Raw genomic sequence first — 52239 nt, forward strand, 5'->3', positions numbered from 1 at the left:
TCATGGCTAAGGCAAAGTTTGAACGTAACAAACCCCACGTTAACATTGGCACGATTGGCCACGTTGACCACGGCAAGACGACGCTGACGGCGGCGATCACGAAGTACTTCGGTGACTTCCAGGCCTATGACCAGATCGACGGCGCGCCCGAAGAGAAGGCCCGCGGCATCACGATCTCGACGGCGCACGTGGAATACGAGACAGAGTCGCGCCACTACGCGCACGTCGACTGCCCCGGCCACGCCGACTATGTGAAGAACATGATCACGGGTGCGGCGCAGATGGACGGCGCGATCCTGGTTGTGAACGCAGCCGACGGCCCGATGCCACAAACGCGCGAGCACATTCTGCTCGGCCGTCAGGTGGGCATTCCGTACATGGTTGTCTACATGAACAAGGTTGATCAGGTCGACGACGCCGAACTGCTCGAACTGGTCGAGATGGAGATCCGCGAACTGCTGTCGTCCTACGAGTATCCCGGCGACGACATCCCCGTGATCCCCGGTTCCGCGCTTGCAGCCATGGAAGGCCGCGACGAGGAAATCGGCGAGCAGTCGATCCGCAAGCTGATGGAAGCTGTCGACACGTACATCCCGACACCTGCGCGTGCGGTTGACCTGCCGTTCCTGATGCCGATCGAGGACGTGTTCTCGATCTCGGGTCGTGGTACGGTTGTGACCGGCCGTGTGGAGCGTGGCGTGATCAACGTCGGCGACGAGATCGAGATCGTGGGCATCCGCGACACCACCAAGACGACCTGCACAGGCGTCGAGATGTTCCGCAAGCTGCTGGATTCCGGCGAAGCTGGCGACAACATCGGTGCGCTGCTGCGCGGTGTTGACCGTGAAGGCGTCGAGCGTGGCCAGATTCTGTGCAAGCCGGGTTCGGTGAAGCCGCACACGAAGTTCGAGGCAGAAGCCTATATCCTGACCAAGGACGAAGGCGGCCGTCACACGCCATTCTTCGCGAACTACCGTCCGCAGTTCTACTTCCGCACGACCGACGTGACGGGCACAGTGAACCTGCCGGAAGGCACCGAGATGGTGATGCCGGGCGACAACCTGAAGTTCAACGTCGAACTGATCGCACCGATCGCGATGGAAGACGGCCTGCGGTTCGCAATCCGCGAAGGTGGGCGGACAGTCGGCGCTGGCGTTGTGTCAAAGATTATCGAGTAACTTCGCCCAGGCGAAGTTACCGGTGGGTGGCAGGGCCCTTTTCCCCCGATCAGGAAAAGGTCCCAAGAACCCACACCAACGTGATCTGGGTGCTACAACACCCACAAAACCAAACAAGGCCGTCGCAGACATGCGGCGGCCTTCTTCATTCGCCCATCGGCAGAAATCCCCGCTTTTGCAACACTAGCTGTTGCTAATTTCTGCAATACACGTCACTGCACAGGTGCGACGTTAACGCTATCTACGATATTGCTCCGAATTTTTTGGTTCAGTCTTGTGATCTTGCACTGACCGAGCTGACCTTCCGTACATGTGTGCGGATCAAATATATTTGGAGAAATCAAATGGCTAACGGCACCGTAAAATGGTTCAATGGAACAAAAGGCTTCGGCTTTATCGCACCTGATGGGGGCGGCAAGGACGTCTTCGTTCACATTTCCGCAGTCGAGCAAGCAGGCCTCACAGGTCTGGCCGATGATCAGAAAGTGACTTTCGACATCGAAGCCGGCCGCGACAACCGCGAGTCCGCAACGAACATTAAACTGGCATAACGTAACTTTCGGCCCAGCCGAAAGTTAACGGTGGGATACGGCAGGGGCTTTTTGTATCTACAAAAAGCGCCCGAGAGTGTCCCACACCCATGACATACAGAAGGCCGCCCTACACGGGGCGGCCTTTTCCAATGTTTGCACCGCCATGAACCAAGTGCATCGCAGGCCAATCAGCGCCACCCCACGTGGAAACAAGGCCCAGCATCCGGACCGCGCTGCGAAATGCGCAGTAACCTGCAAAAAAGCGTTGCATATACTCCCGACTCCCCCTAAACGCCCCCTATCCAACAGGGTGCACCCCGCGTGCGCCCTTTTCCGTTGGTATATAAAGACGCGATGAGGGGTGCCGATGAGCGGTACTCGTCCAATCCGATCTAGACCCTATGATAAAGGGTGATGACATGGCCGCACAAAGCCAAAACATCCGTATCCGCCTGAAGGCGTTTGATTACCGGGTGCTTGATGCAAGCACGCAGGAAATCGTTTCCACAGCAAAACGTACTGGGGCCTCCGTTCGCGGACCGATCCCGCTGCCCAACAAGATCGAAAAGTTCACCGTTCTGCGTGGACCACACATCGACAAGAAATCCCGCGACCAGTTCGAGATCCGCACGCACAAGCGTCTGCTCGACATCGTCGACCCGACACCACAGACCGTGGACGCGCTGATGAAGCTCGACCTGGCTGCTGGCGTTGACGTCCAGATCAGCGTGTAAGGAGGGTCACTGATGCTCCGTACAGGACTTATCGCGAAGAAAGTGGGCATGACCCGCATCTTCCAGGAAGACGGACGGCAGATCCCTGTCACTGTTCTTTCCCTCGAAAACCTGCAGGTCGTCGCACAGCGTACCGCTGACAAGGACGGTTATACCGCCGTTCAGCTGGGTGCCGGTGCCGCCAAGGCCAAGCGTACATCCAAAGCGATGCGCGGCCACTTTGCAGCTGCAAAGGTGGAACCAAAGCGCAAGGTCGCCGAATTCCGCGTTGCAGAAGAAAACATGATCAATGTCGGCGAGACGATCACGGCCAACCACTACTTCGAAGGCCAGTTCGTTGATGTGTCCGGCACATCCATCGGTAAAGGTTTTGCCGGTGCGATGAAGCGTCACAACTTTGGTGGTCTGCGTGCCACGCACGGTGTGTCCGTATCGCACCGTTCGCACGGCTCTACAGGCCAGTGTCAGGATCCGGGCAAAGTCTTCAAAGGCAAGAAAATGGCCGGTCACATGGGGTCAGCCCGTGTCACGACGCAGAACCTGCAGGTCGTCAAGACAGATGCAGACCGCGGCGTCATCATGGTCAAAGGTGCTGTTCCCGGCTCCAAGGGCGGTTGGGTCACAATCAAGGATGCGGTCAAAAAGCCGACACCCGAGAACGTGATTTATCCGGCCGGTCTGAAATCCATGGCCGAAGAAGCCGAGCGTCTGGCCGCTGAAGCCGCCGCACAGGCTGCTGCTGAAGAGGAAGCTGCCGCAAAGGCCGCAGCCGAGGCAGAACAGGCCGCCATGGAAGCTGCTGAAGCGGAAGCCGAAGCAACCGATGCCCCAGAAGAAGGAGGCGAAAACAATGAAGGCTGATGCAATCAAACTTGACGGTGGCAAGGCCGGGTCCGTGGACCTTGACGACGCCATCTTCGGTCTGGAACCACGTGTGGACATCCTGCACCGTGTTGTCCGCTGGCAGCGTAACAATGCGCAGCAAGGCACACACAAGGTCAAGACCCGTCGTGAAGTGTCCTATTCCACCAAGAAGATCTATCGCCAGAAAGGCACCGGCGGCGCTCGCCACGGCGCACGTTCTGCACCGATCTTCCGGTCCGGTGGTGTCTACAAGGGCCCGACCCCACGCAGCCACGGCCACGAGCTGACCAAGAAGTTCCGCAAACTGGGCCTGCGCCACGCGCTGTCCGCCAAAGTTGCGGCTGGTGAGCTGGTGATCATCGACAATGTCGACATCAAGGACGCAAAGACATCCGCATTGGCCAAACAGGTCAATGATCGCGGCTGGAAGCGTGCCCTGATCATCGACGGTGCCGAAGTCAACGCAGACTTCAAGCGTGCCGCGGCCAATATCTCAACTTTGGACGTGCTCCCTTCCGTGGGCGCAAACGTCTATGACATCCTGAAGTCAGACACGCTCGTGCTGACCAAAGCCGGTGTCGAAGCACTGGAGGCTCGCCTGAAATGAGCACGAAAGCCGAACTCTACGACGTGATCCGCAAGCCGATCATCACCGAAAAAGCGACAATGGCATCTGACGCCAATGCAGTCGTTTTCGAAGTGGCGATCGACGCCAACAAGCCGACCATCAAGAACGCAGTTGAAGAACTGTTTGGTGTAAAGGTCAAAGCGGTCAACACGACAATCACCAAAGGCAAGGTCAAGCGTTTCCGCGGCCAGCTTGGCACGCGCAAAAACGTCAAGAAAGCCTATGTGACGCTTATGGAAGGCAACACGATTGACGTGAGCACGGGTCTCTGATCCATCCGACATGAATTGGAAAAGGCCCTCGCATATGCGGGGGCCTTTTTCGTTTGGGGACGAACGTCTTGTGATTTCCGGCGCGGCGGTTCGCCTGGTCTATCAAACGAAATAGCGCGGCATTGGATGCAGTTCGGCGGGATAGTCTCTCCAACATATTCGGATTTCTCAAAACTGCATTATCGGGAATCGAACGGACAATGTGAGCGCTTGCAGGAATGAAATCCAAGCGCTTACGCTGGTCATCGATCCAGCATTCGGGACCTTTCCAACGCGTCCTGCAGCTGTCGCCTCTGGCGTTGCGATCCTGCCAGATATCTACCGTTAGGATTTCCGAAAATGACACGTGATTACCTTAAGAAAGCGACGCTGACCGCAAAGTCGGACGCCACGCAAGTCCACGACACCGTCAAGACCATTCTGGCCGATATCGAAGCGGGCGGCGATGCCAAGGCGATGGAATACGCAGCAAAGTTCGACCGTTACGAGGGCAATGTCCTGCTCACGGCCAAGGAAATTGAAGCCGCCATCGCGCAGGTGCCCGAAAAGCTGAAAGCGGATATCCGTTTCGCCCACGACAACGTGCGCCGTTTTGCCGAGTTGCAAAAGGGCACGACGACGGACGTCGAAATGGAAATCGCCCCGGGGTTTATCGCCGGTCAGAAAGTCATCCCCATCGACGCCGCCGGATGCTACGTGCCCGGCGGGCGCTATAGTCACATTGCCAGCGCGATCATGACGGTGACAACCGCCAAGGTCGCCGGCTGCAAGCATATCACCGCCTGTTCACCGCCGCGCCCCGATGTCGGTGTCGCCCCCGCCATTGTCTACGCGGCGCATATCTGCGGTGCGGACAAGATCCTTGCCATGGGCGGGGTGCAGGGCGTTGCGGCCATGACGTTCGGGCTTTTCGGGTTGCCCAAGGCCAATATCCTTGTCGGCCCCGGCAACCAGTTCGTGGCCGAGGCCAAGCGCATTCTGTTTGGCCGTGTCGGGATTGACATGATCGCCGGACCGACGGACAGCCTGATCCTCGCCGACAAGGACGCTGACCCGCACATCGTCGCGACCGATCTCGTGTCGCAGGCCGAACACGGGTACAACTCGCCGGTCTGGCTGGTGACGGATGATCGCACCTTGGCCGAAAAGGTCATGACGCTGGTGCCCAAACTGATCGACGATTTGCCCGAGCTGAACCGCGAAAATGCCTATGCCGCGTGGCGCGACTATGCCGAAGTCATCGTTTGCAAAGACCGAGAGGATATGGCGGCCTGTTCGGATGAATACGCGCCCGAACACCTGACGGTGCAGGCGGCGGACCTCGATTGGTGGCTCAATCGGCTGACCTGCTACGGCTCACTGTTTCTTGGTGAAGAAACAACCGTGTCCTATGGTGATAAGGCAACTGGCACGAACCATGTGCTCCCGACGTCGGGCGCGGCCAGCTATACCGGTGGTCTCAGCGTGCATAAATACATGAAAATCGTGACATGGCAGCGCGCAACCCGCGACGCCTCCAAAGCGGTGGCCGAAGCCACGGCGCGCATTTCCCGCCTCGAAGGCATGGAAGGTCACGCCCGCGCGGCTGACGTGCGTCTGGCCAAATACTTTCCCGGAGAAAACTTCGATCTGACCGCCGATGGATGACCCGGACCGTTTCATTGAACTATTGTGCCATGACGCAACCGACCTTTTAAGTTATCGGGTCCTGACGAATTTCAAGGGGTTTATCGCAGAATGAAAGCCTTGGTCTATGATGGTGTGGAACAACTGGGGTTTCGGGATGTCCCCGATCCGGTGCCTGCCGACGGCGAACACCTTGTCAAAATTCAAGCCGTGGGGATCTGCGGGTCGGACATGCATGCCTATCTGGGACATGACGCGCGCAGGCCAGCCCCGCTGATCCTCGGGCACGAGGCGGCAGGCACAATTGTAGGCGGCCCAAAGGATGGCACCCGTGTGACCGTTAATCCGCTTGTCGCATGTCAGACCTGCCCGGCATGCAAGGCGGGGCGTGAAAACCTCTGCCCCAATCGCCAGATCATCTCGATGCCGCCGCGCGAAGGTGCATTTGCCCAGTATATCAGTATGCCCTTGTCGAACCTGGTCACGGTTCCGGACGATGTGCCGCTGGCCAAAGCGGCACTGGCCGAACCCTTGGCCGTCAGCTGGCACGCCGCAAGACTTGTGTTGGAGGCGCTGCATCCCAGCATGGACAAAACCGCGCTTGTGATCGGCGGCGGAGCCATCGGTCTTGCAGCCGCACTCGCCTTGCAGGCGATGGGGGTGACGGATGTCACGATTGCGGAACCCAATGATGCCCGCCGGGCGTTTCTGATCAATACCTGCGGGCAAAGCACCGTTGCGCAGGCGCACGGGCAATGGGCCTTTGTCATTGATGCTGTCGGATATGCGGCAACCCGCGCTGCGGCCTCTGCTGCGGCGCAACCCGGTGGTGTCATTGCCCACATTGGATTGGGGCAGGATACCGGCGGGCTGGATGTGCGGCGGATGACGCTGCATGAAATCACGTTTATTGGTACATATACCTACACCGCGCAGGAATTTCGCGACACAGCACAGGCGATCTTTGACGGGCGGCTCGGGCCGCTGGACTGGACGGAAATCCGCGCGCTTGGCGACGGCCATGCGGCCTTTGAGGACCTGCATGCAGGCACCGTCGCGTCGCCGAAAATCATTCTGGATCCCTGGGCCTGACGCGCCCGCATCACACAGGAGAGAGCACATGTACAAGAATATCCTCGTCCCTATGGCCCTCGACCACGACATATCGCCCCGCACGCTCGAGATCGCGCATGCGCTTAGCGAAGACGGGGCAAAGATTACCGCGCTTCATGTCTATGAAGCACCGCAGGGCGTTGCTGCGGCCTACCTCGATGCGGACACGGTCAAGAACGCCTATGAACGGGCCAAAGCCAAGCTGCATGAAAAGACAGCAGGGATCGCTGGTTTGGATGCACAGATCGTTCAGGGACACACCTATCGCACGATCATCGACTATGCCGGAGACAAGAAGATCGACTGCATCGTGATCGGGTCGCACAAACCGGGGCTGAGTGACTATCTGCTGGGATCGACGGCCGCGCGGGTTGTGCGCCATGCGCCTTGCGCGGTTCATGTGCACCGCAGCTCCTAATCCAGAATGACGCGCATTCCCGCGCACTGATCGAAAGGCAAACCCGCTATGAACATCGACAAGAAGATCACGGACGATCTTGTCGCGAACGACATCTCCTTTGTGACCACCGTGCCCTGCAAACAGCTGGCCGGTGTGATCGAGGAAGTGGACGCGCGCGAAGAGATTTTCCACATCCCGTCCAACAAGGAAGACGAAGGGATGGGCCTTTGTGCGGGGGCGTGGATGGGGGGCAAACGGCCCGCGATCATTATGCAGAACACGGCAATCGGTGTAACGATCAACACGCTGGCGACGCTGATCCAGTATTACCGGATGCCCCTGCCGATGCTGATTTCCTATCGCGGCGAACTGCGTGAACCGGTGGCCTGTCAGGTTGAAATGGCGGTGCACACCAAGGGGCTTCTCGCGCAGATGAACATCCCGACCTATCACTTCCACCACCAAAAGGACGTGAAAGAATTCGACATGATCCTGAAATACACCTTCATGTGCAACAAGCCGGTCGCGATCCTGACCGATGCCAACTTCTGGGGAGGCTACGGCGACCAATGATCCGTTCTGAAATCCTGAAAGAAATCGCCCCGATCCTGCGTGACCACCTGGTTGTCTGCAACATCGGTATCCCCTCACAAGAACTGCACGCGATCGACGACCAGCCGACCAATTTCTACATGCTGGGCACGATGGGGCTGTCCTCGTCCATCGGGCTGGGCCTTGCGCTGGCGCAACCCAAAACCGTCATTTCGATTGATGGCGATGGGTCGGTTCTGACGAACCTCTGCACGCTGCCGACCATCGCAAACAACGTGGCCGACAACTACATCCTGATGATCATCGACAACGGGTCATACGGGTCCACCGGCGACCAGCCGACCTATACGGGCAAGAAAACCTCGCTTGCCGGGATGGCGCGTGCGGCGGGTTGCGACAACGTGGTCGAAGTGCAGGACGTCGATACCGGCAAGGCGTTGCAAGCGGCCATCGACAGCAAGAAGATGACGGTGATGGTTGTGAAATGCGACAGCGGCAACGCCAAGATGCCCGTCATCACGATGGACCCTGTCGTGATCAAGGACCGCTTCATGAAGGCGGTGCAAGCCTGACATTCCGCCGCGCATCTGTCATTGGATGCGCGGCGACACCCATCTTACACCTGATCGCGCGTGCGCCCGATCCACAGCAGGATCAGCGCGATGGCTGACGGCACGGCCTGCACAAACAGGATGCGCCCGGATACGGTCGCCGCACCAAAGACACCAGCCGCAAAGACGAACAGCAGAAAAATGGTCGCGACGTTCAACTGCCACTTGCGATCGCCGATCAGCAAGGCCCAGATCAGCCCTGCGGCCAGAAACGCATTATAAAGCCCCTGGTTCGCCGCCATCGCGACCGTGGGGGTGAACAGATCGGCTGGCAGAACGGGAAACACCTCTGGCCCGCGCGTTTCCCAGGCGAAGATTTCGAAATAGGCGATATAGACATGGATCGCGGCGATTAGCGCGACAAGGACAAGGCCGACGAAACGCATGGAAACCTCCGTGTTTGGGAAAGGCTAGGGGGTTTCGGGCAAGCTGGCAAATCAGGGTGGTCCGGTGCCAGCGAAACTTGACAAAGGTCAATCCTGCGTGCGCCGATATGCTATGGTCCGCATGATCGAAAAGGGAGTTGCCACATGCTGAAAGTCACCAAAACCGGGGCCAACCGTCTGAACATCACGCTTGAAGGGACATTGGATTCCGACAAGATGCGCACGGGGCTGGACCACATGGCAGAGCTGTCACAGGACATCAACGCCGGGCGGATGCTCTACCGGATCAAGAATTTCCACATGCCCACGCTCGGGGCGATCGGGGTTGAATTCAGCTATTTGCCCAAACTTTTCAGCCTGATAGGACGCTTCGACAAATGCGCGGTCTGCTCTGACATCAGCTGGATCCGCACCGCCGCCGAAGTCGAAGGGGCACTGATCCCCGGACTGGAGATCAAGGCATTCGGACTGAAGGAAACAGACGCGGCTGAGGCGTGGCTGGACGCTTAGGGGCAGCTTACGCTGATGGAAGGGAACGCCATCGATGTGAACCGCAAACCAACCACCAATAAAGCAGTGGAAGAGCTGTTTGGTGTGAAGGTCAAAGCGGTCAACACGACAATCACCAAAGGTAAAGTGAAGCGTTTCCGCGGTTCCCTTGGCAGCCGTAAGGACGTCAAGAAAGCCTATGTGACGCTTGAAGAAGGCAACACAATTGACGTGAGCACTGGGCTTTAAGCTGAGTGTAGCGAATTGAAAAAGGCCCTCGCTGAAAAGCGGGGGCCTTTTTCGTGCTTATGCGCTGTTTTCTAGTTCGGACAAGAATAGGCGTCGCCCTGTGCAATCGATCCATCAAGCGATGAGGTCGTATTGCTGAGTACGAAAGCATTGCCTCCTCGATTGGCCGTTTCATTGCGGAGCTTGTTAAGAGCGCTGTTTGCGTCGTCAGCTACTGTTAAGCCAAGTAGTTCAGTGCCGGAAACTGGCCCCAAGAATTGGCATTGTTCTGTCATCTGTGGTGTTACTTGCCTTACTAGCTGAGCTTCTGGCGAGATTTCGGCGCTACAGGCGGCGATTGCAATAAGTCCGGTAAATAGTATTAGTTTGCGCATCTAGTGGTCCTTCTTTTCTAGTGATATCGGAGCACAACTAATGGTGGATCACAATCTTAAATTGTATCGCCCAAGATGGGCGCGCGCCAGCCAGTCGAGGCGGACCATCGCGCGCCCGGCCCCTTCAGCCTTATTCCGTGCGGGACGGCGCAAGCAGTTAGAAGTACAGAGCTCAGGAGGTCGCAGAATTTATAATAGGAGACCCTCTTGGCAACAGGGAGCACTACTGTACTTTGGTTCATTCAATCACGCGGAAAGGAATTCTTGATGATTGATTCAATTCCAGAATGGCTGACATATCCAGCCCTTACCACGACATTTATTATGCTTATTGGTTATCTCCTTAGGGGGCCTTTGACGTCGTACTTCGCAAAATCAGTCGAACATAAATTCAATGCTCGGCTCGAAGAAACAAAGGCATCCATCCGTAAGAACGAAAGGGAGCTAGAGACTATAAACAACTTTCTTGCTGCTCGGCATAGCGACAGGCTTACTGCAATTGATGCAAAACGGTTGGAGGCGGCAGAGGAGCTACTAATAGCAACTAGAAATTTGGCCAATTTTACAATGTTCTTAGAGTTAATGAAAATACTCAAGATTGAAGAGATTTCTAAAGGAAAGGTAGATCCGGAACTACAAGAGTTCTTTGAAATGCTAATGAAAACACTGAATTTCGATGAAAACATCGCGAAATTGGGCAAGCAAGACCTAACCAAATCGCGGCTATATTTGTCAGATGCTGCACTCAATAACTATGATTGTTACAGTGGAATTGTTATTCATGCCACGATGTTTGCAAAGTCGATGAGCTTAGGCTTAAGCCCCTCGAAACTGTTGAATACTGACGCAATGAGCAAGAAGATCATTGAACTAGCACCAGTCACAAAAAGTGGCTTTGAAAAGTTTGGTGAGGGGTACGCGTTCTACTGGGCTCAATATTTCTATGACCAAGTTTTTAAGACGCTGAGGGCTGACGTGTCCGGTGAAACTGATCAAGCGAGGGATGAAGCAACTGCTGTTCAGATAACAGCTTCTTCCATAAAGGCACAGAGTGAAGCACGTCAGCTTGTAGCGGCATCAGGATTGCCAAGTGACTTTATTAGGGATGACGTAGATAAACCTGTCTAGTAGGTTAGTCGTCTACAATTTCTTTGGGGTAAAACCTCGACCAACGACATCTTGCTAATGCTCGGCCAACACCCCTTGCCACACCCCTCCAACCCTTCTATACCCCGCCCATTCCTGCAGCCTCGGATTCGTCCGGGGCTGTGTGTTTTATCGAACCGGGCACCTACGGGGGCCTCTCACATCAGGGTTCGCAAGAGCCCGCCAAGCAAACGGAAGAAGCTAACATGGCACTCAAGTCGTATAAACCGACGACGCCGGGCCAGCGTGGGCTGGTGCTGATCGACCGTTCGGAGCTTTGGAAAGGACGTCCAGTCAAGGCCCTCACAGAGGGTTTGACGAAATCGGGCGGCCGGAACAACACCGGACGGATCACCTCGCGTCGTATGGGTGGGGGCGCAAAGCGTCTTTACCGCATCGTTGATTTCAAGCGTAACAAGCTGGACATGTCCGCTGTTGTCGCACGGATCGAATATGACCCGAACCGCACTGCGTTCATCGCGTTGATCCAGTACGAAGACGGAACACAAACCTACATCCTCGCGCCGCAGCGCCTTGCCATTGGTGACAAGGTGATCGCGTCCGCAAAGGCCGACATCAAGCCCGGTAACGCAATGCCCTTCAGCGGCATGCCGATCGGCACAATCGTACACAACATCGAATTGAAGCCCGGCAAGGGTGGTCAGATCGCCCGTGCGGCTGGCACCTACGCCCAGTTCGTCGGTCGTGACGGGGGCTATGCCCAGATCCGTCTGTCATCCGGCGAATTGCGTCTGGTTCGCCAGGAATGCATGGCGACAGTCGGTGCGGTGTCCAACCCTGACAACTCCAACCAGAACTTCGGTAAAGCCGGCCGCATCCGCCACAAGGGCAAGCGTCCGTCTGTCCGCGGTGTCGCGATGAACCCGATCGACCACCCGCACGGTGGTGGTGAAGGCCGCACATCCGGTGGCCGGACACCTGTGACCCCATGGGGCAAGGACACCAAGGGTAAGCGTACCCGCAACAAGAACAAGGCGTCTCAGAAGCTGATCATCCGCGCGAGACACGCCAAGAAGAAAGGCCGTTAAGATATGGCACGTTCCGTCTGGAAAGGCCCGTTCGTCGACAGCTACGTCCTGAAAAAGGCCGAAGCCGTCCGCGAAGGCGGCCGCAACGAAGTGATCAAGATCTGGTCGCGCCGTTCCACCATCCTGCCTCAGTTCGTTGGCCTGACCTTCGGGGTCTACAACGGCAAGAAGCACATCCCTGTCAACGTCACAGAAGACATGATCGGTCAGAAGTTCGGTGAATATTCGCCAACCCGCACCTATTACGGTCACGCTGCTGATAAAAAAGCGAAGCGGAAGTAAGCCATGAGCAAGGATAAGAATCCCCGCCGCGTGGCCGACAATGAAGCAATGGCAAAACTGCGCATGCTGAAAACGTCCCCGCAAAAACTCAACCTCGTTGCTGGCCTGATCCGCGGCAAGAAAGTCGAGCAGGCATTGACCGACCTGACTTTCTCCAAAAAGCGGATCGCCGTGGATGTGAAGAAATGCCTTCAGTCCGCAATCGCCAACGCCGAGAACAACCACAACCTTGACGTCGATGAACTGGTCGTCGCAGAGGCGTATGTCGGCAAGAACCTCACCATGAAGCGTGGACGCCCACGTGCCCGTGGCCGGTTCGGCAAGATCATCAAGCCGTTCGCCGAAATCACCATCAAAGTCCGTCAGGTCGAGGAGCAAGCGTAATGGGTAATAAAGTCAATCCAATCGGCATGCGTCTTCAGGTCAACCGCACATGGGACAGCCGCTGGTACGCAGATACCAAAGACTACGGCGATCTTTTGCTGGAAGACCTGAAGATCAAGGACTTCATCAAGAAAGAGTGCAAGCAGTCTGGTGTCAGCCGCGTCATCATCGAACGTCCGCACAAGAAGTGCCGCGTCACGATCCACGCTGCCCGTCCGGGTGTGATCATCGGCAAAAAAGGCGCTGACATCGAAGGTCTGCGCAAGAAGCTGGCGAACCTCACCTCGTCCGAACTGCACCTGAACATCGTCGAAGTCCGCAAGCCGGAACTGGACGCTGCACTGGTTGCCGAAAACATCGGTCAGCAGCTCGAGCGTCGTGTCTCTTTCCGTCGCGCCATGAAGCGTGCGGTTCAGAACTCGATGCGTATGGGTGCCCTTGGCATCCGTGTGAACCTCGCCGGCCGTCTTGGCGGTGCCGAGATCGCGCGGACCGAATGGTATCGTGAAGGCCGCGTGCCTTTGCACACGCTGCGTGCCGACATCGACTATGCGCATTATGAGGCGATGACGCCTTACGGGATCATCGGCATCAAGGTGTTCATCTACAAAGGTGACATCATGGAGCACGACCCATCCGCGCACGACCGTAAACATGCCGAGCTGCAAGAGGGTGCTATCCCTCGTGGCGCTGGCCGTCGCTAAGGAAAAAGTGAAATGCTACAACCAAAGCGTACAAAACACCGCAAGCTGCACAAAGGCCGGATCCGTGGCGAAGCAAAGGGCGGGTCTGACCTGAACTTTGGCACCTACGGTCTGAAAGCGATCGAGCCGGAGCGTATCACTGCGCGCCAGATCGAAGCTGCCCGTCGTGCCATGACCCGTCAGATGAAACGTCAGGGCCGCGTCTGGATCCGTATTTTCCCGGACACGCCTGTCACCTCCAAACCCGTCGAAGTGCGTATGGGTAAGGGTAAAGGTTCCATCGACTTCTGGGCATGCAAGGTCAAACCCGGCCGGATCATGTTCGAAATCGACGGCGTCTCCGAAGACATCGCCCGCGAGGCCCTGCGCCTTGCCGCGATGAAGCTGCCGATCAAGACACGGACCGTGGTTCGCGAAGACTGGTAAGCCGAACGTCGGTTTGAGAAATGAAAACCCCCGTCGCGAAAGCGGCGGGGGTTTTTCGTGAGAATGTCCGCTTTGCGGATCGCCGTTCATTGCTTTGAAGCGCAACGAGACGCTTTGTGCCGCAAACCAAGAAGGGTGGCGCTCAGCTCGCTTGGGTGAGGCTGGCGCACGTCTTAGGCGACGGGCGCAGAGCACATTCGAAAGCGGAATTGGTTTGCAACAGCCCAGACGGGACCGCCACGTTATGACTGGCCAAGCGAACCTGTGACGCTGGCTACCGTTTTGGTCTTATCGTCGCGGTCGACTTTGCCGCTTGCTTCGAGGGAAGTGCTGCCGCCCTTGTCCACATCACGTTATACCACCACCGGCGAGGCGGAAACCATTACCCCGGTTCAGCGCATGGTGCCTGCCCATGCCGCATAGCGCAAACCACTTTCCGATGGCGCAGGGAAGGGCACCCGCGGTCATGAGGCAGAAAGTAACAGAACTGCGACTTGCCAGATCACATATACCCTATGTAGGTATACCGTATGGTTTTCGTCCGTATCCTAATGGTCGTCGTATTGACGCTGTCCGCTTCGCTCTCCAGCGCGATGTCCGCAGGACACACGCCTGTTGCAGACCATCAACACGCGAGTGTTGAGGTGATGGCAGATGAGCAACCCATGTGCTGTCAGGACGGAATGGACCGCGCGCAGACCTGTCATGCTCTGTCGGCACTTCTTCCGGCTTCGGAATTGAGCGACGCCGCGCCCGCAAAGGGCAAGGACCTGTTCTGCACATCCGGCGTGCTTTTGACCGGTTTTGAACCATCCGGCCCTTTGGATCCGCCCCGCCCGGTGTGATGCCCGCTGTGCCTGTCCGTGGTGCAGCGCAGACCAGCAATCACATCAACGCGGGCCGTGCCCGATGCCCCGAAACTTGGGCGTTACCTTTTAAGAGGATGATCTCATGAAACTTATCAAAACACTTCTGGCCTTCACACCTGTCATTGCACTTGCATTTGGAATGACGGTCTTTGGCTGGGCTGGCATGGCCGATGCCGACAGCCACGGGGCCATGTCCCATCACGGCACAATGCACGTCACCAAAAGCCCGACCTGTGGCTGTTGCGGCGCGTGGGTCGCACTGGCCCGCCAGGAAGGCTACGATATCGCAGTGACCGACACAGCAGATGTGAGCACCGTGAAACTGGATGCAAATGTTCCCGGCCATCTGTGGGCTTGTCATACCGCGACGATCCACGGCTATGTCGTTGAAGGCCATGTTCCGTTTGAAGCGCTCGCAAAGCTGCTTGAGGAACGTCCTGACGTCACCGGAATTGCTGTCCCCGGTATGCCCGGCGGCTCGCCCGGTATGGGGAATGATCCAACCGCGCGTTACGACGTGATCGCCTTTGGTGGCGACGCGGGCGATGGCGAGGTGTTCTATCAGGCCGGTCTGTGAAACGGACGGTTCTGATAGCCATCGGTGGAGCGGCCCTGATCGGGGCCGCTCTCTACGCTTTGAGCAATGTTTCGGCGCAAACCGACCGCATTGTCTTGCGGGACGCCGATCCTGAAACCGTCGCGCGTGGTGCCAGCGTGTACGCGGCAAACTGTGCCTCTTGCCATGGCGCCAATCTGGAAGGCCAAGCCAATTGGCGGTCTCCCGGTGAAGACGGGCGGCTTCCGGCACCGCCACACGATGAGACGGGACACACTTGGCACCATGACGGTGACACGCTATTCCGGCTGACCAAGTACGGAGTGGGCGCCTTGATCAAAGATCCCGACTACGCCACCAATATGCCGAATTATGAAGACGTTCTGAGTGATGAAGACATCATTGCCGTGCTAAGCTACATCAAATCGACCTGGCCAGAGGACGTCCGCGCCCGGCACAACGACATGGAAAGCAGACAATGAGATTGATAACTTTTGCGCTTCTGGTGCTGGCCGCAACCTCGACCGGAGCTTTGGCACACTCCAAAGCCGAACAAACCACGCCTGCCAATGAAGCGACGGTCGCGTCCGTGGACGTCATCGAAATGCGCTTTGATGATCCGATGCGCGTGACCGCAATTTCGATGACCGGTCCTGATGGTGATGTGGCCATCGCGCGGGAAACCGGCATGGACGCCGTGACAGAGTTTCGCGCGCTGCCGCCTGCCGGCCTTCCGGACGGGGCCTATACGGTGGATTGGCGCGGTTTGTCTTCGGATGGCCATCCCATGCAGGGCACGTTTGGCTTTACGATAGCCGACTGATCCTCGTGGAAGGTCTGGCACCAATCGACGGATGGGCCATAGCGGCCATCTTTGCAAAGGCGACTGGCTATGGCGCGGCGCTTTTGGCGATGGGCGGGCCACTATTTGTTCTGGCTTTTCCAAGCTCATCCGCGGATGTACGCCAACTGGCCCGGAAAATTGCCGTTATCGCCGCTTTCGTTGGACTTGTGGTGCTGGCGCTGCGCTTTGGAATCCGTGCCGCCCGTATATCAGGGATGGGTCTTCCGGGGGCCTTCGATCCGATGATGCTGGGCTTTGTCTGGGATAGCCCGCTTGGGGCAGCTGCCATCTGGCGCGGCGCGGGCGAGCTGCTGGTGCTGGCATTGCTGATGAGAGGCGGCGTAGGGCTCTGGGCAGGGCTGATCGGTGCTTTGATGATCGCAGTGTCCTACACGTTCATTGGCCATTCTCTTGGTGATCCCCGCTGGCTGCTCGCGTCATTGCTGACCTTGCACTTGCTGGCAGCGGCGTTCTGGGTCGGCGCACTGGCCCCGCTGCGTCATGCGGTCGGCAAACCGGACGGGGCCGTGCTGCTCCATCATTTTGGAAACGTCGCCAGCGTAACAGTCCCACTCCTTATCGTCTTTGGCGTGATCTTTGCTTGGTTCATGACCGGATCACTTTCCGCACTACTTTCGACAGCTTACGGCTGGACACTTCTTGCCAAGCTTGGCGTTGTGACAGGGTTGATGGCGTTGGCCGCGCTAAATAAATGGCGGCTGGTTCCGGCGCTCGCCTCTGGCGTACGCGCTGCCGAGACCCATCTGCGCCGGTCAATCCAGATCGAAGCCATGGCGGTCGTGCTCATCTTGCTGGCAACGGCAACGCTCACCTCGATCACCACACCTCCGGTCAACCTGTAAAGCGGACCGTTCCAGCCCCTCCCGATCCCGTCAACGGCCCTGCTATTTTGACGCCTTCTGCAAAAGCCCGATCAGTTCGCCAAACTTGGCTCTTTGTTCTTCGGGATCGCCGCTTTGAATGGCCGTCTCGACACAGTGTTCCGCGTGGTTTTCAAGGATCAGCTTTTCAACACCCAGAATGGCGGATCGTATTGCTGCTGTTTGCGCCAGAATGTCCATGCAATAGCGGTCGGCCTCGACCATGCCCTTGACGCCGCGCACCTGACCTTCCAGCCGCGACAGCCGGTCCAATGTCTTTTGCTTGTTCGCCTTCATGCGGCTGCACTCCCCGATTTATGGAACCAAAGCACTGTTCTCCAAGTTGTATACCCCGTATGGGTATCAAGAAAGGATTTGTCCATGACACACGCCGAAGACTCTACAACGCATGCACGCAGCGCGCATCACGATAGTCACGCACAAAGCGGCGGGGGCGGTTATGGTCGGTTTTTCGCGATGATCGGAACGTCGACCGTGGTGATGTACGGGCTGATGTATCTCAACACCTATGCGCTTGATCACGTCTTCTTTTCGCAGACGCGCATGTGGATGGCGTTGTATATGGGCGGGATGATGGCTGTGATCATGCTGGCCTTTATGCTTGGCATGTACTCTAATCGGAAAGCGAATATCGCGATCTTTGCAGGCGCACTCCTCGCTTTTGCGGCAGGGCTTTATTTCGTTCGGTCCCAAGAGACGGTCGGTGACGTGGCGTGGATGAAAGCGATGATTCCGCATCATTCCATCGCGATCCTGACAAGCGAACGTGCAAACATTTCCGATCCCCGCGTGCGCGCGTTGGCTGACGCGATCATCGAGGCGCAGCGCGGCGAGATTGCGGAAATGAAGCGATACATTGCAGATATCGAAGCCAACGGGGATGCCGCAGCAGGAACCGTCCGAACAGAACCCTGATACAAAGGACAGTTATGATGCCAAAGGACACCCGCGATGTCGCAGATGTGACAACCGACCCCGCCGCCGCCGCGACCGGAAAAACAGCCGTTCTTTACCGCATGGCCCTGCCAGACCATTTGTGTCCGTCAGGGCAGAAGGCGCGTTGGCTTCTGGACCGTCACGGCTATGAAGTCGATGATCGTCTGTTCCGCGATCGGTCGGAAGTCGATGCATTCAAGGTACAGCACGATGTTCCGACAACACCGCAGATTTGGATCGAAGGTGAGCGGGTGGGCGGCTATCAGGCCCTGCGCGAAAAACTGACCGGCTACGACCCGAAGGCCACGACTTACAAACCGGTGATCTACCTCTTTGCCGTGGCCGCCGCGACAGCACTTGCGCTGTCGATCGGATTTCTCGGCACGATCACATGGCAAACGCTGGGCTGGTTTATTTCGGTCTCGATGATCCTGCTGGGGATGCAAAAGCTTCGCGACATCGAAAGCTTTACGACGATGTTCCTCAACTACGACTTGCTGGCACGTAAATGGGTGCCCTATGCCTATGTCTATCCTTGGGTCGAGACAGGGGCGGGCGTTCTGATGACCGGCATGTTGCTGACACCGCTTGCAGCCCCTGCGGCGCTTTTTATCGCCACGGTCGGCGCGATCAGCGTCTTCAAGGCAGTCTATATCGACAAACGAGAGTTGAAATGCGCCTGCGTCGGCGGCGGATCAAATGTCCCTCTCGGTTTCGTCAGTTTGACCGAAAACCTGATGATGATGGGGATGGCCATTGTGATGCTCGTGCGGATCGCAGGCTGATGGCCACGGTTGCTGTCTGGAAGCGGCGGGCTTTGCTGGCTGGCGGAGCCCTTGCCGTTGCCGGGTGGGTGAAAGGCGTCCCGTATCTGGCATCGCTGCGGCAACCCGACTTTGTATTCGAGGACATCCCCGACCTGTCGCCCTTCCGGCGGCTGAAGGGGGCTGGTGCATCGACACCGGGCGCTGGAATTTTTGCGGGTCTCGATACTGACGAACCGGAAATCGACGCTGATGACGCACTGGCACAGTATGTCAGGGAAAACCCCTGTGAGGCCTTTTACGGCGAGGGGTCCAGGAACACGGTGTCAGTCGCGATGTTCTCCGACTTTGCATGTCCGATCTGTCGTGTGATGGATGATCGTCTGATTGATCTTGAAGCAAGTGACCCGGAATCCTTTCACATTGTCCGCCATCAGCTTCCGCTTTTGGGGGTAGCTTCGACAGTTGCCAGCCGTGCCGTGCTGGCGGCGGACCTGCAGGGCCGGTATCGCGATATGCATGCCCGCCTTATGCAAACACCCGCCGTCACGGATGAACGCTTTATCGCGGCAATCGCGCAAAATCTCGACCTTGACGCCGATAGATTGCTTGAAGACATGCAGTCTGATGCCATCGACCGCCGCCTGCGGCTGACAGCAGCCATTGCAGATGTCTTCGGCTTTATCGGCACGCCCGCTTTCGCTGTCGGACGAACCGTGTTCATGGGGTCAATCCAGACAGGGGCGCTCCGCAAGCTGATCGCGGTCGAAAAAGCAAATCCTTGTATGACGGCCTAATTCATCGGCCCAGCGTGCAATCGCGAGGTTGTCTGCACTTTGCAGACGCGAACGCAGTGACTGCCGGCAATGCGGTCTGCGTTGCATCTTATGCCAGTTGCTGGACGGTCATCGGATGTCTGCTATGACAAGTGATAAGCAGCGTACGCCTCGCGCGTATCTTGTTTAGTGATCCCAGCTGAACCCTGTTGCTTCTTCGGACACGGCCCAAAGTTTTTCCATGACGGCCTTGTCGTAAGCGTGAGGATTGAGCGTGCCTTTGCCGACCGGTCCGACGAATTCCATCCGGCCCGTCGGGCCATAAAGCGCGCGCTGTTCCAGTCCGTCCTCGGTGGCACACATGACTTCGGGATAGGCACCCTTTTCGGCGGATTGCACCATCGGCGTAAGGGTCATCAGCCTGAAAAGCAGCCTGGTCAGCCAGTTGCCGCTGGTGGTAATCAGCGAGGTTGCCGAAGAGCCCGGGTGACAGACGTACACCGGAACGTCCTTATCCGTCCCTTGAAGGCGATCCTGCAGCTCGTATGCGAACATCATCTGCGCCAGCTTGCTCTGGCTATAAACCGGGTTGGCGCTATAGTTTTTGTCCCAATTCATATCGTCGAATTGGATCGTCTTGATCCCCATATTATAGCCGAGGCTGGCGACGACAACTATTCGGCCTTTGCTCTGTTCGATCCGGTCGAACAGCATCCCGCACAGCACGAAATGACCATAATGGTTTGTGCCAAGCTGACTTTCGAACCCATCAACGGTGAGCTTTTGTGTCGGCACCTGTGCGATCGCCGCATTGCAGATCAGTGCGTCAATACGGGGAACGGTTTGCAGAACCTCATCTGCCGCTTTGCGGACGCTTGCCAGTTCGGACAGGTCCATGCGCACGAAGCTCACATCGGCCTTGGTGCCAAATTCAACTTTCAATTCCTTGATCGCAGCGGTCGATTTTTCGGCGCTGCGGTTCAACATCACGACTTTGGCACCCTTGGACAGAAAGATGCGTGTGGCTTGAAATCCAGCACCCGCGTTGGCTCCGGTGATGACGTATGTTTTGCCCGCAAGTGAGCCGAGGCGATCAGGTGTCCAGCCTTTGGCTCCGAAAGTTGTGTCTGGCATTGTGTTGCTCCTTGTGGTGTCGGACTTGCGGCCGTGCGATGATAATTTCTGTCTTGGAAGAGTAAATAAATCTCAAGAGATGTCGAAAATAGGCTAGTTAGTCGCGAATACTTGCCTGATTGTATCACCGCGGTTTTCATGGCTGACCGAGAAGGGTTAACTTGGCCCCATGAGCAAAGTACAGATCAAACAGCTTATCGAAGACCGCGCCTCAACAGTGCTGCGATGAAGATAGCCGGTGGCATGACCGTAAACGAAGCAGCAATGGGCGTGGGCTATGTCAGCCCGTCTCAATTCAGCAGAGAGTTCAAACGCATGTACGGGCAGTCGCCGCGACAATGGAGCGATGCGCAGCAATACTCACTGGCGATGAGTTGAGCCGTTGACCGTGCGACACCGCGCGCAACGACACATCATCTAAAAGCCGTTCACGCAGGCAGGATAATCTTAAACCTCATCGCCGCGATGGGGGTCGCTTTCCGCGATAACGCAACGCAAACCGAATGAGGTTGGCGCACGGTAGGTTCGATGGGCTGATGGCTTCTTCACAACCGGAGCGTCCCTCGTTACGCTCCTCTCAACCAGTTAGGGAGCCACCGCCATGAAGCACGTCCCCAAGCCCACCACTGACGACGATCTTATCCAGCAATTCTTGAACAAAGGCGGCAAGGTCACGAAGGGCAAGACCAAACCCATGCCCGACGATCTGGGCCTGTCAAACAACGTGTGGGGTAACAAGCTGACGCGCGAGGAAAAGGCTGCCAAGAAGGCGAAATAGAACCGGCGTTGCCTGACAAACGGCGTCGTCCGATCAGTCCGCATGGGTCAATGCGCCCAGTCGAACCGGTCACACCGCAAAAAGTTTGTTTGAAAACCTAAAGGGACCAGCAACATTGCTGTTGCCGGTCCCTTCTGAGTTGTCAGCCGTCACTCAATCGTCCGCGAGCGCGTCGACCAACTCGTCCTTTGTCATATCGGATCGTCCCTCGATCTCGCGCTCTTGCGCGACATCGTAGAGTTCGTCCTTTGACTTTGCTTCCAGCGCGGTCACAGAATTCTTGCCGCGTCCGTTCTCATCCGTGGCCTCTTCGATGGCCTCCAGCAGTTCATCCTTGTCCATGGACGACCGGCCGGAAATATCGAGATCCTGCGCGCGTTCCATCAACATGTCCTTGGTCGGGCCGCCGTCCTTGATCTGGGCGACCTTTTCCTTCACATCGTCCGGCTGATCCACGAATTGTCTGGACCCGTCCTTTTTCTTCTGGGTCGAACGGGCATATTCATCTTCGGTCAGCAGCATGCGGACTTTCTTGGGAAGATAGCGTTCGCCACTCTCGCCCGAGTCCTCGCCGGATTTCGTGCCCCAGTCTTCCTCGGTCCATTCATGCAGATCGGTTTCGTCCTGATCGGGGCCGTCATCTTCATACTCGCCGCCACGCTTCTTGTATTCCTGCACGGCAAGCTGGGCCTTGCGGGCCGACCACTGGCCAGGCTCGCCGCCCTTGTCGCTTTGGGTGATCTCTTCCTTGACCTCTTCCCAAAGCTCGGGGTCGCTTTTCTTGGCGGATGACATCAGCTGTCCTCCTTAAGCGGGTCGTGGCCCCAGTTCATCAGCGAATAGCGCCAGTCCGAGTTCTTGACATCGTCATCCGGTCCGCCCTGCGACAAATGACGTTTGATGTAACCGACGACGGTGGCCATATGGTCCCACTGATCGTCGGTCAGCTCGTCCTTGTTGGTGCGCTTGATCTTCACGATGCGCCGGCCCGATTTGTGACCCGTGCTTTCGCCGTCGTCATTGTCACCGACAGATTTGGATTCCTCGGTGTCCAGCCAGTCTTCAAGCGTGGCCGGGGCCATGTTCACCAGATCGCGCCATTCGTCCCAGATCTGGTCATGTGATTTCGATGAGGACATGTCTCACTCCGCTTGCGTTAAAGAGCAAACCGCCGAAACCGCGTTGGGTTCCATGCCGCACGCATTTCCATGTCTTGACAGTCGGCAGGCAAGCACATCAAACAACGCCAAAAGCCAAAGGATCACCCATGCCCCGCATCGTTCTTTCCAGCGATCACGCCGCCATCGCGCTGCGCCAGACCATCGCGACCCATATTGCAGCACAGGGGCATGACGTGGTGGATATCGGCCCGACAACGCCGGAAAGCACGCACTACCCCAAGCACGGGCAGGCCGCGGCAGAGCGGGTGGCGTCAAAGGATTGCGACCTTGGCATTATCCTCTGCGGAACAGGGCAGGGGATCATGATGGCCGCCAACAAGGTCAAAGGTATCCGCTGCGGTGTCTGTTCCGATACGTTCTCGGCCCGCATGATCCGTGCGCACAACGATGCGAATATGCTTTCGCTTGGTGCGCGGGTGATCGGTGAAGGGCTGGCGCTGGATATCGTGGATGCCTTTGTGTCCACAGCGTTCGAAGGCGGGCGGCATGCCGCGCGCGTCAACATGATCGAACCCGCCACGGACTGATCCGCCGCGTTTGATCCAGAACAATCCGCGCTTTGGGCGCAGATGCTATCGTTTTCCTGCGCATCAATGCAGGAGGAGGCCATGGCGGTTCTGATCGAATACGGCACGATCGAAGGGCAAACCGGAAAAATTGCAAACTTTATCGCCGACCATATCCAGAGCCTTGGGCAGGATGTGACGCTTGTGAACACCGGTGACCGCGCCGCGCCGCCGGCGTCCTTTGACGGGGTCGACAAGGTGATCCTTGCCGCGTCCGTTCATGAACGGCGCCACCCCAAGATGTTTGAAACAACCATCGCCGCACAAAGGGATGATCTTGCCCAGCGGCCCACGTTGCTGCTGTCGGTCAGCCTGAACGCTGCTTTTCCCGAAGGCGTCGAAGAGGCCCAGGAATACGTCGAGGAAATGGAATTGCGCACCGGCCTCACCCCGACCGAGGAAATGCTTGTCCCCGGGGCCGTGCACACAGACCGCTGTGATTATTATGCGCTACAAGTGCTGCGCCACGTCATCTTGCGCGGCAAGGATTACGATCCGGCGCAAGGCACGCATGAGTTTACCGATTGGGATGCACTCCGCGACCGCGTCTCGGCCTTTGTGGCGGCCTGACGTAGTGGCCGCTAGTCCCATTTGTAGTTGAAGCTGACCGAAATCCGTTCGTCCTCTTCGGACATGTTCATCGGCACCTCATGGCGCAGCCAACTTTCCCAAAGCAGCACCTCGCCCACTTCTGGTGCGATATAGACGAAGGGCTTCAGATGCTCTGGCGCATCCTTGGTGCGCGGCGGGGCGGCCATCATCATCTGCAGGCGCGGGTCTTCGAACTTGATCGCTGCAGAACCTTCGGGGAGCGCGACATAGGTCGTCCCGCTGATAACCGAGTGCGGATGGATGTGCCCCGTGTGGATGCCGCCGGGGGGCAGGATATTGATCCAAATGTCCTCAAGCTTCAGCGCCTTGTCCCCCAGATCGAAATGACAGTCCTTGGCGAAAGCCGCGACGTGTGTGTCCAGCGCTTTGACCACATCCGCAAAGATCGGAAACCGCCACGGCAGGTCGGACAGGGATGCATAGGAGGTATATCCTGGAAACCCGTTCGCCTCGCACCAGTCCTGCCCGGCCTCGTCGTCATCGGCGATGACAAGGCAGGATTGGGTGAGTTCACGCTGGTCGATGTCCGGGGACAAAGCCGCGCGGTAGAGCGGGGTGGTGAAGAGGTTTGTGATCATCAGAGTTGCATATCGCAACTCGTGATAAGCAACCAGTGGGCGGCAGTCGCTTTTGGAACAAAAGCGATGAGAGCAGCACCCGGTAGCAATTAGAGCGCCTCACAACACAAGGGCCGCGCCCGACCTGGAGGGCGTTTGCCCGTGTGGATCAGCGTCGCACCTCAAAGCATGTATGTCGGGTGTTTTGTGCGTGATATCGCCAATGCGCCCTCCGGGGGGGGGCAAGCCGAATTGAAAAGGCCCAGTGGACCTATTCAGGCGCAGAACGGGCGGTGCCCAGTACGGGCGCGGCCTGGTTATGCCGGGCAACATCAATCCGCAGCGAGAGGGCAATTTCCTGTTTTTAGTTGTGGTTACTCGCGCTATGGATGAAATCCGTATCTTTGAATAATCGAGGTCAAACTTGTATCATTTAGTCGTTTTAGAAGGCTCGTTTTCTCAGAACCAAGTCAGCTGTGAATATGGACGGTTTCTAGAGTACACCTCAGAAGCAAATATAGAAAAATTTAAAGACCTTACCGATCTAGAATTGCTCGAATACCCAGCAATTTTTATGGGGGAAGGCTATGATGACGAGCCTGCAAGAATTGGAAAGTTGATTAAGATCAGCAAAGTAGGCCGAGAAGTCAAAGCCTACTACGTCGTCGATCCGGATCTACCGGCACTAACAAACCGGCAAATCTATGATTTGAGCGAAGAGCTTGATATCGCGAGCTTTGAGTTTTCGAGAAATCACTGGGCATTGAAAGACGTAGATTTGTTTGAAGTCTTGTTGCGCGCTGGTGTCAGGCAACCCTTCCAGCCATCAGTTTTTCGGCTGAGTCGCAATCCAGTTAAGAGTGATCTGATATCGGTCATGATGCCTTTCGATGCATCTTCAGACAAGGTCTATGCCAATCTAAAGAGAGCTATTGAAGGTGAGGGTTTGCGGTGCAATAGGGCCGATGACATTTGGAAGAATTCCCACATCATGGAGGACGTTATCGAGTTAATCTGTACTGCTCGTGTCGTTGTATGCGATCTGAGTGGCATGAATGCGAATGTTTTCTATGAAACGGGTATTGCGCACAGCTTGGGTAAGGAGGTCATATTGATTACTCAATCAATGGAACACGTGCCCTTTGACCTTCGTTCTCTTCGATGCGTTACTTATTTGAACAATGGCGAAGGCAGAGAGGAATTGGCCAAAAAAGTTGTTGCCCGGGTTAGAGACTTGATTGGTTAAACAACCCTCTTGCCACATCCCGCCAACCCTCCTATACGGCGCACTTCACCCACTCCACCGGGATTCGGGGTCACGCTTTTGCGGCCTGCCGGTGATGTTGATAAAGGAGCCGTCCGATGGACGCCAAAGAACTGCGGGACAAGACACCCGATCAGTTGCGCGAGGAACTCGCCAACTTGAAGAAAGAAGCCTTTAACCTGCGTTTCCAGCAGGCCACAGGCCAGATGGAAAACACATCTGCGATGCGCCAGGCACGCCGGAACGCGGCCCGTGTCAAAACCATTCTGAACGAAAAGGCGAAAGCCGCAGCAGGGGAGGCATAAGACCATGCCTAAGCGTATCCTCCAGGGTGTCGTGACATCCAACCAGAACCAGCAGACCGTCACCGTGTCTGTCGAACGTCGCTTCAAGCACCCGCTGCTGCAAAAGACTGTGCGTAAGTCCAAGAAGTACCGCGCACACGACGAAAACAACGCATTCAACGTTGGTGACACAGTCCGTATTCAGGAATGTGCCCCCAAGTCGAAAACCAAACGCTGGGAAGTGATCGCCAACTAAGATCGCACCCGGTTCAACGAAACCCTAGGGGCCCGGTCGGAAATCGGGATTGACCCTATAGGTCGGAAGGAAACCAAATGATCCAGATGCAGACCAATCTGGATGTTGCTGACAACAGCGGCGCGCGCCGTGTTCAGTGCATCAAGGTTCTGGGTGGTTCTCACCGTCGTTACGCCAGTGTTGGAGACATCATTGTCGTTTCGGTGAAAGAGGCCATTCCACGCGGCCGCGTAAAGAAAGGTGACGTCCGCAAGGCCGTCGTCGTACGCACCGCCAAAGAAGTCCGTCGCGCAGACGGCACAGCAATCCGTTTTGACAAGAACGCCGCTGTGATCCTCAACAACAACAACGAACCCATCGGTACACGTATCTTTGGGCCGGTTGTGCGTGAACTGCGTGCGAAAAACTTCATGAAAATCATCTCGCTCGCTCCGGAGGTGCTGTAACCATGGCTGCGAAACTCCGTAAAGGTGACAAGGTCATCGTGCTTGCCGGTAAGGACAAGGGCGTGACAGGCGAAATCAAATCTGTTGATCCCAAGTCCGGCAAAGCTGTCGTTGACGGCGTCAACATGGCGATCCGTCACGAGAAGCAATCCCAGAACTCTCAGGGTGGGCGCACGCCAAAGGCGATGCCGATCCAGTTGAGCAACCTGGCAATCGTAGATGCAAACGGCAAACCTTCGCGCGTCGGCTTCCGCATGGATGGCGACAACAAGGTGCGCTTTGCCAAGTCAACAGGGGATGCGATCTGATGCTTGATACCGCAAACTACACCCCGCGCCTGAAAGCGCTTTATGCGGACACTATCCGCAAGGCGATGAAGGAAGAGTTCGGCTACAAGAACGACATGCAGATCCCGCGTCTGGACAAGATCGTCCTGAACATCGGCTGCGGCGCAGAAGCTGTCCGTGACAGCAAGAAAGCCAAGACCGCGCAGGAAGACCTGACAACCATCGCAGGCCAGAAGGCCATGACGACCGTGGCAAAGAAATCCATCGCTGGTTTCCGCGTCCGTGAAGACATGCCACTGGGTGCGAAGGTTACGCTGCGTGCCGATCGTATGTACGAATTCCTCGACCGTCTGATCACTGTTGCGATGCCACGTATTCGTGACTTCCGCGGCGTGTCCGGCAAATCCTTTGATGGGCGCGGCAACTACGCCACCGGCATCAAGGAACACCTCATCTTCCCAGAGATCAACTTTGACAAGATCGATGAGAACTGGGGTATGGACATCGTCATCTGCACCACCGCCACAAATGACGCTGAAGCAAAGGCACTGTTGAAGCACTTCAACATGCCGTTCAACAGCTAAGCGCCAGGAGAGAAAAAGATATGGCTAAGAAATCCATGATCGCACGCGAACGTAAGCGTGAAAAGCTGGTGGCGCAGTATGCTGAAAAGCGTGCAGCACTGAAGGCAATCATCAACGACAAGGACGTCCCTGTGGAAGAGCGGTTCAAGGCAACCCTTGATCTGGCAAAATTGCCACGCAACTCCGCACCGACACGCTTGCACAACCGTTGCCAGCTCACCGGGCGTCCACACGCCTACTATCGTAAACTGAAGATCAGCCGGATCGCGCTGCGGGACCTTGGTTCCAATGGCGAGATTCCCGGCATGGTCAAGTCAAGCTGGTAAGGAGAGCACATTATGGCAATGAACGATCCTATCGGCGATATGCTCACACGCATCCGCAACAACCAGATGCGCGGCAAGCCATCGGTTGAAACACCGGCATCCAAGCTGCGCGCCTGGGTTCTGGACGTACTCGCAGACGAAGGTTACATCCGCGGCTACGAAAAGATCGACGGTAAGGACGGCCACCCGGCCATCCGTATCGAGCTGAAGTATTACGAAGGCGAACCCGTCATTCGTGAATTGAAGCGGGTCTCAAAGCCCGGTCGCCGCGTCTACATGGGCGCAAATGACTTGCCAAGTGTCCGTCAGGGCCTTGGTGTGTCGATTGTCTCGACCCCAAAGGGCGTGATGTCAGATGCAAACGCACGCGCAGCCAACGTTGGCGGCGAAGTGCTCTGCACAATCTTCTAAGGGGGCAAACATGTCTCGTATTGGTAAAAAACCGGTCGATCTGCCCTCTGGCGTCACAGCCTCGGTCAGCGGCCAAACGGTTGAAGTGAAGGGGCCGAAAGGCACCCGCAGCTTCACAGCCACCGACGACGTGACCATTTCGATGGGCGAAAACGCCATCAAGGTGGATCCACGCGGCAGTTCAAAGCGCGCGCGCCAGCAGTGGGGCATGTCCCGCACGCAGGTGCAGAACCTTGTCACAGGCGTGACCGAAGGGTTCAAGAAAGAGCTTGAGATTTCCGGTGTCGGTTATCGTGCACAGATGCAGGGCAACGTCCTGAAACTGTCACTGGGCTACAGCCACGACGTGAACTTCGAAGTGCCGGAGGGTGTCACCGTGACAGCCGCCAAGCCAACCGAAGTCACTGTGGAAGGTATCGACCAACAACTTGTGGGTCAGGTCGCGGCGAACATCCGCGCTTGGCGCAAGCCAGAGCCCTACAAAGGCAAAGGCATCAAGTACAAGGACGAGTACATCTTCCGCAAAGAAGGCAAGAAGAAGTAAGGACCAGCATCATGGCAAACAGCAAGAGACAACTGTTTCTGAAGCGCCGTATGCGCGTTCGGAACAAGCTGCGGAACGTTACTGCAAACGTGGGTCGCCCCCGTTTGTCCGTGCACCGCTCCAACAAGAACATCAGCGTCCAGCTGATCGACGATGCGAACGGGGTCACACTCGCATCCGCATCGTCGATGGAAAAAGATCTGGGCGTGGTCGGCAAGAACAACATCGAAGCCGCTGCAAAGGTGGGCGCTGCAATCGCAGAGCGTGCCAAGAAAGCCGGCGTCGAACAGGCGTACTTCGACCGTGGTGGTTTCCTCTTTCACGGCAAGATCAAGGCTTTGGCCGATGCTGCCCGTGAAGGTGGCTTGAAAATCTAAGACTTGCAGGGCGCGCCAGTGGTGCGCCCTCGATGATCGAGGTCCCGGATCAGTTTCGGGACACTGCGATCGGACAATCGGGCCTTTCGCCCACAAAAACAAAGGGATGCCCCATGGCAGAACGTGAAAATCGCGGCCGCGGCCGTAACCGTGAAGAACAAGCACCGGAATTTGCCGACCGTCTGGTCGCCATCAACCGCGTGTCCAAGACAGTCAAGGGCGGTAAGCGCTTTGGCTTCGCAGCCCTCGTTGTTGTGGGTGACCAGAAGGGCCGTGTCGGCTTTGGCAAGGGCAAGGCGAAAGAAGTGCCCGAAGCGATCCGCAAGGCGACAGAACAGGCCAAGCGCCAGATGATCCGCGTGCCGCTGCGCGACGGTCGTACACTGCACCACGACATCGAGGGCCGTCACGGCGCTGGTAAGGTCGTGATGCGCACGGCACCAGCCGGTACGGGTATCATCGCCGGTGGTCCAATGCGTGCCGTCTTCGAAATGCTGGGTGTGCAGGACGTCGTGTCCAAATCCATCGGTTCGCAGAACCCCTACAACATGATCCGCGCCACGATGAACGGCCTGACGAAAGAGGCATCGCCTCGCTCTGTCGCCCAGCGTCGTGGCAAGAAAGTCGCTGACATCCTGCCCAAGCGTGACGAGGCCCCCGCGGCCGAAGCCGCTGCCGAAGCAGACGCGTAAGGAGACTGACAGATGGCTAAGAAAACAATCGTCGTTAAGCAGGTGGGTTCCCCCATCCGCCGCCCCGCCAAGCAGCGCGCAACGCTGATCGGTCTGGGTTTGAACAAGATGAACCGCACCCGCGAATTGGAAGATACTCCTTCCGTACGTGGCATGGTTGAATCGGTGTCTCACATGGTCGAGATCATCGAGGAAAAGGGGTGAACACCGTCTAGGAATTGATCCAGTGGATCAATTCAGGTGTTCACGGGCGGAGCCCCGGATCGGCAATTGATGCAGATTTGGAACCTGCCGTTGGAAATTAAAAGCGCCTCGTGGGAAACTGCGGGGCGTTTGCAATATTTTGGACCAGAACATGCGTTAAACGTCAGGTTGAATTTGCGCAGAGGTTTCTTTGGTCACCCGCCATTTGCATATGACGACACCGGGCTAGCCACCCCGAGGTCAAAACGCGTGCGCCGTTGCGCGCTTGCGCCAACAGGCATCAGCCGACTAGTCCTGCCAGTCTTGAATTTGTTAGTGCAAATGACGCGCAACCAAGTCACGATCAGATCGGAAACAACTTGTTGGTGCGTAACAAAATCTGACGCGTTGCAAGATTGAAAAAGGCCACAGCCCGACGATGTGGTCGGAATTGGTATGACGAAGGGACCTCACAACATGCGCGTTGATTTCAGCCTTGGCAACACGCCCCTCCCATTGGAAATCCAATCGGTTGTCATAGCCGGGTGGACCGGTCGAAATTTGCAGGCAGTCCAGCACCATATCGACGAACTGGCCATGTTGGGTATCGCGCCGCCAAGTCAGGTGCCCCTATATTACAGGGTCTCGCATACGCTTTTGTGCCAATCCGAGAGCATAGAGGTGCTGGGAACCGGCACATCGGGCGAGGTCGAACCTTTGCTGATCCAGCAGAACGGCAAACGCTACCTTGGTCTGGCTTCGGATCACACTGATCGGGATCTGGAACGCCACTCTGTTGCGGCTTCCAAACAGGCCTGTGCCAAACCTGTTGCAACCGCACTTTGGGATTTTGACGCTATCATGGATCACCTCGATCAGATCACCCTGAAATGCTGGATCGAAGAGGACGGGCAGGAGGTGCTTTATCAGGACGGAACCTTGGCCGGTATTCGCCCGCTGACGGACCTTTGCGAAGGGGCTGGTATGGCGGACGGGACGGCGATGTTGTGCGGCACGTTGGCGGCCATTGGCGGCGTGCGCCCGGCCCGGCAATACCGCATGGAAATACACGATCCGACGACCGCAGACACGATCACGTTGTCCTACGACGTCAAAACGCTGCCGATCATCACTTAAGGCAGCACCTTGGTCTACTCATAGACGCAGCCATGGATCAGGTTCTCGCGCATCAGGCGCTGGGCCAATGATCCGCGCGCCACTGCGATATCCTCAAGGTAGTGGCCCCTTTGTTTTTGAAAGGCCCTGAGCGCATCAATCGCCTGCGGGCTGGAAATTGATGCGAACTTCACCGTGTCGCCCGCGCGAAATTGCGCCAACCGGTCGGTGTCACAGGAAATGACAGTGGCGATTTTCGGATAGCCACCCGTTGTCTGATGATCCGCAAGCAGCACCGTTGGAACGCCATCCCCGGACACCTGAACAGATCCGCGCACGATGGGTTCGGACGGGATCGAAAGCGCCGCGTCAAGTTCTAGGGGGGGACCGCTCAATCGCATCCCCATGCGGTCATAGGCCTCTGTCACCTTGAAGGTGTCCGACACAAAACACGCAACAGCCCCGTCGGCAAAATACTGATCCTGTGGGCCTGTGACAACGCGGATCGGTCCGTCGGGCATGAAGTCGGGCCGTCGGATATCGCCCAGTCGATCTTCGCGGAGGGCGGCATCCGAAACCGTGATGGTTTGTCCCGCTTGCACGACGCCACCGCCAAAGCCGGAGGTCGAATGCGTTGCACGACTGCCCAGCCATTCCGCGGCGTTCAACGTGCCCGCAAAGGCCAGATAGGCCCAGCTTCCGGTCTTTCCGGCGCTGATCGACAGTTGTTCGCCTTTTTGGATGGTGAGGATCGTCCAAGACGCGGTTTTCTGCGCGCCGCGCTTGACGACAAAATCCCCGCCGGTGATCGCGACGGTGACGGCACCGGCCGTGCATTGCAGGATCAAACCGCCAAGCGAGATTTCGATGGCCGTCATTCCCGCCGCATTGCCAAGGGCCGCGTTGGCGGCATCAAAGGCCAGACGGTCCATCGGGCCTGACGTGGCCACACCAAAGCGCATGTTGCCGGGGCGGCCCGCATCCTGAAAGGTGACCAGTGGGCCAGCAAAGGAAACGCTGAAGGCTGCCTCACCCATCATCGCGATCCCGATCCAGACGGTCGTATGTCGCGGTGTCGATCCGCTCGAAAGCGACGCGATCCCCGACATCGAACAGAAACGGATGTTCAGGGTCGCCGGTAAAGATCGGGGTTGGTGAGCCGCCGATAATCGACCAGCCTGTCGGCATAGTCAGGGTCGTGATCAGGCATTGTGCCCCTGCAATAATGACGCTGCCTGCCGGAACATCGCGCACGGGCTTTGGCTTGCGCGGCACCTGGATCTGCTTTTGCACGCCCGAAAGATAGGCATAACCGGGCGCAAACCCGTACATCAGAACCTGAAAATCTCCGGCAAGATGGGCGTTGATCACCGCCTCGGTCGTCAGGCCGGTTGCCGATGCAACAGCGTCCAGATCGGGCGCAAAAGGGGGCTCATAACAGACCTGCACATTGCGCTGGACGCCTGCCGACGCTTTTGTCTCCAACCCTTTCAGGCGGATGCGGACGTGCCCTTGCACGGTCACATGGTCCGTTTGTACCGGGTCGAACGACACCAGAAGGTTGACCAGCGCCGGCACCGTCTCGATCACACCGGTGGGGATGTCAGCACCGATCGCCTTGTCCAGCGCAACGACATGGGCATGTGCCGTGTCAGAAATGTCCTGCGCGAAACTGACCAGCAGCGCGTGATCGGCGATGGGCGTGAACTGGGGGTCCATTGGCATCTCAGGCCTTCGTAAATCCGGTGATCTGCACGCCCTGTGCCGTCAGCCGGTTGCGGACCTCGCGCGCCATGGCGACAGCGCCGGGGGAATCGCCGTGCACGCAGATGGATTGCGCCGCAAGCTTGATCGGAGGTCCGTCAATGACCGGCATCAGACCGGTTTCAAGAAAGGACAGCAGCCGCGCGGTCGCTTGCCCGGCATCGTGGATCATCGCGCCGTCCTGATCGCGCGGGACAAGTTGACCCGATGACAGATACCCGCGATCGGCGAAGATTTCGGAAAAGACCGGGGCGTTGGCCGCGCGGGCGGCCTGTTCACTTTGCGTGCCCGAAATCGCAAGGATCGCAAGTTCGGGATCAATCGTCTGGACGGCTGCGACGATGGCCGCAGCGACCTCTGCGTCGCGGGCGGCAAGGTTGCCAAGCGCGCCGTGCGGTTTGACATAGGTTACGGGTACGCCGACCTGCGCGGCAATCCCCATCAGCGCACCAATCTGGGCGGCACACATCCGCCCGATCTCCGCGGGCGACATGGGGATGACACGCCGTCCGAACCCTTCACGGTCGTTGTATCCGGGATGCGCCCCCACGGTGACGCCGTTCTCTTTCGCAAGTGAAAGCGTGCGGAACATCGTTTCCGGATCACCTGCGTGCCCGCCACAGGCGATGTTGGCAGAGCTTACAATCGACAGCATTTCAGCATCATCACCCATCGACCAGGGCCCGAAGCCTTCACCAAGATCAGAGTTGAGATCGATACGCATCCTGATCGGACCCTATTGCAGGAAGTTCGGTAGAAAAAGCGCGATGCCGGGAAAGGCGATCAGCAGGAACGCCATGGCCAGCATGGTCAGGCAGTAGGGCAGCGCGCCCAGCATGACCTCGTTCAATGTCCCCGACTTGCGCGCGCCTTGCACGACATAAAGGTTCAGACCCACGGGCGGAGTGATCAGCGCCATTTCGATCAGCACGATCATCAGGATGCCGAACCAGATCACGTCATAGCCCTGCACCAGAACCATCGGCACGATGATCGGGATCGTGACAACCATCAGCGACAGCGTTTCGATGAAGAATCCAAGCACAATGTAAAGCACGACAACCACAAGGATAAAGCCAAGGGGCGACAGGCCGAGCCCTTCCATAAAGGTCGTCAGTTCGCGCCCCAACCCCGCCGACGCCAGTGTGAAATTCAGAAACGAGGCCCCGATCACGATCAGCATGATCATTGAGGTAATTTTGACCGTGCCCGTCAGGCTTTGAGTCAGCATGTCCCAGGACACACCACCAAAGGCGAGGGCGATGGCGAAAGCGCCCGCAACGCCGACGGCTGCAGCTTCGGTTGGCGTGGCCCAGCCGCGATAGATCGACCCGACGATCAGGCCGAACAGGATCAGGATTGGTATCAGATCAATCAAGGCCCGGATCATCTGGGCGAAAGGAAAGGTCCGGCGAACGCCCCCCAGATCCGGGCGGATCAGGCAGATAAGGGCTGTGACCACCATAAAGGCGACGGCCAGGGCGATGCCGGGTATTAGACCGGCCAAAAACAGCTGCGGGATCGACGACTGTGTCAGGAACCCGTAGACGATCAGATTGATCGACGGGGGGATCATGATGCCCAGCGTCCCGCCAGCGGCAATCGCACCCGAAAACAGCTTGGGATCATAGCCCAGCTTTTCCGCTTGTGGCATGGCGACCGTGGCGACCGTCGCCGCTGTCGCCACCGATGATCCAGAGGTTGCGGAAAACATGGTGGCTGTGGCGATATTGGCATGAACCAACCCGCCGGGCAGCCAGGACACCCACCGGTCAAGGGCTGCATAGGTGCGTGTTGCCACGCCGCTGCGCACCAGAATTTCGCCCAGCAAGACAAAGAACGGAATTGCGATCAGCGTCGCCGAATTCGATGACGACCAGACCATATTTCCAAGGCCGCGCGTCAGTGGAAAGCTGGAAAAGAACGTATCAATCCCAAAGCCCAGCAGAAACAACACGATGCCGACGGGAATGGACAGGGCCAGCAGGCCAAGAAGCCCGATTGAGACATATCCGATCATTGCAGTGTCTCCTGCTCGGCAAAGGCACCGACGATGGCTTCGGTTTCTTCATGACGTCGCTTCAGCAAAAGGCTAAGCGCCGCGAGCGTTGTGAGGGTCGACATGAGCGCAAACCAGACCCAGCCTGCGAACCATGGCAACTGCACCCAGGCCAGCGGCGTTTCCAGCGGCGTGTTGGCCCGCGACCCGTTGGCCAGGGACCGTTCAAGAACGGGCCATGCCTTGATCGCGATGGTGATGATCACACCAGACATGACGATCATCGAGAAGACGTCGAACAAGGCGCGCGCAAAGCTTTGGAATCTGGATCGTAGCAGGTCAATCCGCACGTGGCCCAGTTCCAGCAACGTGTAGGACATCCCCCACGAGGTCGCGAGCGCCATGGCATAGCCTGCGATCTCTTCCGTGCCGCCAAGGGACGTACCAATCTGGCGCATGATGATATCCGTCAGAACAAAGGCTGCGCACAGCAGCAGGCCGAAACCGACGACCAGCGCTACCCCTTTGTTGATTGCCCGCAGGCTGTCTATCATCTTGCGTTCCATGTGGTACGTCCCCTGATCTTGGTCTCTTAATTGATCGTGACACCGACAACTTTGCCGACGCTGTCGTTCCAGCGTGCAGCCCAGTCACCGCCTGCGCGCTCTGCCCATTCAGGAAGCACTTCGCTGGTCAGGATGTCGCGGGCACGTTCAAAGTCTGCGTCACTGACTTCAACCAGCGTCATCGAACGTGCTTCGCCCGACGGGCATTCGCCGTTGCCGGTCAGACAGGCGATATCATTGACCAGCGCGTCCTGCGCACTTGCCCAAGCCGGGTCTTCAAAGCTTCTTTTGATCTCGCTTGTGATCAAATCCTGAGATTCCGCACTCAGCCCGTTCCACTTGTCCAGATTGATCGCCGTAACAACCGAATCCCAGCCACCAAGCGGTATCGGCAGCAAATGAGTGGACACTTCCCACCAACCAGCACTGTAGCCCGAACCGGCACCTGTCACGGCGCAATCCACGACACCGTTCTGCAATGCGCCCGGCACCTCGGCGAAAGAGACGTTGACGCCTTCTGCACCCAGCGCCTCAAGCAGTTTCGCTGTCATGCGGCCAGAGGCACGGACTTTGAGACCTTCAAGGTCGGCAAGATTCGTGATCTCGTGGTTACAAAAGACGACCTGCGGTGGATAGGGCGCAATGGCCAAAACATGCGAATTGAAGCGGTCGCGATAGATGTCTGCAACCATCGGGCGGGCCGCGTCGACCATGGCACGGGCTTCGTCAGCCGACAGCGCGATCAGCGGCACGTCCAGCCCTTCAAGCTCTGGCGCATCGGCAACCGCGTAATCCGCAACGGTCATGGCCACATCGTACACACCCTGTCCCAGCAGCGGATAAATGTCGCCCAGACCAAGGCTCATCTGGTTGTGCGTGGTCAGCTCGACGGTGATGTCGCCACCGGACGCCTCGGGAAGGGTCGTGCTCCAGAACGGCGCTTCGTAGTCGTTGTGCAGCGGCAGGCTGGACCAGCTGCCGACGACGGATAGGTTTTCAGCGAACGCCGGCGCGGCAAGCGCTGTGCTGGCGGCTAGGATGGCAAGTGTATGTTTCATGATAGTGATCTCCTTGTTGGTCGTTTTAGGTCTTTGTCAGAATTGTTGTTTCAGCGTCTTCCGCCACATCGCTGATCAGCATGTGACCGGGTGAATGGGTGATGCAGATCGGCAAGCCTGCATCCAGCAGGACGTTCTGGGGCGTGACACCACAGGCCCAATAGACAGGCACTTCACCGGATTTCATCTCGACCGGATCGCCCCAGTCCGGACGCGCCAGATCGGTGATCCCGATGTCTGCAGGATCGCCTGCCGCAATAGGGGCACCGTGGGCCTGCGGAAAACGGCGGCTGATCTCGCGGGCCTGTTCGACTTGCGCTTCGGGGATCGGTCGCATGGTCACGACCATCTGACCCCCAAACCGCCCCGCAGGGACCAGATCGATGTTGGTCCGGAACATCGGCACATTCAGTCCCGATTCCACATGCCGGACGGGAATACCGTTGCGCAAAAGCGCATTCTCGAATGTGAAGGAACAGCCAAGCGCGACTGTCACAAGATCGTCGGTCCAGACATCGGTGATATCCGTAACCTCTTCGCGCAGGGTGCCATTGCGAAACACCCGGTACTTGGGAACATCTGTCCGGATGTCGATATCACGGCCCAGCGTCGGCAGGGTAGGATCGCCGCTGTCTCCAACACCGACAATCGGACAGGGCTTGGGATTGCGCTGGCAAAAGCGCAGGAAATCTAGCGCGTATTTTTCGGGGAGGATCGCAAGATTGCACTGCAGCTTTCCGGCGGCAAGGCCTGCCGTATGACCCGTGTAGGATGCGGTCCGAATGGCCGCCCTGACTGCCTCTGCAGACGTGCCGACCAGATCGGAGTGCTGGATTTCTGTTGGCGTCATCTGGCCCCCCCAAACTATGGGAAAGCTTTGCACGAGCCACCGACTTCAATCAAATTATCAATTTAGATCAACTGTGATAGATTTCTTGAATTCACATTGGATGTGTCTTTGTCCAAGCCTCGGCCACCTCGCGAGCGATATCCGCACTGTTTTCAACAAGAAAACTGCGCGGTTCGGACAGGTAAGACGCCGTGAATGACAGGGGCTGCGGCCGGAAACCTGGATCAAATTCCACGATTTGACCGGCCTCCAGGAAATCATTGGCCAAGGCGCGAGGGTAAGGGCCGACGGCGATTCCCGCGGCGATCATCTTCAGACTCGCCGACAAGGACGCCGAGGAATAGACACGCAGCTTCGGCCCGATCCTGCGCGACAGTTCTGACATCAGCTCTCGGTAGGGGCGGGTCTTACTCGAATAGGAAATAACGGGTATCTTGCTCAGATCCGTCTGCGCGTTTTCAGTGGACCGATACCAGTGCAGATCAAATGACGGCAGAACGACGTTCTCGACCGTAAACTCGGACACAGGCCCCATCAAAAGCGCCAGATCAAGTTTGCGTTCCAGCAACTCTGCGCGCAGGTTCAGCGAGATATCGACAGTCAGATCTACATTCACGCGGGGATATTGCGCGCTGAACGCCATAAGAAAATCCGGCAACCATGCTTGCGCGATCGTCTCAGAGGCCCCAACGCGAAAGAGCCCTTCTGCTTCTGACGGGTTTGCGACGCGCTGCTTGATCTCTTCTTCCACAAACAGCATCTGCTCTGCATATGACAGCAAGAGCGTGCCGTGTTTGGTCAGGACCAGTTCGCCCGGCCCACGCGCAAACAGCGACACGCGCAACTCCTGTTCCAGATTGGCGATCCGGGTCGACACGGCCGGCTGCGAAAGATTAAGCCGGTCAGCTGCCTTGCGAAATCCACCAAGCCGCGCGACCCAGAGGAAGGTTTTGATCTGATCGAATGTCATTCATTATTCATAATCTGGATCAGGCGGGCCGAAAACCTATCAATATACTTGTCGTGCGAGAGGGATCGGAACATGGGTGCGCAAAACCGATGAATTGGGTGCCCCGCGCGTCCTGGTCATGGCCAGATTTTTATGGCCCCGCCAAGCGGAGCAACGCCGGATTTGCCGCTGGGGATGGGGCGAAGGACGTGGTCTTCTGGGCTTGGGTCGTTGGGGCGGCCAGCGCCCCCCTTGTCGGGTGAAACGCCTCGCAATTGAATTCACGATACCGCCAAATTCTGACCAAGATTTTTCTGTATTCTTTGCACCGTGATAACGCAGCAGAGAGATACAAAATGATCAAAGCATTCCTGACCGGCCTTTCCGGATTCGTCCTTATTGTCGGTGTGCTGACACTCGGGGCAGGGACCGAAGACCTGATCGAGGAGTTCGACACCGTTCTTGCGATCAAGCTCGGGATTGGGTCGCTTTTGACCGGTGCTGCGGCGCTGTATCTGACGCTCGCCTACAGGCCGTCCGCAAGGCGGGCGAAACTGACAGAGCTTGAAGGCTTCAAGGATGCCGTTATCGAACACCGTCTGTCAAAAGTCGTCATCCCACCCTATGACCCCGACGCAGAGCACCATCCTACGCCGCGAAGCTGATCTGCGGCCGCCCTGTCAATCTGCGTTCCCCTTTCATGCCCCGCAAGCGTAACCCGCCCACGGCGCGAAAACCTGTGCACGCGCGGTGCACGCGCTGTGCACGCCGATCACAACCCTAAAAACCCAGCAGTAACTGGCGTTAACTGAAGATTCGCGCCACAGGCCAGATCGGCTGTGCACAGCCTTACGCTTGACAACGCACCGGCACACCGCAACTCATGGCCTCATGATACTGACCCTCGCCACCATCCAGCAAACGCATGACAAGATACGCCATGCAACGATGCTGACGCCGACGGTCTACGCAGCGCGGCTGTCAAAGCAGCTTGGGATCGACCTTTACCTAAAGCTTGAAAATCTCCAGCATACCAATGCCTTCAAGGCGCGTGGGGCACTTGCAAAACTGCTGACCCTGACCGAAGCGGAACGCGCGGCCGGTGTCATCGCCTGCAGCGCGGGCAATCACGCACAAGGTGTCGCCTATCACGCCGAACGCCTTGGAATCAAAGCCACAATCGTCATGCCCGAAGGCACGCCGTTCAACAAGATCAAGCGGACAGAAGACTTTGGTGCCCATGTCGTCCTGCATGGCAAAGGCTTTGATGACGGCGTGCAGTTTACCCACGACATGGCCGCCGATCAGGGGCTGACGATCATCCATCCGTTCGACGATCCCGTCGTCGCGGCAGGGCAGGGGACCGTTGCGATCGAGATGCTGGAACAGCAGCCCGACCTTGATGTGATTGTCGTGCCCATCGGTGGTGGTGGTCTGATAGCAGGCATGTCCGTGGCCGCGAAAGCCATCAAGCCATGCGTCGTCGTGATCGGCGCGCAGGCCGAGACCTTTGATGCGGTCAAAGCGGCCGTCGAAGGCCACGCGCCGCACTTCGGCGGGCCGACTTTGGCCGAGGGCATCGCGGTCAAGGCCCCGTCAAAAGCCAACATAGAGATCGTAAAAGCGCATGTAGATCAGATACATACCGCATCCGAGGCAGAGATCGAGGATGCTGTGTTCGATCTGCTTTCAAGCGAGAAACTGGTCGTGGAAGGTGCCCCCGGCGCGGGGCTGGCGGTCATCAAGAACAATCTTGCCGCGCTAAAAGGGAAGAAGGTCGGGCTTGTGATTTGTGGTGGCAACATCGACTCGCGCTTGCTGTCAACGCTGATCCTTCGTGGCCTTGTCCGAGACGGGCGCATCACCCGTTTGACGTTTGAAATTGACGATACGCCAGGGCAGCTATCGACCATCAGCCGGATCATCGGCGACGCCGGTGCCAATGTCGTCGAGGTAATCCACCAGCGGATGATGCAGACCGTTGCCTTGAAGCAGGCGGAACTGGAAGTCGTGATCGAAGCGCGCGATGTCGCGCATACAAAGGACATCGTCGGCAAGTTGCGGGCCGAAGGTTTCCGTGTACGCACGGATAACGGACTCTAGACCGATCGTTTCTTGACGCACCATTTCCCCCCGTCTATACGCCGCTGGTCGGTGCCTGCATCGATTCATATTTGAAACGCCGTGTGCTGCGTTCCCGTCGCTGGGTGCAGTTCTCCGGCAAAGGAGATAGCGACATGAAACTGAATGAACTTCACGACAATCCCGGTGCGACCAAGCCAAGAAAACGCGTTGGCCGTGGTCCCGGTTCCGGCACCGGTAAAATGGGTGGCCGTGGTATCAAAGGTCAGAAATCACGCTCCGGTGTGGCCATCAACGGCTACGAGGGCGGCCAGATGCCAATCTACCAGCGTCTGCCAAAGCGCGGCTTCAACAAGCCGAACCGCAAGACATTCGCAGTCATCAACCTTGGCCTGATCCAGAAATTCATCGATGCCAAGAAACTGGACGCCAAGAAAGACATCACCGAAGAGGCACTTGTCGCATCCGGTGCGCTGCGTCGCGTCAAGGACGGTGTCCGCGTTCTGGCCAAAGGTGAGCTGACATCCAAGGTGAACCTGACAGTGACCGGCGCATCTGCCGGTGCGATCGCCGCAGTCGAAAAGGCTGGCGGGTCATTGACTGTCACTGCCCCAAAGGCAGACGCCGCGGCTGAGTAAGACCTTGTGAGCGGCCAAGTGGTCGCTTACATAACTCCAAGTTTTCCCAAACGCCGCGATCGGGGAACCGAGACGCGGCGTTTTTTATCAGAAGAGATAGGCACGCATGGCATCCGCAGCAGAGCAAATGGCCGCAAACATGAGTTGGGGCGCGTTTGGCAAAGCCACTGAGCTTCGCCAGCGCATCTGGTTCACGATCGGCCTTCTGATCGTTTATCGTCTTGGCACGTATATCCCCGTGCCGGGGATCGACACAGAACAATTGCGTCTGTTCATGGAAGATGCCGCTGCGGGTATTGGTGGCATCCTGTCAATGTTCACTGGTGGTGCCTTGTCCCGTATGGGCATTTTTGCCCTTGGGATCATGCCTTATATCTCGGCTTCGATCATCGTGCAGCTTCTTGGTGCCATGTGGGAGCCGCTGAAACAGCTCAAGAAAGAGGGCGAACAGGGCCGGCGCAAGCTGAACCAATACACCCGCTATGGCACAGTCGCCCTGGCCACGGCGCAGGCCTACGGTCTGGCCGCGAGCCTTGCGGCGGGCGGTCTGGCGACCAACCCTGATGCCTTTTTCTTTGCGTCCTGCATCATCACCATCGTCGGTGGCACCATGTTCCTGATGTGGCTGGGCGAGCAGATCACCGCACGTGGCATCGGCAACGGTATCTCATTGATCATCTTTGTCGGCATCATCGCTGAAATCCCCGCCGCCCTTGCCGGGTTCCTGTCACAGGGCCGGTCCGGCGCGATCAGCCCGGCGCTGATTGTCGGTGTGATCGTCATGGTCATTGCTGTCTTGACCTTCGTCGTCTTCATGGAACGCTCTTTGCGGAAGGTTCACATCCAGTACCCACGCCAGCAGCGCGGCATGAAGGTCTATGACGGATCATCGAGCCACCTGCCGATCAAGGTAAACCCAGCCGGTGTTATTCCTGCGATCTTTGCGTCGGCCCTGTTGTTGCTGCCGACGACGATCAGCACGTTCAGTGGCGGATCGACCAGCCCGTTCATGTCGGCCTTGCTAGCGTACTTTGGCCCCGGTCAGCCGCTTTACCTGATCTTCTTTGCGGCCATGATTATCTTTTTCACGTATTTCTACACCAAGGAAGTGGCGTTCAAGACGGACGAGGTTGCTGAAAACCTCAAGAACCAGAACGGTTTTGTCCCCGGCATCCGCCCTGGCAAGAAGACGGCTGAATACCTTGATTATGTGGTGACACGCATTCTGGTCCTGGGGTCTGGCTATCTTGCGCTTGTCGCCCTGTTGCCGGAAATCGTTCGTGCGCAGGCCGGTATTCCCTTTTATTTCGGCGGAACATCCGTTCTGATTATTGTGTCGGTTGGTATGGATACGATCCAGCAAATCCAGTCGCACCTTCTGGCCCATCAATATGAAGGCCTGATTGAAAAGTCGCAGCTGCGTGGCAAGCGTGGCGGCAAGAAGAAAGGGCCCGCGCGTCGATGAACATTATTCTGCTGGGACCGCCGGGGGCGGGTAAAGGAACGCAAGCACGCAAGCTGGTCGACGAACGCGACATGGTACAGCTGTCCACGGGTGATATGCTGCGGGCTGCCCGCACGTCCGGGACCGAGATGGGCAAGAAAGTTGCCGCCGTCATGGACGCTGGCAAGCTGGTCACCGACGAGATCGTCATCGGCCTGATCCGCGAACAGCTTGAAGATACCTCTCATGCAGGTGGTTTCATCTTCGACGGTTTCCCGCGCACGCTTGCACAGGCCGATGCGCTGGGAGCCCTGCTGGATGATATGGGTCACAACCTTGATCGCGTGATCGAGATGCAGGTCGATGATGATGCGCTGGTCGCACGGATCACTGCCCGTTCCACCTGTGGTAGCTGCGGTGAGGTTTACAACGACCACACCAAGCCGATCCCGGCGGACGGCAAATGCACCAACTGCGGTGCATCCGATTTCCAGCGCCGTGCCGATGACAACGAGGAAAGCCTCAAGACCCGTCTTTTGGCCTATTACAAACAGACATCGCCACTGATCGGGTACTACTATGCCAAGGGTGATCTGAAGTCTGTGGACGGCCTGGCCAGCATGGATGACGTTGCGAGCAGCATTGCGAAAGCATTGGCTTAGGACGTGATCCGCGTCTTGGGTTTTGGGGGCGGTTTTCTGATCGCGTCGATCATTTAGGCCTTCGGTTTTTTCGTCTGTTCTGTTCACGAAGCGGGCTTTGCGCAGGAGGTCTGCCACCCCAATTCCGACCCCAGCGAATTGTACATCGAGGATGCCGCGGATCGGGAACTTGTGTGCAGTTATCTGAGGCGTTGAACAGAGGGTTGACCCCCCAACGAAACACTCCTAAAAGCCACCATCCCGCAAGGGAATCGCACGGGGTCGCGCCCCGATTGAATACCTCGATATGACTTGAGCCCGGCATCCGAAACGGTCCGGGCTCACGTTGTGAAAAAAGGGTCTGGAATGACGGACCCGCAACGAAAAGGATATAGCACCTTGGCACGTATTGCTGGCGTGAACATTCCCACAGGGAAGCGAGTTCCAATCGCCCTCACCTACATCACCGGAATTGGCAACGCCAAAGCCGAAGAGATTTGCGACGCTGTCGGCATCGACCGCAGCCGTCGCGTGAACGACCTGTCTGACGCGGAAGTGTTGAAGGTTCGTGAATATATCGACGAAAACCTGACTGTCGAAGGCGACCTGCGCCGCGAAGTCCAGATGAACGTCAAGCGTCTGATGGACCTTGGTTGCTACCGTGGCCTGCGCCACCGTCGTAACCTGCCTGTACGCGGTCAGCGGACATCCACAAACGCACGTACCCGCAAAGGCCCTGCAAAGGCCATTGCCGGCAAAAAGAAATAAGGAGGCACCATCATGGCTCGTGATACACGTCGTGGGGGCAAGAAAAAGGTCTCCAAGAACATCGCTGCCGGGGTTGCACACGTCAATTCCAGCTTCAACAACACAAAGATCCTGATCTCGGACGTGCAGGGCAATGCGATCGCTTGGTCGTCTGCTGGCACAATGGGCTTCAAGGGATCGCGTAAGTCCACACCTTATGCAGCACAGATGGCTGCCGAAGATGCGGGCAAGAAAGCACAGGAACACGGCGTCAAGACGCTGGAAGTCGAAGTGCAGGGTCCGGGTTCCGGTCGTGAGTCCGCGCTGCGTGCGCTGGCTGCTGTCGGGTTCAACATCACATCGATCCGTGACGTGACCCCAATGGCCCACAACGGCTGCCGCCCACCAAAGCGCCGCCGCGTCTAATTTACCAAACGTTTTGGGGACCGTGCCTTTGCGCGCGGCCCCCTTCCGTCATTTTGAAACCTCGGGCGTTTGCCTTTTGGACATGAAAGGCAGACAGGAATGGAGGGACACATGATCCACAAGAACTGGGCTGAGTTAATCAAGCCAACGCAATTGGAAGTCAAACCGGGCAACGATCCGCTGCGGAGCGCAACAGTCGTTGCCGAACCGCTGGAGCGTGGCTTTGGTCTGACACTCGGCAACGCGCTGCGCCGTATTCTGATGTCGTCTTTGCAGGGTGCTGCAATTACGGCTGTTCAGATCGACAATGTGCTGCACGAGTTTTCGTCCGTCGCCGGTGTACGTGAAGACGTTACCGACATCGTGCTGAACCTCAAGGGTGTCGCGATCCGCATGGAAGTCGAAGGGCCAAAGCGTCTTTCCGTTCAGGCCAAAGGCCCGGGCGTTGTCACTGCTGGTGACATCTCGGAAACTGCTGGGATCGAGATCCTGAACAAGGACCACGTCATCTGTCACCTTGACGATGGCGCTGACCTTTACATGGAACTGACCGTCAACACCGGTAAGGGCTATGTATCCGCAGACAAGAACAAGCCAGAAGACGCGCCCATCGGCATGATGTCGATTGATGCGATCTATTCACCTGTGAAGAAAGTCTCTTACGACGTTCAGCCCACACGTGAAGGTCAGGTTCTGGACTATGACAAGCTGACCATGAAGGTCGAAACAGACGGTTCCATCACGCCGGATGATGCCGTGGCCTATGCCGCCCGCATCCTTCAGGACCAGCTGTCGATCTTCGTCAACTTCGACGAACCAGAGTCCGCTCAGCAAGGTTCCGACGACGACGGTCTGGAATTCAATCCGCTTCTGCTCAAGAAAGTGGACGAGCTGGAACTGTCTGTCCGTTCGGCAAACTGCCTCAAGAACGACAACATCGTCTATATCGGTGACCTGATCCAGAAGACCGAAGCCGAAATGCTGCGCACGCCGAACTTTGGCCGCAAGTCCCTGAACGAGATCAAGGAAGTGTTGTCGGGCATGGGTCTGCACCTTGGCATGGACGTCGAGGACTGGCCGCCGGACAACATCGAGGATCTGGCGAAGAAGTTCGAAGACGCCTTTTAAGATTTCGGGGTGGGCCGCACAGGCCCATCCCGCAAAAATGCCGGCAATGGCCGGGAACATCCGGGCAATTCTGCTCCAATAATACGGCTGGCACGCATCAGACCGTTGCACAAAGTATAAAGCACTAGGAGACACTCAAATGCGTCACGCACGTGGTTACCGCCGCCTCAACCGCACACATGAGCACCGTAAGGCGCTGTTTGCGAACATGGCAGGCTCGCTCATCGAACATGAGCAGATCAAGACAACATTGCCGAAGGCAAAAGAACTCAAGCGCGTTATCGAAAAGCTGATCACGTTGGGCAAGCGCGGCGATCTGCACGCCCGCCGTCAAGCTGCAAGCCGTCTTAAGCAAGACATGCACGTTGCAAAGCTGTTCGACGTTCTGGGACCACGCTATGCCGAACGTCAGGGCGGTTACGTCCGCGTGATGAAGGCTGGCTTTCGTTATGGCGACATGGCGCCGATGGCGATCATCGAATTCGTTGACCGTGATACGGATGCCAAAGGCGCAGCCGATCGCGCACGCCTTGAAGCAGAAGAAGTTTCCGTAGAGGAATAGAAATCGAATTGACTTTGCGTCAATTAAGGACCCCGCTTTCGAGCGGGGTTTTTACTTTTTCTAATCTTCGTTTTCTGAATCTTCAATTTCGTCAATTTCTTCAGAAAACTTCTGTAAACTAGCGTCAGATTTTCCAAGGAATTCAAAGATGCGGCGGGCATCTTTTACCGACAACCCTTTCAGGTTTTCGGGGAAGTTCTTTTTCGGCATCGGCGTGTCTCCACTCATGCGAATACGATTTACGGTTGACTGATTTCTGCACAACTTGTCTAAAAGGACATGTCTTTGCAGTCTGGTATTGATCACTACACATCGCGCCTTTCGGATATGGCGCCCGGCGGATTCTTTTTTGCCCTGCATATCCGGTTCGCGATGCCATTGCTGCATCACCAGACATATCCCAAAGGCTGGACGGACTTATATACAGAGGAGGCATATGCGCTCCGTGATCCGATCATCGCCTGGGGGCTAAGCCAGATCGGAACACAGCGTTGGAGTGAGATCGATATTCCGGACCCTTTCGGAATTTTGGACCAAGCGCGGGAATTTGGTATGCATTTTGGTTTCGCAGTGTCTTGTGGACCGATGAGCTCGCGCACGATCGCATCTGCTGCTCGCGCAGATCGAGAGTTTACTGACGCTGAGATGGAGGCTTTTGCAAAGCTCATTTGCCAACTCCATAATATCACTGAGCCACCGGAATCCTTAACGGATGCTCAAATCGAGGCCCTTCGCTGTATTGCTGAGGGAGATCGTCACGCTGCTGCTGCTGCGCGGTTGAATATTTCCGAGAGTGCCCTGAAAGCGCGACTCTCATCTGCCAGGGCAAGTCTGCTTGCCCGCACCACGGCGGAGGCCATTCAACGTGCACGGGATTATCGTCTGCTCTGACAGTCTCTCGGGAATATGCCGGAAGGGTTAACGAAACCTAAAATTCCTGCACCGGAGACACACATGCAAGGTACTACGCTGTCATTCGCAAATCTGCACAACCATGGGGAGTTGTTTGCGAATATTCTGCGCGCTCGGCGCGAGTCATTTATCGTCAGGAACCAATGGGATTTGCCCGAGACGATGGGGATGGAATACGACCAGTATGACACCCCGCAATCCCGCTGGCTGGCCGTCCACGACGACGATGGACGCGTTCTGGCCGGAGTTCGCCTGACCCCGACCACCGCACGCTGCGGCATCTATAGCTATATGATTCGGGATGCGCAGAACGGCTTGCTCGACTCCATTCCTACTGATCTCTTGTACGAGGAAGCCCCCGTGCAGGAAGGCACCTGGGAGGTCACACGCGGTTTCGTTGCGGCCGGTATTCCTGCAAATATCCGTCACAAGGTCCGGATGCGCCTGGTCATGCAGATGCTGCGCACGTCGCGTGAAGAGGGCATTCGCACCATGCTTGCGCTGCTTCCGTCGAATTGGGATCGCTGGGCCGCCCGCTGCAAACTTGATATGCGTGCTGCCGGTCGCAACATGAATATGGGTGGCATCGACTATCAGGCCGTGTGGATTGATTTCTCGACGCAACTGCACTGACTTCCATCGCGCTGGCGGGCAGCATAGGTTGCCCGCATGGCTGATTTGTTCGACACCTCTGCGACGCCCGCATCCACGGGGCCCCGACCGCTGGCAGACCGGTTGCGGCCCAAGACGCTGGCAGAGGTCATCGGGCAGGAACAGGTGCTTGGTCCGGAAGCGCCATTGGGGACGATGCTGGCCGCCGGGTCATTGTCGTCCCTGATCTTTTGGGGCCCGCCCGGCGTCGGCAAGACCACGATCGCCCGTTTGCTGGCCGACGAGACCGATCTGCATTTCGTTCAGATTTCCGCTATTTTCACGGGTGTTCCCGAACTGCGCAAAGTCTTTGAGGCCGCCAAGATGCGTCGCCAGAACGGCAAGGGCACCCTGTTGTTCGTCGATGAGATCCACCGTTTCAACAAGGCCCAGCAGGATGGTTTCCTGCCGCATATGGAGGATGGCACCATTCTGCTTGTCGGGGCCACCACCGAGAACCCCAGTTTCGAACTGAACGCCGCTGTTCTGAGCCGGTCGCAGGTTCTGGTTTTGCAGCGTCTGTCGCTTGCCGATCTGGAACGCTTGGCACAGCGGGCCGAGAAAGAGTTGGGCAAGGCCTTGCCGCTGGATGGCCCCGCCCGCGAAGCCCTGCTGGAGATGGCCGATGGTGATGGCCGTGCTTTGCTGAACCTGATCGAGCAGGTTGCTGCCTGGTCCGGTGACAAGGTCGGAGTGGACCAGCTTGCATCCCGCCTGATGAAGCGTGCTGTCAAATACGACAAGGGCGGCGAGGAACATTACAACCTGATTTCCGCCTTGCACAAATCGGTGCGGGGGTCGGACCCGGATGCCGCCCTTTACTGGTTCGCGCGCATGCTGGCTGGCGGTGAAGACCCACGCTTTCTCGCCCGCCGCATCACCCGCATGGCGGTCGAGGATATTGGTCTGGCCGACCCGCAGGCACAGGCCGTCTGCCTTCAAAGCTGGGAAACCTATGAACGGCTTGGATCGCCCGAAGGCGAGCTGGCTTTGGCGCAGGCGGTGACCTATCTTGCGCTCGCCCCGAAATCGAATGCCACCTATGTCGCCTACAAGGCTGCCGTCAAAGCCGCAAAGCAAACCGGATCAGAACCGCCGCCCAAGCATATCCTGAATGCACCGACGTCCTTGATGAAGGATCAGGGATATGGGGCCGACTATGCCTATGACCATGACGCGGAAGACGGGTTCAGCGGGCAGAACTACTTTCCCGACGAGATGAAGCGCGGTGTCTATTATATGCCTGTCGATCGTGGGTTTGAACGCGAATTGAAGAAGCGCGTCGACTACTTTGCAAAGCTGCGAACCAAGCGGAACAATTGACAAGACCGGCGCAAGAGGCCAAGGCGTGCCCATGTTCATGACAACGCTTTATGTCGCCCTTGGTGGGGCTATCGGTGCCGCCCTGCGTTTTCTGACGGGGGTCTTGCTGATCCGTGTTTGGGGCGAAGGGTTCCCGGTCGCGATCATTGCGGTCAACGTGATCGGATCGTTCATCATGGGTGCGTTTGTGGTGTGGTCATTCCAGAAAGGGATGACCCATTTGAACCCATTTGTGATGACCGGTGTTCTTGGCGGATTTACAACGTTTTCGGCCTTTTCACTGGAAGCTTTTACATTGTTTGAAAGAGGTCAGTCTGGCGCGGCGCTGGCCTATGTCGCATTGTCTGTTGTCCTGTCCCTTGCGGCCTTGGCGGCGGGCGTGATGCTGGCCAGAGGGATTTACGCATGAGTGGTGTTCAAACCCGGACCATCGGCCCAGATGACGCGGACCAGCGGCTTGACCGGTATCTGCGCCGTCTGTTTCCGCATCTGACCCAGGGGCGGATCGAGAAGATGTGCCGCAAGGGCGAGTTGCGCGTCGACGGTGGCCGCGTGAAATCCAACACCCGGCTGGACGTGGGACAGACCGTCCGCATTCCGCCGCTGCCAAGCGAGGCGGATGTCGAAGCGTCCCGTGCGTTGCTGAAGCACGGCGTCACAAAGGCCGATGCCAAGCTGATCCAGTCCTGTGTGATCTACAAGGACGACCATATCATCGCAATCAACAAGCCCGCCGGCTTGGCGACGCAGGGTGGCACCAACACCACACGTCACGTGGACGGGTTGGCCGAAGCCCTGATGTTCGATCTAGAGGAAAAGCCACGACTGGTTCATCGGCTTGACAAGGATACGTCCGGTGTCTTGCTGTTGGCGCGCACACGCCTTGCGGCCAAGGGGCTGACCGAAAACCTGAAGCATCGCGAAACCCGTAAGATCTATTGGGCTGCCGTCGCTGGTGTCCCGCATCCACGTGCGGGCACAATCAAGTACGGTCTTGTGAAATCGGGCGGCGGACGCGGTGGCGAGAACGAGCGCATGCGCTGTGTGCATCCTCGCGATATCGACAGCACCGAAGGCGCGAAACGTGCCGTCACTGATTATGCCGTAATGGATAAACTGGCGAGCCGTGCTGCTTGGGTCGCGCTTGTGCCGATTACCGGTCGCACGCACCAGCTGCGTGCCCATATGGCAGAGCTTGGCCATCCGATTGTGGGTGATGGCAAGTATGGTGGCCAGAGCCAAGAGAACCTTGGCGATGGTTGGGGTGCCGGGATGGGCGAAGAGATCGGCCGCCGGATGCACCTGCACGCGCGTTCGCTGACCATCGAACATCCGATGACCGGGGCGATCCTGCATCTGACTGCGCCATTGCCGCCGCATATGGAACATACGTGGGATTTCGTCGGCTGGCACGTCAGTCACGCGCCGGTCGATCCGTTCAACATGCCGGAAGAGTAACCATGAGCGAATGGGCCGCAAAACGTTTCTGGAAGTCCGCAGAGGTTGTTCCTGCTGACGACGGATTTTCCGTCTCGCTGGACGGGCGCATGGTCAAGACCCCTGCAAAGGCAGCACTGATTGTGCCCACCCAGAGGATGGCGGATGCGATTGCGATCGAATGGGATGCGCAGACCGACAAGATCAATCCCCAGAGCATGCCGGTGACTCGCGGCGCGAACGCAGCGATCGATAAAGTCGCACACCAGAAAGCCGAAGTGGTGGAGATGTTGGCAGCTTATGGCGACAGCGATCTGCTGTGTTACCGCGCAGCAGGTCCTGATGCGTTGATTGGATTGCAATGTCAGGCGTGGGATCCTTTGCTGGATTGGGCCGCGACCGAACTGCGCGCGCCGCTTGTCAGTGCGGAGGGTGTCATGCATGTGCCGCAGGATCCCGTGGTGCTTGACCGATTGACGCAAGAGGTCGCTGCACAGACGCCTTTTCAGCTGGCTGGATTTCACGATTTGGTCAGCCTGTCAGGTTCGCTGGTGCTATCGCTCGCTGTCATTCGCGAACACCTGTCGCCGGATCAGGCATGGGCGGTCTCGCGCGTTGATGAAGAATACCAGATCAGCCAGTGGGGCGCGGACGATGAGGCGACCGATTTGGCCGAAACAAAACGCGCGGCCTTCGTGCAGGCTGCCGATTTCTTCAGAATGTGCTTAACTTAGCGTCAGGCAGACCTCGGTCTTAAATCTAAAGAAAATTTACGTTTTTTAAGGTGTGAATGGCTGGATTCCGGCCACTTCGACTTGACGAGGCGCGGTGATTCCGCACAGTCTGTGCGCGATGGGGGGGAACCCCTCTCGAAAATAGGGAGCGCTGGTCGAACGGCGTAAAAATACCGCGCTTTCACTTGGCGTGGAAACTCAGGAAGAGGTAAACATGAAAAAAACCGTATTCTTCGGCGTACTGGCAGCTGCTGGTCTGTCCGCTGCAGCGGCATCTGCTGCAACACTTGACGACGTCAAAGCACGCGGATCGCTGAACTGTGGTGTGACAACTGGTCTGACCGGTTTCGCCGCACCCAACGCATCTGGCGTATGGGAAGGCTTTGACGTCGGCGTATGCCGTGCCGTTGCTGCCGCCATCTTCGGTGACCCGACAGCAGTCGAGTTCGTTCCGACAACTGGCCAGACGCGCTTTACAGCGCTTGCATCCGGCGAGATCGACATGCTGGCACGTAACACTACATGGACGTTCTCTCGTGATACCGACCTGAAATTCGATTTTGTTGGCGTGAACTACTATGACGGTCAGGGCTTCATGGTTCCGTCCGCGCTTGGTGTTTCCTCGGCAACGGAACTGGACGGCGCGACTGTCTGCATTCAGACAGGTACAACGACCGAACTGAACCTTGCTGATTTCTTCCGCACCAACAACATCTCTTACGAGCCGGTGCCGATTGAAACCAACGCCGAGGCACAGCAGCAGTATCTGGCTGGTGCATGTGACGTCTACACGACTGACGCATCCGGTCTGGCTGCGACACGTGCGACATTCGAAAACCCGGGCGAGCACGTGCTGCTGCCCGAAATCATTTCGAAAGAGCCACTCGGACCGCTGGTCCGTCATGGCGACAGCGAATGGGCTGACATCGTGCGCTGGACTTTGAACGCGCTGATCTCTGCTGAAGAACTGGGCGTATCGTCTGCGAACGTTGCAGAGCTTGCTGCTGCAGCTGGCAACAACCCTGAAGTGAACCGTCTTCTGGGCACCGAAGGTGAGCTGGGCGCGATGATCGGTCTGGAGCC

Annotated in this window: 75 protein-coding genes and 1 pseudogene (1 of these 76 only partly in view); 60 read left to right on the plus strand and 16 right to left on the minus strand. The window is 57.4% G+C overall.

Annotated elements, in window-relative coordinates; all coding sequences use genetic code 11:
• Positions 1 to 2: 2 nt before the first annotated feature.
• From tuf to comE, 11 genes are all read left to right on the plus strand, one after another.
• Positions 3 to 1178, plus strand: coding sequence for an elongation factor Tu (gene tuf / locus BMY44_RS17355; RefSeq protein WP_089997137.1), 1176 nt, complete (start codon positions 3 to 5; stop codon positions 1176 to 1178).
• A 344-nt stretch (positions 1179 to 1522) separates the two neighbouring features.
• Positions 1523 to 1729, plus strand: coding sequence for a cold-shock protein (locus tag BMY44_RS17360; RefSeq protein WP_089997243.1), 207 nt, complete (start codon positions 1523 to 1525; stop codon positions 1727 to 1729).
• Positions 1730 to 2130: 401 nt separating this feature from the next.
• Positions 2131 to 2445 carry a 30S ribosomal protein S10 gene (gene rpsJ, locus BMY44_RS17365; RefSeq protein WP_089997330.1) on the plus strand — a complete coding sequence of 105 codons (315 nt, stop codon included), beginning with the start codon at positions 2131 to 2133 and terminating at the stop codon, positions 2443 to 2445.
• A gap of 12 nt (positions 2446 to 2457) precedes the next feature.
• Positions 2458 to 3306, plus strand: coding sequence for a 50S ribosomal protein L3 (gene rplC, locus BMY44_RS17370; RefSeq protein WP_089997244.1), 849 nt, complete (start codon positions 2458 to 2460; stop codon positions 3304 to 3306).
• Entirely contained in the window at positions 3296 to 3916 is a 621-nt protein-coding gene (rplD, locus tag BMY44_RS17375; RefSeq protein ID WP_089997245.1) for a 50S ribosomal protein L4, read from the plus strand. Before rplC ends, rplD begins: the two co-directional genes overlap by 11 nt.
• Positions 3913 to 4209: a 50S ribosomal protein L23 gene (locus tag BMY44_RS17380; protein ID WP_089997246.1), complete on the plus strand. Its 297-nt coding sequence runs from the start codon at positions 3913 to 3915 to the stop codon at positions 4207 to 4209. Before rplD ends, BMY44_RS17380 begins: the two co-directional genes overlap by 4 nt.
• Positions 4210 to 4548: 339 nt before the next feature.
• The gene (hisD, locus tag BMY44_RS17385) at positions 4549 to 5856 is read left to right on the plus strand and encodes a histidinol dehydrogenase (protein ID WP_089997247.1); all 1308 of its coding nucleotides are present in this window, start codon (positions 4549 to 4551) and stop codon (positions 5854 to 5856) included.
• 90 nt (positions 5857 to 5946) lie between these two features.
• Positions 5947 to 6927 (plus strand): zinc-dependent alcohol dehydrogenase, encoded by a 981-nt coding sequence (locus tag BMY44_RS17390; protein ID WP_089997248.1) that lies wholly within the window; start codon positions 5947 to 5949, stop codon positions 6925 to 6927.
• Positions 6928 to 6955: 28 nt separating this feature from the next.
• Positions 6956 to 7366 (plus strand): universal stress protein, encoded by a 411-nt coding sequence (locus BMY44_RS17395; RefSeq protein ID WP_089997249.1) that lies wholly within the window; start codon positions 6956 to 6958, stop codon positions 7364 to 7366.
• Between the two features lie 48 nt (positions 7367 to 7414).
• Complete coding sequence (locus tag BMY44_RS17400; protein ID WP_089997250.1) at positions 7415 to 7921, plus strand: decarboxylase; 507 nt, start codon at positions 7415 to 7417, stop codon at positions 7919 to 7921.
• Positions 7918 to 8472, plus strand: a complete 555-nt coding sequence (gene comE / locus BMY44_RS17405) for a sulfopyruvate decarboxylase subunit beta (protein WP_089997251.1) — start codon at positions 7918 to 7920, stop codon at positions 8470 to 8472. The genes BMY44_RS17400 and comE overlap by 4 nt, the downstream gene beginning before the upstream one ends.
• Positions 8473 to 8516: 44 nt before the next feature.
• Here the strand turns inward: comE and BMY44_RS17410 are convergent, their stop codons facing one another.
• Positions 8517 to 8897: a DUF1304 domain-containing protein gene (locus BMY44_RS17410; RefSeq protein WP_089997252.1), complete on the minus strand. Its 381-nt coding sequence runs from the start codon at positions 8895 to 8897 to the stop codon at positions 8517 to 8519.
• A 144-nt stretch (positions 8898 to 9041) separates the two neighbouring features.
• Between BMY44_RS17410 and BMY44_RS17415 the strand changes: the two genes are divergently transcribed.
• Both BMY44_RS17415 and rplW read left to right on the plus strand, forming a co-directional pair.
• A complete protein-coding gene (locus tag BMY44_RS17415; protein ID WP_089997253.1) occupies positions 9042 to 9407 on the plus strand; it encodes a SpoIIAA family protein in 366 nt (121 codons plus the stop codon).
• A 27-nt stretch (positions 9408 to 9434) separates the two neighbouring features.
• Positions 9435 to 9635 (plus strand): annotated as a pseudogene (gene rplW, locus BMY44_RS17420) (50S ribosomal protein L23); the annotation flags it as partial.
• Between the two features lie 71 nt (positions 9636 to 9706).
• On the opposite strand, the gene BMY44_RS17425 reads toward rplW, so the two are convergent.
• Positions 9707 to 10009, minus strand: coding sequence for a DUF4156 domain-containing protein (locus BMY44_RS17425; RefSeq protein WP_089997254.1), 303 nt, complete (start codon positions 10007 to 10009; stop codon positions 9707 to 9709).
• Positions 10010 to 10276: 267 nt separating this feature from the next.
• On the opposite strand from BMY44_RS17425, the gene BMY44_RS17430 reads away from it, so the two are divergent.
• The 11 genes from BMY44_RS17430 (at position 10277) to BMY44_RS17480 (ending at position 17132) form a co-directional block, all read left to right on the plus strand.
• Positions 10277 to 11137, plus strand: a complete 861-nt coding sequence (locus tag BMY44_RS17430; RefSeq protein ID WP_089997255.1) for a hypothetical protein — start codon at positions 10277 to 10279, stop codon at positions 11135 to 11137.
• Positions 11138 to 11361: 224 nt separating this feature from the next.
• The gene (rplB, locus tag BMY44_RS17435) at positions 11362 to 12204 is read left to right on the plus strand and encodes a 50S ribosomal protein L2 (RefSeq protein WP_089997256.1); all 843 of its coding nucleotides are present in this window, start codon (positions 11362 to 11364) and stop codon (positions 12202 to 12204) included.
• 3 nt (positions 12205 to 12207) lie between these two features.
• Positions 12208 to 12486, plus strand: a complete 279-nt coding sequence (gene rpsS, locus BMY44_RS17440; protein ID WP_089997257.1) for a 30S ribosomal protein S19 — start codon at positions 12208 to 12210, stop codon at positions 12484 to 12486.
• A gap of 3 nt (positions 12487 to 12489) precedes the next feature.
• Positions 12490 to 12870 carry a 50S ribosomal protein L22 gene (gene rplV, locus BMY44_RS17445; protein WP_089997258.1) on the plus strand — a complete coding sequence of 127 codons (381 nt, stop codon included), beginning with the start codon at positions 12490 to 12492 and terminating at the stop codon, positions 12868 to 12870.
• A complete protein-coding gene (gene rpsC, locus BMY44_RS17450) occupies positions 12870 to 13574 on the plus strand; it encodes a 30S ribosomal protein S3 (protein ID WP_089997259.1) in 705 nt (234 codons plus the stop codon). The genes rplV and rpsC overlap by 1 nt, the downstream gene beginning before the upstream one ends.
• Positions 13575 to 13586: 12 nt before the next feature.
• Positions 13587 to 14000, plus strand: coding sequence for a 50S ribosomal protein L16 (gene rplP / locus BMY44_RS17455; protein WP_089997260.1), 414 nt, complete (start codon positions 13587 to 13589; stop codon positions 13998 to 14000).
• 530 nt (positions 14001 to 14530) lie between these two features.
• Positions 14531 to 14845, plus strand: coding sequence for a hypothetical protein (locus BMY44_RS17460; RefSeq protein WP_089997261.1), 315 nt, complete (start codon positions 14531 to 14533; stop codon positions 14843 to 14845).
• A 106-nt stretch (positions 14846 to 14951) separates the two neighbouring features.
• Positions 14952 to 15446, plus strand: a complete 495-nt coding sequence (locus tag BMY44_RS17465) for a DUF411 domain-containing protein (RefSeq protein WP_089997262.1) — start codon at positions 14952 to 14954, stop codon at positions 15444 to 15446.
• Positions 15443 to 15907, plus strand: a complete 465-nt coding sequence (locus BMY44_RS17470) for a c-type cytochrome (RefSeq protein WP_089997263.1) — start codon at positions 15443 to 15445, stop codon at positions 15905 to 15907. The genes BMY44_RS17465 and BMY44_RS17470 overlap by 4 nt, the downstream gene beginning before the upstream one ends.
• Complete coding sequence (locus BMY44_RS17475) at positions 15904 to 16248, plus strand: copper resistance CopC family protein (protein ID WP_089997264.1); 345 nt, start codon at positions 15904 to 15906, stop codon at positions 16246 to 16248. The genes BMY44_RS17470 and BMY44_RS17475 overlap by 4 nt, the downstream gene beginning before the upstream one ends.
• Positions 16182 to 17132, plus strand: a complete 951-nt coding sequence (locus BMY44_RS17480; protein ID WP_242650602.1) for a CopD family protein — start codon at positions 16182 to 16184, stop codon at positions 17130 to 17132. Before BMY44_RS17475 ends, BMY44_RS17480 begins: the two co-directional genes overlap by 67 nt.
• 42 nt (positions 17133 to 17174) lie before the next feature.
• Here BMY44_RS17480 and BMY44_RS17485 read toward each other — a convergent pair whose 3' ends face one another.
• Positions 17175 to 17447: a metal-sensitive transcriptional regulator gene (locus BMY44_RS17485; RefSeq protein WP_089997266.1), complete on the minus strand. Its 273-nt coding sequence runs from the start codon at positions 17445 to 17447 to the stop codon at positions 17175 to 17177.
• 84 nt (positions 17448 to 17531) lie between these two features.
• On the opposite strand from BMY44_RS17485, the gene BMY44_RS17490 reads away from it, so the two are divergent.
• The 3 genes from BMY44_RS17490 to BMY44_RS17500 are packed head-to-tail and all read left to right on the plus strand — an operon-like array spanning position 17532 to position 19668.
• A complete protein-coding gene (locus BMY44_RS17490; RefSeq protein WP_242650603.1) occupies positions 17532 to 18086 on the plus strand; it encodes a DUF305 domain-containing protein in 555 nt (184 codons plus the stop codon).
• A 17-nt stretch (positions 18087 to 18103) separates the two neighbouring features.
• Positions 18104 to 18892, plus strand: a complete 789-nt coding sequence (locus BMY44_RS17495; RefSeq protein WP_089997332.1) for a MauE/DoxX family redox-associated membrane protein — start codon at positions 18104 to 18106, stop codon at positions 18890 to 18892.
• A complete protein-coding gene (locus BMY44_RS17500) occupies positions 18892 to 19668 on the plus strand; it encodes a DsbA family protein (RefSeq protein ID WP_165611878.1) in 777 nt (258 codons plus the stop codon). Before BMY44_RS17495 ends, BMY44_RS17500 begins: the two co-directional genes overlap by 1 nt.
• Positions 19669 to 19833: 165 nt before the next feature.
• On the opposite strand, the gene BMY44_RS17505 is transcribed toward BMY44_RS17500, so the two are convergent.
• On the minus strand, positions 19834 to 20781 hold the full coding sequence (locus tag BMY44_RS17505; RefSeq protein WP_089997268.1) for an SDR family oxidoreductase: 948 nt from the start codon (positions 20779 to 20781) through the stop codon (positions 19834 to 19836).
• Positions 20782 to 20919: 138 nt separating this feature from the next.
• Here BMY44_RS17505 and BMY44_RS18485 point away from each other — a divergent pair, with 138 nt between their 5' ends.
• Positions 20920 to 21159, plus strand: coding sequence for a helix-turn-helix domain-containing protein (locus BMY44_RS18485; protein WP_278246587.1), 240 nt, complete (start codon positions 20920 to 20922; stop codon positions 21157 to 21159).
• A gap of 223 nt (positions 21160 to 21382) precedes the next feature.
• On the plus strand, positions 21383 to 21559 hold the full coding sequence (locus BMY44_RS18255; RefSeq protein ID WP_165611879.1) for a hypothetical protein: 177 nt from the start codon (positions 21383 to 21385) through the stop codon (positions 21557 to 21559).
• Between the two features lie 153 nt (positions 21560 to 21712).
• Here the strand turns inward: BMY44_RS18255 and BMY44_RS17515 are convergent, their stop codons facing one another.
• Positions 21713 to 22354: a Rho termination factor N-terminal domain-containing protein gene (locus BMY44_RS17515; RefSeq protein WP_089997269.1), complete on the minus strand. Its 642-nt coding sequence runs from the start codon at positions 22352 to 22354 to the stop codon at positions 21713 to 21715.
• Positions 22354 to 22698, minus strand: coding sequence for a DUF3140 domain-containing protein (locus BMY44_RS17520; RefSeq protein WP_089997270.1), 345 nt, complete (start codon positions 22696 to 22698; stop codon positions 22354 to 22356). The genes BMY44_RS17515 and BMY44_RS17520 overlap by 1 nt, the downstream gene beginning before the upstream one ends.
• Positions 22699 to 22826: 128 nt before the next feature.
• Here BMY44_RS17520 and rpiB point away from each other — a divergent pair, with 128 nt between their 5' ends.
• Positions 22827 to 23267 carry a ribose 5-phosphate isomerase B gene (gene rpiB, locus BMY44_RS17525; RefSeq protein ID WP_089997271.1) on the plus strand — a complete coding sequence of 147 codons (441 nt, stop codon included), beginning with the start codon at positions 22827 to 22829 and terminating at the stop codon, positions 23265 to 23267.
• Between the two features lie 81 nt (positions 23268 to 23348).
• On the plus strand, positions 23349 to 23876 hold the full coding sequence (locus BMY44_RS17530; protein ID WP_089997333.1) for a flavodoxin domain-containing protein: 528 nt from the start codon (positions 23349 to 23351) through the stop codon (positions 23874 to 23876).
• Between the two features lie 11 nt (positions 23877 to 23887).
• On the opposite strand, the gene BMY44_RS17535 is transcribed toward BMY44_RS17530, so the two are convergent.
• Positions 23888 to 24496, minus strand: a complete 609-nt coding sequence (locus BMY44_RS17535) for a TIGR02466 family protein (RefSeq protein ID WP_089997272.1) — start codon at positions 24494 to 24496, stop codon at positions 23888 to 23890.
• A gap of 403 nt (positions 24497 to 24899) precedes the next feature.
• On the opposite strand from BMY44_RS17535, the gene BMY44_RS18310 reads away from it, so the two are divergent.
• From BMY44_RS18310 to BMY44_RS17600, 13 genes are all read left to right on the plus strand, one after another.
• Entirely contained in the window at positions 24900 to 25721 is an 822-nt protein-coding gene (locus BMY44_RS18310; protein ID WP_207510589.1) for a hypothetical protein, read from the plus strand.
• Positions 25722 to 25837: 116 nt separating this feature from the next.
• On the plus strand, positions 25838 to 26044 hold the full coding sequence (gene rpmC / locus BMY44_RS17545) for a 50S ribosomal protein L29 (RefSeq protein ID WP_089997273.1): 207 nt from the start codon (positions 25838 to 25840) through the stop codon (positions 26042 to 26044).
• Between the two features lie 4 nt (positions 26045 to 26048).
• Positions 26049 to 26279: a 30S ribosomal protein S17 gene (gene rpsQ / locus BMY44_RS17550; protein WP_089997274.1), complete on the plus strand. Its 231-nt coding sequence runs from the start codon at positions 26049 to 26051 to the stop codon at positions 26277 to 26279.
• Between the two features lie 77 nt (positions 26280 to 26356).
• Positions 26357 to 26725, plus strand: a complete 369-nt coding sequence (gene rplN / locus BMY44_RS17555) for a 50S ribosomal protein L14 (protein WP_089997275.1) — start codon at positions 26357 to 26359, stop codon at positions 26723 to 26725.
• Between the two features lie 2 nt (positions 26726 to 26727).
• Positions 26728 to 27033 carry a 50S ribosomal protein L24 gene (rplX, locus tag BMY44_RS17560; RefSeq protein WP_089997276.1) on the plus strand — a complete coding sequence of 102 codons (306 nt, stop codon included), beginning with the start codon at positions 26728 to 26730 and terminating at the stop codon, positions 27031 to 27033.
• Complete coding sequence (gene rplE / locus BMY44_RS17565) at positions 27033 to 27596, plus strand: 50S ribosomal protein L5 (protein ID WP_089997277.1); 564 nt, start codon at positions 27033 to 27035, stop codon at positions 27594 to 27596. The genes rplX and rplE overlap by 1 nt, the downstream gene beginning before the upstream one ends.
• A 20-nt stretch (positions 27597 to 27616) precedes the next feature.
• Positions 27617 to 27922: a 30S ribosomal protein S14 gene (gene rpsN, locus BMY44_RS17570; protein ID WP_089997278.1), complete on the plus strand. Its 306-nt coding sequence runs from the start codon at positions 27617 to 27619 to the stop codon at positions 27920 to 27922.
• Between the two features lie 18 nt (positions 27923 to 27940).
• The gene (rpsH, locus tag BMY44_RS17575) at positions 27941 to 28333 is read left to right on the plus strand and encodes a 30S ribosomal protein S8 (RefSeq protein WP_089997335.1); all 393 of its coding nucleotides are present in this window, start codon (positions 27941 to 27943) and stop codon (positions 28331 to 28333) included.
• A gap of 10 nt (positions 28334 to 28343) precedes the next feature.
• A complete protein-coding gene (rplF, locus tag BMY44_RS17580) occupies positions 28344 to 28877 on the plus strand; it encodes a 50S ribosomal protein L6 (protein WP_089997279.1) in 534 nt (177 codons plus the stop codon).
• 11 nt (positions 28878 to 28888) lie between these two features.
• A complete protein-coding gene (rplR, locus tag BMY44_RS17585; RefSeq protein ID WP_089997280.1) occupies positions 28889 to 29254 on the plus strand; it encodes a 50S ribosomal protein L18 in 366 nt (121 codons plus the stop codon).
• 113 nt (positions 29255 to 29367) lie between these two features.
• Positions 29368 to 29946, plus strand: a complete 579-nt coding sequence (gene rpsE / locus BMY44_RS17590) for a 30S ribosomal protein S5 (protein ID WP_089997336.1) — start codon at positions 29368 to 29370, stop codon at positions 29944 to 29946.
• 12 nt (positions 29947 to 29958) lie between these two features.
• A complete protein-coding gene (gene rpmD, locus BMY44_RS17595; protein WP_089997281.1) occupies positions 29959 to 30150 on the plus strand; it encodes a 50S ribosomal protein L30 in 192 nt (63 codons plus the stop codon).
• A gap of 435 nt (positions 30151 to 30585) precedes the next feature.
• Positions 30586 to 31266 (plus strand): DUF2848 domain-containing protein, encoded by a 681-nt coding sequence (locus BMY44_RS17600; RefSeq protein ID WP_423219762.1) that lies wholly within the window; start codon positions 30586 to 30588, stop codon positions 31264 to 31266.
• A 14-nt stretch (positions 31267 to 31280) separates the two neighbouring features.
• Here BMY44_RS17600 and BMY44_RS17605 read toward each other — a convergent pair whose 3' ends face one another.
• From BMY44_RS17605 to BMY44_RS17640, 8 genes are all read right to left on the minus strand, one after another.
• A complete protein-coding gene (locus BMY44_RS17605) occupies positions 31281 to 32354 on the minus strand; it encodes a 5-oxoprolinase subunit C family protein (protein WP_341349664.1) in 1074 nt (357 codons plus the stop codon).
• Positions 32275 to 32964 carry a 5-oxoprolinase subunit B family protein gene (locus tag BMY44_RS17610; protein WP_089997338.1) on the minus strand — a complete coding sequence of 230 codons (690 nt, stop codon included), beginning with the start codon at positions 32962 to 32964 and terminating at the stop codon, positions 32275 to 32277. The genes BMY44_RS17605 and BMY44_RS17610 overlap by 80 nt, the downstream gene beginning before the upstream one ends.
• A 7-nt stretch (positions 32965 to 32971) precedes the next feature.
• Entirely contained in the window at positions 32972 to 33733 is a 762-nt protein-coding gene (locus BMY44_RS17615; RefSeq protein WP_089997282.1) for a LamB/YcsF family protein, read from the minus strand.
• 12 nt (positions 33734 to 33745) lie between these two features.
• Complete coding sequence (locus tag BMY44_RS17620) at positions 33746 to 35029, minus strand: TRAP transporter large permease (RefSeq protein WP_089997283.1); 1284 nt, start codon at positions 35027 to 35029, stop codon at positions 33746 to 33748.
• A complete protein-coding gene (locus tag BMY44_RS17625; RefSeq protein ID WP_089997284.1) occupies positions 35026 to 35574 on the minus strand; it encodes a TRAP transporter small permease subunit in 549 nt (182 codons plus the stop codon). The genes BMY44_RS17620 and BMY44_RS17625 overlap by 4 nt, the downstream gene beginning before the upstream one ends.
• Positions 35575 to 35600: 26 nt before the next feature.
• Entirely contained in the window at positions 35601 to 36632 is a 1032-nt protein-coding gene (locus BMY44_RS17630; protein WP_089997285.1) for a TRAP transporter substrate-binding protein, read from the minus strand.
• Positions 36633 to 36657: 25 nt separating this feature from the next.
• Positions 36658 to 37482, minus strand: coding sequence for a putative hydro-lyase (locus BMY44_RS17635; protein WP_089997286.1), 825 nt, complete (start codon positions 37480 to 37482; stop codon positions 36658 to 36660).
• A gap of 91 nt (positions 37483 to 37573) precedes the next feature.
• Positions 37574 to 38452 carry a LysR family transcriptional regulator gene (locus tag BMY44_RS17640; protein WP_089997287.1) on the minus strand — a complete coding sequence of 293 codons (879 nt, stop codon included), beginning with the start codon at positions 38450 to 38452 and terminating at the stop codon, positions 37574 to 37576.
• Between the two features lie 335 nt (positions 38453 to 38787).
• On the opposite strand from BMY44_RS17640, the gene BMY44_RS17645 reads away from it, so the two are divergent.
• The 9 genes from BMY44_RS17645 (at position 38788) to rplQ (ending at position 46099) form a co-directional block, all read left to right on the plus strand.
• The gene (locus BMY44_RS17645) at positions 38788 to 39096 is read left to right on the plus strand and encodes a hypothetical protein (RefSeq protein ID WP_089997288.1); all 309 of its coding nucleotides are present in this window, start codon (positions 38788 to 38790) and stop codon (positions 39094 to 39096) included.
• A gap of 226 nt (positions 39097 to 39322) precedes the next feature.
• Complete coding sequence (locus tag BMY44_RS17650; protein ID WP_089997289.1) at positions 39323 to 40534, plus strand: threonine ammonia-lyase; 1212 nt, start codon at positions 39323 to 39325, stop codon at positions 40532 to 40534.
• 134 nt (positions 40535 to 40668) lie between these two features.
• Positions 40669 to 41151, plus strand: a complete 483-nt coding sequence (rplO, locus tag BMY44_RS17655; protein ID WP_089997290.1) for a 50S ribosomal protein L15 — start codon at positions 40669 to 40671, stop codon at positions 41149 to 41151.
• Between the two features lie 127 nt (positions 41152 to 41278).
• Positions 41279 to 42616 (plus strand): preprotein translocase subunit SecY, encoded by a 1338-nt coding sequence (gene secY, locus BMY44_RS17660; RefSeq protein WP_089997340.1) that lies wholly within the window; start codon positions 41279 to 41281, stop codon positions 42614 to 42616.
• Positions 42613 to 43257, plus strand: coding sequence for an adenylate kinase (locus BMY44_RS17665; RefSeq protein WP_089997291.1), 645 nt, complete (start codon positions 42613 to 42615; stop codon positions 43255 to 43257). Before secY ends, BMY44_RS17665 begins: the two co-directional genes overlap by 4 nt.
• A gap of 378 nt (positions 43258 to 43635) precedes the next feature.
• On the plus strand, positions 43636 to 44004 hold the full coding sequence (gene rpsM / locus BMY44_RS17670; RefSeq protein ID WP_089997341.1) for a 30S ribosomal protein S13: 369 nt from the start codon (positions 43636 to 43638) through the stop codon (positions 44002 to 44004).
• A gap of 12 nt (positions 44005 to 44016) precedes the next feature.
• Positions 44017 to 44409 carry a 30S ribosomal protein S11 gene (rpsK, locus tag BMY44_RS17675; RefSeq protein ID WP_089997292.1) on the plus strand — a complete coding sequence of 131 codons (393 nt, stop codon included), beginning with the start codon at positions 44017 to 44019 and terminating at the stop codon, positions 44407 to 44409.
• Between the two features lie 111 nt (positions 44410 to 44520).
• A complete protein-coding gene (locus BMY44_RS17680) occupies positions 44521 to 45537 on the plus strand; it encodes a DNA-directed RNA polymerase subunit alpha (protein ID WP_089997342.1) in 1017 nt (338 codons plus the stop codon).
• A gap of 139 nt (positions 45538 to 45676) precedes the next feature.
• The gene (rplQ, locus tag BMY44_RS17685; RefSeq protein ID WP_089997293.1) at positions 45677 to 46099 is read left to right on the plus strand and encodes a 50S ribosomal protein L17; all 423 of its coding nucleotides are present in this window, start codon (positions 45677 to 45679) and stop codon (positions 46097 to 46099) included.
• 60 nt (positions 46100 to 46159) lie between these two features.
• Here the strand turns inward: rplQ and BMY44_RS18260 are convergent, their stop codons facing one another.
• Positions 46160 to 46309 (minus strand): hypothetical protein, encoded by a 150-nt coding sequence (locus BMY44_RS18260; RefSeq protein ID WP_165611880.1) that lies wholly within the window; start codon positions 46307 to 46309, stop codon positions 46160 to 46162.
• 69 nt (positions 46310 to 46378) lie between these two features.
• On the opposite strand from BMY44_RS18260, the gene BMY44_RS17690 reads away from it, so the two are divergent.
• From BMY44_RS17690 to BMY44_RS17720, 7 genes are all read left to right on the plus strand, one after another.
• Positions 46379 to 46990, plus strand: a complete 612-nt coding sequence (locus tag BMY44_RS17690) for an autoinducer binding domain-containing protein (protein ID WP_089997294.1) — start codon at positions 46379 to 46381, stop codon at positions 46988 to 46990.
• Positions 46991 to 47053: 63 nt separating this feature from the next.
• Positions 47054 to 47644, plus strand: a complete 591-nt coding sequence (locus BMY44_RS17695) for an acyl-homoserine-lactone synthase (RefSeq protein WP_089997295.1) — start codon at positions 47054 to 47056, stop codon at positions 47642 to 47644.
• 36 nt (positions 47645 to 47680) lie between these two features.
• Entirely contained in the window at positions 47681 to 48985 is a 1305-nt protein-coding gene (locus tag BMY44_RS17700) for a replication-associated recombination protein A (protein WP_089997296.1), read from the plus strand.
• A gap of 31 nt (positions 48986 to 49016) precedes the next feature.
• Complete coding sequence (gene crcB / locus BMY44_RS17705; protein WP_089997297.1) at positions 49017 to 49394, plus strand: fluoride efflux transporter CrcB; 378 nt, start codon at positions 49017 to 49019, stop codon at positions 49392 to 49394.
• Entirely contained in the window at positions 49391 to 50443 is a 1053-nt protein-coding gene (locus BMY44_RS17710; RefSeq protein ID WP_089997298.1) for an RluA family pseudouridine synthase, read from the plus strand. The genes crcB and BMY44_RS17710 overlap by 4 nt, the downstream gene beginning before the upstream one ends.
• Before the next feature lie 2 nt (positions 50444 to 50445).
• Positions 50446 to 51156, plus strand: a complete 711-nt coding sequence (locus tag BMY44_RS17715; RefSeq protein WP_089997299.1) for an ATP12 family chaperone protein — start codon at positions 50446 to 50448, stop codon at positions 51154 to 51156.
• Positions 51157 to 51370: 214 nt separating this feature from the next.
• Positions 51371 to 52239: the 5' portion of an amino acid ABC transporter substrate-binding protein gene (locus BMY44_RS17720; protein WP_089997300.1), read on the plus strand. The gene runs 151 nt beyond the window's last position; the window shows 869 of its 1020 coding nt (coding positions 1–869); the start codon lies at positions 51371 to 51373; its stop codon lies off the right edge, out of view.

Origin of the sequence: Cognatiyoonia koreensis, from assembly GCF_900109295.1 — a bacterium.
In the GTDB taxonomy this organism is placed as follows: Bacteria; Pseudomonadota; Alphaproteobacteria; order Rhodobacterales; family Rhodobacteraceae; genus Cognatiyoonia; species Cognatiyoonia koreensis.

Bases quoted from the DNA above. Each gene is read 5' to 3' on its own strand.
- rplC (WP_089997244.1), top strand. From the start codon at position 2,458: ATGCTCCGTACAGGACTTATCGCGAAGAAAGTGGGCATGACCCGCATC.
- BMY44_RS18485 (WP_278246587.1), top strand. From the start codon at position 20,920: ATGGCTGACCGAGAAGGGTTAACTTGGCCCCATGAGCAAAGTACAGAT.
- rpsE (WP_089997336.1), top strand. From the start codon at position 29,368: ATGGCAGAACGTGAAAATCGCGGCCGCGGCCGTAACCGTGAAGAACAA.
- BMY44_RS17715 (WP_089997299.1), top strand. From the start codon at position 50,446: ATGAGCGAATGGGCCGCAAAACGTTTCTGGAAGTCCGCAGAGGTTGTT.
- rpsH (WP_089997335.1), top strand. From the start codon at position 27,941: ATGAACGATCCTATCGGCGATATGCTCACACGCATCCGCAACAACCAG.
- rplR (WP_089997280.1), top strand. From the start codon at position 28,889: ATGGCAAACAGCAAGAGACAACTGTTTCTGAAGCGCCGTATGCGCGTT.
- rpsS (WP_089997257.1), top strand. From the start codon at position 12,208: ATGGCACGTTCCGTCTGGAAAGGCCCGTTCGTCGACAGCTACGTCCTG.
- BMY44_RS17490 (WP_242650603.1), top strand. From the start codon at position 17,532: ATGACACACGCCGAAGACTCTACAACGCATGCACGCAGCGCGCATCAC.
- BMY44_RS17485 (WP_089997266.1), bottom strand. From the start codon at position 17,447: ATGAAGGCGAACAAGCAAAAGACATTGGACCGGCTGTCGCGGCTGGAA.
- rpmD (WP_089997281.1), top strand. From the start codon at position 29,959: ATGGCTAAGAAAACAATCGTCGTTAAGCAGGTGGGTTCCCCCATCCGC.
- BMY44_RS17605 (WP_341349664.1), bottom strand. From the start codon at position 32,354: ATGTCGGGGATCGCGTCGCTTTCGAGCGGATCGACACCGCGACATACG.
- BMY44_RS17515 (WP_089997269.1), bottom strand. From the start codon at position 22,354: ATGTCATCCGCCAAGAAAAGCGACCCCGAGCTTTGGGAAGAGGTCAAG.
- BMY44_RS17465 (WP_089997262.1), top strand. From the start codon at position 14,952: ATGAAACTTATCAAAACACTTCTGGCCTTCACACCTGTCATTGCACTT.
- BMY44_RS17710 (WP_089997298.1), top strand. From the start codon at position 49,391: ATGAGTGGTGTTCAAACCCGGACCATCGGCCCAGATGACGCGGACCAG.
- BMY44_RS17680 (WP_089997342.1), top strand. From the start codon at position 44,521: ATGATCCACAAGAACTGGGCTGAGTTAATCAAGCCAACGCAATTGGAA.
- rplF (WP_089997279.1), top strand. From the start codon at position 28,344: ATGTCTCGTATTGGTAAAAAACCGGTCGATCTGCCCTCTGGCGTCACA.
- BMY44_RS17360 (WP_089997243.1), top strand. From the start codon at position 1,523: ATGGCTAACGGCACCGTAAAATGGTTCAATGGAACAAAAGGCTTCGGC.
- BMY44_RS17460 (WP_089997261.1), top strand. From the start codon at position 14,531: ATGGTTTTCGTCCGTATCCTAATGGTCGTCGTATTGACGCTGTCCGCT.
- BMY44_RS17500 (WP_165611878.1), top strand. From the start codon at position 18,892: ATGGCCACGGTTGCTGTCTGGAAGCGGCGGGCTTTGCTGGCTGGCGGA.
- BMY44_RS17665 (WP_089997291.1), top strand. From the start codon at position 42,613: ATGAACATTATTCTGCTGGGACCGCCGGGGGCGGGTAAAGGAACGCAA.
- rpsK (WP_089997292.1), top strand. From the start codon at position 44,017: ATGGCTCGTGATACACGTCGTGGGGGCAAGAAAAAGGTCTCCAAGAAC.
- rpiB (WP_089997271.1), top strand. From the start codon at position 22,827: ATGCCCCGCATCGTTCTTTCCAGCGATCACGCCGCCATCGCGCTGCGC.
- rpsQ (WP_089997274.1), top strand. From the start codon at position 26,049: ATGCCTAAGCGTATCCTCCAGGGTGTCGTGACATCCAACCAGAACCAG.
- BMY44_RS17495 (WP_089997332.1), top strand. From the start codon at position 18,104: ATGCCAAAGGACACCCGCGATGTCGCAGATGTGACAACCGACCCCGCC.
- BMY44_RS17625 (WP_089997284.1), bottom strand. From the start codon at position 35,574: ATGGAACGCAAGATGATAGACAGCCTGCGGGCAATCAACAAAGGGGTA.
- rplO (WP_089997290.1), top strand. From the start codon at position 40,669: ATGAAACTGAATGAACTTCACGACAATCCCGGTGCGACCAAGCCAAGA.
- rplE (WP_089997277.1), top strand. From the start codon at position 27,033: ATGCTTGATACCGCAAACTACACCCCGCGCCTGAAAGCGCTTTATGCG.
- BMY44_RS17400 (WP_089997250.1), top strand. From the start codon at position 7,415: ATGAACATCGACAAGAAGATCACGGACGATCTTGTCGCGAACGACATC.
- rpsC (WP_089997259.1), top strand. From the start codon at position 12,870: ATGGGTAATAAAGTCAATCCAATCGGCATGCGTCTTCAGGTCAACCGC.
- BMY44_RS17640 (WP_089997287.1), bottom strand. From the start codon at position 38,452: ATGACATTCGATCAGATCAAAACCTTCCTCTGGGTCGCGCGGCTTGGT.
- BMY44_RS17535 (WP_089997272.1), bottom strand. From the start codon at position 24,496: ATGATCACAAACCTCTTCACCACCCCGCTCTACCGCGCGGCTTTGTCC.
- rplD (WP_089997245.1), top strand. From the start codon at position 3,296: ATGAAGGCTGATGCAATCAAACTTGACGGTGGCAAGGCCGGGTCCGTG.
- BMY44_RS17695 (WP_089997295.1), top strand. From the start codon at position 47,054: ATGCAAGGTACTACGCTGTCATTCGCAAATCTGCACAACCATGGGGAG.
- BMY44_RS17610 (WP_089997338.1), bottom strand. From the start codon at position 32,964: ATGGACCCCCAGTTCACGCCCATCGCCGATCACGCGCTGCTGGTCAGT.
- rplP (WP_089997260.1), top strand. From the start codon at position 13,587: ATGCTACAACCAAAGCGTACAAAACACCGCAAGCTGCACAAAGGCCGG.
- BMY44_RS17700 (WP_089997296.1), top strand. From the start codon at position 47,681: ATGGCTGATTTGTTCGACACCTCTGCGACGCCCGCATCCACGGGGCCC.
- rpmC (WP_089997273.1), top strand. From the start codon at position 25,838: ATGGACGCCAAAGAACTGCGGGACAAGACACCCGATCAGTTGCGCGAG.
- rpsN (WP_089997278.1), top strand. From the start codon at position 27,617: ATGGCTAAGAAATCCATGATCGCACGCGAACGTAAGCGTGAAAAGCTG.
- BMY44_RS17425 (WP_089997254.1), bottom strand. From the start codon at position 10,009: ATGCGCAAACTAATACTATTTACCGGACTTATTGCAATCGCCGCCTGT.
- BMY44_RS17630 (WP_089997285.1), bottom strand. From the start codon at position 36,632: ATGAAACATACACTTGCCATCCTAGCCGCCAGCACAGCGCTTGCCGCG.
- BMY44_RS18255 (WP_165611879.1), top strand. From the start codon at position 21,383: ATGAAGCACGTCCCCAAGCCCACCACTGACGACGATCTTATCCAGCAA.
- comE (WP_089997251.1), top strand. From the start codon at position 7,918: ATGATCCGTTCTGAAATCCTGAAAGAAATCGCCCCGATCCTGCGTGAC.
- rplV (WP_089997258.1), top strand. From the start codon at position 12,490: ATGAGCAAGGATAAGAATCCCCGCCGCGTGGCCGACAATGAAGCAATG.
- hisD (WP_089997247.1), top strand. From the start codon at position 4,549: ATGACACGTGATTACCTTAAGAAAGCGACGCTGACCGCAAAGTCGGAC.
- BMY44_RS17415 (WP_089997253.1), top strand. From the start codon at position 9,042: ATGCTGAAAGTCACCAAAACCGGGGCCAACCGTCTGAACATCACGCTT.
- crcB (WP_089997297.1), top strand. From the start codon at position 49,017: ATGTTCATGACAACGCTTTATGTCGCCCTTGGTGGGGCTATCGGTGCC.
- BMY44_RS17645 (WP_089997288.1), top strand. From the start codon at position 38,788: ATGATCAAAGCATTCCTGACCGGCCTTTCCGGATTCGTCCTTATTGTC.
- BMY44_RS17380 (WP_089997246.1), top strand. From the start codon at position 3,913: ATGAGCACGAAAGCCGAACTCTACGACGTGATCCGCAAGCCGATCATC.
- BMY44_RS17650 (WP_089997289.1), top strand. From the start codon at position 39,323: ATGATACTGACCCTCGCCACCATCCAGCAAACGCATGACAAGATACGC.
- BMY44_RS17620 (WP_089997283.1), bottom strand. From the start codon at position 35,029: ATGATCGGATATGTCTCAATCGGGCTTCTTGGCCTGCTGGCCCTGTCC.
- rplQ (WP_089997293.1), top strand. From the start codon at position 45,677: ATGCGTCACGCACGTGGTTACCGCCGCCTCAACCGCACACATGAGCAC.
- BMY44_RS18260 (WP_165611880.1), bottom strand. From the start codon at position 46,309: ATGCCGAAAAAGAACTTCCCCGAAAACCTGAAAGGGTTGTCGGTAAAA.
- rplB (WP_089997256.1), top strand. From the start codon at position 11,362: ATGGCACTCAAGTCGTATAAACCGACGACGCCGGGCCAGCGTGGGCTG.
- BMY44_RS17520 (WP_089997270.1), bottom strand. From the start codon at position 22,698: ATGTCCTCATCGAAATCACATGACCAGATCTGGGACGAATGGCGCGAT.
- rplN (WP_089997275.1), top strand. From the start codon at position 26,357: ATGATCCAGATGCAGACCAATCTGGATGTTGCTGACAACAGCGGCGCG.
- BMY44_RS17390 (WP_089997248.1), top strand. From the start codon at position 5,947: ATGAAAGCCTTGGTCTATGATGGTGTGGAACAACTGGGGTTTCGGGAT.
- BMY44_RS17410 (WP_089997252.1), bottom strand. From the start codon at position 8,897: ATGCGTTTCGTCGGCCTTGTCCTTGTCGCGCTAATCGCCGCGATCCAT.
- rpsJ (WP_089997330.1), top strand. From the start codon at position 2,131: ATGGCCGCACAAAGCCAAAACATCCGTATCCGCCTGAAGGCGTTTGAT.
- BMY44_RS17530 (WP_089997333.1), top strand. From the start codon at position 23,349: ATGGCGGTTCTGATCGAATACGGCACGATCGAAGGGCAAACCGGAAAA.
- BMY44_RS17615 (WP_089997282.1), bottom strand. From the start codon at position 33,733: ATGCGTATCGATCTCAACTCTGATCTTGGTGAAGGCTTCGGGCCCTGG.
- BMY44_RS17395 (WP_089997249.1), top strand. From the start codon at position 6,956: ATGTACAAGAATATCCTCGTCCCTATGGCCCTCGACCACGACATATCG.
- BMY44_RS17635 (WP_089997286.1), bottom strand. From the start codon at position 37,482: ATGACGCCAACAGAAATCCAGCACTCCGATCTGGTCGGCACGTCTGCA.
- tuf (WP_089997137.1), top strand. From the start codon at position 3: ATGGCTAAGGCAAAGTTTGAACGTAACAAACCCCACGTTAACATTGGC.
- rplX (WP_089997276.1), top strand. From the start codon at position 26,728: ATGGCTGCGAAACTCCGTAAAGGTGACAAGGTCATCGTGCTTGCCGGT.
- BMY44_RS17430 (WP_089997255.1), top strand. From the start codon at position 10,277: ATGATTGATTCAATTCCAGAATGGCTGACATATCCAGCCCTTACCACG.
- BMY44_RS17690 (WP_089997294.1), top strand. From the start codon at position 46,379: ATGTCTTTGCAGTCTGGTATTGATCACTACACATCGCGCCTTTCGGAT.
- BMY44_RS17475 (WP_089997264.1), top strand. From the start codon at position 15,904: ATGAGATTGATAACTTTTGCGCTTCTGGTGCTGGCCGCAACCTCGACC.
- BMY44_RS17600 (WP_423219762.1), top strand. From the start codon at position 30,586: ATGACGAAGGGACCTCACAACATGCGCGTTGATTTCAGCCTTGGCAAC.
- BMY44_RS17505 (WP_089997268.1), bottom strand. From the start codon at position 20,781: ATGCCAGACACAACTTTCGGAGCCAAAGGCTGGACACCTGATCGCCTC.
- secY (WP_089997340.1), top strand. From the start codon at position 41,279: ATGGCCGCAAACATGAGTTGGGGCGCGTTTGGCAAAGCCACTGAGCTT.